Source organism: Ruegeria sp. HKCCSA071 (assembly GCF_017872555.1).
Classification (GTDB): domain Bacteria; phylum Pseudomonadota; class Alphaproteobacteria; order Rhodobacterales; family Rhodobacteraceae; genus Ruegeria.
In genome coordinates this window covers 1-49230 of record NZ_JAEDOX010000017.1, presented here as the reverse complement: position 1 = coordinate 49230, position 49230 = coordinate 1, and the positions used below count along the sequence as shown (strand labels likewise).

Below are 49230 nucleotides of genomic sequence, written 5' to 3'. Positions count from 1 at the left end.
GCCGAAGTCGAAGCCCGCGTCCGCGCCCAGGTCGCTGACCTCTGCAACCGTTTCCCCATATACCCAAACCTGTAAGCGTTTAAAAAGAAAAGAAAACGGCGCTCTTAAGGCGCCGTTTTTTTGTTGTTTGAGCGATCGCCTCGACACAAGGAGATCAGGCTAAGCGTCAGCTTGGCAGCCTTCTGAAAGTCAGATCAAATCGCGCCACCACAGAAAGACAAGCAGTAGCGCTGTCAGAGCCAACAGGTTGAAAGCCAGCCCCCCCAGCAAACCAAGGAACCAGCCCCATCTGCGATCCGCAAGATTGATGCTTCCCAGATGGTCCTGCACCACATCCGACGCCCTGACGAGCTTGGGGGTATCCAGAATCAACCGCATCTTTGGGTGCGATGCCATCGCCTCGGACCGGGCAAGCACCATGGCCTGCCGGTATACCCGGCGCGGCAGACGTCGTTTTGCCTTGCGAATGGATGCCTCTAGCGTCTTGTCGCGCACGCCAAGCTTGGCACGCAGCAAGGCCACTGTCTCGGCGATCCGGGTCTGAATGTCTGGGTCCTGAGGCATGGGCTCTCTCCTGCCGCAGCAATCTAACCTGCGCCACAAAGACCTACAATGGGGCTGGTGATCCGCTGTTGGCGCTTGTATCACGCAAGCTATGCTGAACACGATTGTACATGGCGAACCGACCGCCCGCCCCCCACTGGTTATAGCACACGGCCTTTACGGATCTGCTCGGAACTGGGGCGTCATTGCCAAAAGACTTTCAGACGAACGGCAGGTTGTGGCGGTGGACATGCGCAACCATGCCTACAGCATGTGGGACCCGAGCCATGATTATCCCCATCTGGCACAGGATATCGCCAAAGTCATAGAACAGATCGGCGGCGTGGCGGATGTTCTTGGACATTCCATGGGCGGAAAGGCTGCCATGACGTTGGCTCTGCGGCACAATGGGTTGGTAAACAAGCTGGTGGTCGCCGACATCGCGCCGGTGCAATACGCGCACAGCCAAATCCAGTTCATCGAAGCCATGCGGGCTGTTGATTTTTCGCGCATCACCCGCCGGTCGGATGCGGAAATGCAACTGGCCGATCAAGGCGTTGAAAAAGCGTTGCAAAGCTTTTTCACCCAATCGCTGGATATCAAGGGAAAACGATGGCTGCTTAATCTGGATGTTCTTGCAGCCGAGATGCCAAAGATCATGGGCTTCCCCAAATTGGACGCCACATGGGATGGTCCCGCCCTGTTCCTGTCGGGCGAGGCGTCGGATTATGTCCTGCCAGAACACCGCCCTGCAATCCGCTCGCTGTTTTCCGGCGCGCGTTTTGCCAAAATACCCGGAGCCGGGCATTGGCTGCACGCCGAAAAGCCACGTGAATTCGAGGCGGCGGTCCGGGCGTTCCTGAACGCCTGATCAGGCGCCCCGGTATAGCCGCTGGGCCACCATCCAAGACACCGGAGCAGCGATCATCGCCCCAGCAACTGCGGCACCGACAATTGCGCTGACGGAAACCAATCCCGCAGACAGCACAGCGATTACGGCAGAACCAGAAATGGCAGTGGCGATCAGTGAATACAGCATGGCGGCAAGGCGAAACATGGTCGGGTGTTCCTTATGATGAGTTCCGGCCAAACATGTCTCGATTCGAATGTGTTTTGCATTGATTTGCATCAGATGCGGAAATCTGACGCTTCATGAACCTGTGATTTCGTGACTACCGTTGATCCGATCCGCCAGACCGCCAAGGGTGTGGAGCTTGTGATATCCCAAGTCTTTCGCCGTCAAAAGTACACACCCTCACTTTCACGCTTTTCCCAAAAGGATCAGAACGCGACTTGAGGTAGATGAACCAACGGCCTCAGGCACCTAGGTTATTGCTCGCGAAACGCGCGCGACATGCTGTCCGACACAGGTTTGGCGATATAGGCCGCAAAAGTTCGTTCTTCGGTTTGGATCATGATTTCCGCGGGCATGCCGGGGGTTGGAACAAAGCCGCTGACCCGGTGCAGTTCGTCCGGGGTAAGTGAGATGCGCGCCAGATAAACCTCTTTTGGAACGCCTGCCGCCTCTTCAAGCAGCGCGTCGGCTGAGATATAAAAGACTTCCCCGTACAGAACCGGTGTTGTGCGCTGATTGAGCGCGATCAGGCGGACAGAGGCGGTCTGCCCGGTTACCACACTATCAATCTCGGTGCGTGGGATTTGCGCCTCAATAATCAAGGGCGCATCGGCGGGCAGGATTTCCGCAATGGGTTCACCCGTTTCGATTACGCCACCCGGCGTATGGTAATGCAGGCGAACTACCGTCCCGGTCACAGGCGCCCGCACCACGGCCCGGTCCAGAACATTGCGGGCCTGACGGGATTTTTCGCGCACGCTTTCCAGATCGGCCTCGACCACGCCCAATTCATCCAGTGCAGCCTCGCGATAGGCGGATCGGGTGCGCGTAATCTGCTCCTGGTATTTCAGAAGCATCTGATTGATTTCAGCGGCCTCCGCCTGCAACCGCGCCTGCTGCCCTTCGGCTTCGGCCTGCACACGCCGGATCGTGTTCAATTCGCCCTTCCGAACCAGCCCTTTCTGGAAAAGCTGGTTCTTGGACTCGTATTCCTCCTGCAAGATTTCGGCACGTGTGGCCATGCTTTCCAATTGAGCTTCAAAGCCACTTGCCCGGATTTTCAATGCTTCCATGTTGCGTTCCAATAGCGCCACATCATTCAGCAAGGTCTTGCGCGACACATCAAAGCTGAGCATTTGACCGTCGAGAATGGCCATGACTTCCACGTCTTTAGAGGCCTCGACCAGATCTGGTGTAAAAACCAGACGATCCCGTTCCCCATATTCCGCCAGCAACCGCTCGGTCATCGCCTGCAAGCGCAATTTGCGGATGAACAGTTCGCGCTCATTGGCCTGGGCCGAGGTCTGATCCAGCGTCATCAGCACCTGGCCTGCCTGAACCGATTGCCCTTCGGTGACCTTGATGTCTTCGATGATCCCGCCTTCAAGATGCTGGACAATCTTGTTGCGCCCGGTGGCGACAAAACTGCCCTGCGCGATGACCGCCGCCGCCAGCGGAGCACTGAAGGACCACACTCCGAAACCGCCAAAACAGACGACCAGCATGATTATGCCGATAACAATGAAGCGGTTGATCGAGCGCGGAACTTCCGCATACCAGACGTCAGGTTCACCGGCAGAGTTTTTTACGGGTACGAGGTCATTCATGGTCAGCCTCCCTGTTGCCCTTCAATTCCGGTCCGTTTGCGCGGCCCGTTGATCTGCTGAAGAACCTGCTCGCGCTGACCGAACAGAGCGACGCGCCCATCGGTCAGCAACATGATCTTGTCGACCACGTTCAGCAGCGTTGGTTTCTGCGTGATGACGACCACGGTGATCTTGCTTTCGCGCGCCTGTTCAATGGCACGCGCCAATGCTTTGTCCCCAGCAACGTCAAGGTTCGAGTTCGGCTCGTCCAGCACCACCATTCTTGGATTTCCAAAAAACGCCCGCGCCAGCGCAATGCGTTGTTTCTGTCCGCCCGATAAAGGTGATCCATCAGCGGCCACCACGGTCTCATACCCCTGCGGCAGGGTCGCGATCATGTTGTGTACATCAGCCAGTACAGCGGCGTCGTGGATCTGTTCGTCCGTGGCATCGGCTCGCATCCGGCCGATATTGTCCTTGATGGTTCCGGGGAACAGCTGCACATCCTGTGGCAGATAACCGATGCTTTCGCCGAACTGGCGCGGGTCCCAGTTGCGGATATCCATCAGGTCCAGCCGCACACTTCCCGACGTGGGCAGAACGGACCCGACAAGGGTCTTGCCCAAGGTGGTTTTGCCCGCACCGGAATTGCCGATAATCGCCAGTGTTTCACCGGGGATGAGTGAAAAGGTAATCCCGTTCAGAACCACACGTTTGGTTCCACCGGGGACATAGAGCAACCGCTCAACATCCAACCGCCCTTCAGGTCGCGGCAGGCGCAACTTCTCATGTTGCAGGGCCGAGGTTGACAGCAGCGCCTTGATCCGCCCATAGGCCGCGCGCGTCAACAGGTAACTGTTCCACCCCTCAATCGAACCTTCGATGGGCGCAAAGGCGCGCCCGGCAATGATCGAGGCCGCGATCACCATGCCGCCGGTAATCTCTCCCTGCAGTGCCAGAAATGCGCCCCATCCCAAAATGCCAATCTGTGTCAGCAGACGAACAGCGCGCGAGATCGCCGCGAAGATCACGTTACGGTCCTGCGCGCGTACCTGCCAGGTCAGGGATTGGGCCGTGTCCCGCCCCCAGATCCGCACCGCCTCGGGGATCATGGCCAAGGCGTTGATGATCTGGCTGTTGCGCGACATGGAATCCAGATGCAGGTTCGCCATGGACTGCGCTTTGTTCGCCTCGGCAAAGGGTTTGGCTGTCATTTTCTGGTTGATCAGCGCAATCGTCATCAGGATCAGCGCCGTCACCACGACAATCATGCCCAGTTGCGGGTGCACGAGAAAGATCATCAATATGAACAGCGGGGCGAATGGCACGTCCAGAAACGAAATCAATGTGCCCGAAACCAGAAAACCGCGCAGTTGCTGCAAATCGCCAAGAGTCTGATATTCGCGCCCGTTTCCGTGCAAGGACGCGTGCGCAGCCGCACTAAGCACCGGTGCACCTAAACGAACGGCAACCTCGACACCGGTTCGCATCAGCGTAAACCGCCGCACCGCATCAAATGCAGACTGAAAAATCACAGCCCCGGCGACGATCGCCGTCAACATGATCAGCGTATCCAAGGACCGGCTGGTCAGAACTCTGTCACTGATCTGAAACAGGTAGATCGGGATCGACAGGATCAGAATATTGGTCGCGCAGGTCAGCACCAGAACAAATGCCAGGTTACGCCGGATCGCCCGGATCGAATCCCGCAATGTGCGCTGGAAATCCTCGGGCGGGGTGCGCTTGTGAAAGGTTTGGGGTGGCCCGTTCCTGTCACCGCCGCCGGAATTTGTCCGCAACAGTGGCTGGTTTGCCTTGGCCTCGATCGTCGCGCCCATGTGATCCGCGCCGGACGTGCGCGCAGAGGGGGTCTTGCGCGCTGTCGTTTCGTCCGCGGTTGCATGGTCATGGCCGTCAGCATCAGCCACCCCGTCACCACCGCCCGCAATGTCCTTGTCTTGCACGGGCTGCGGCGGCGCACGCCGATGGGGAGGTTCAGCGCGCGGTTGTTCACATGAGTGTTTCTGGTCTTTGGCCGATTTCAACGTATCGTTTTCGACCGGCCGGGTTTGATCTGGTTCAGGCACTCGGAACTCCTGCGTCAGATGCAGTCGGGTAGAGGCACCTGTGGCCCGATTTGCAGGATCTGCCCCCGGCTCGGCACCCTGACGCTTCAGACCCAACCCGCCTTGCCTGTCCAGCGGGCTGGATAAAGGATGGCGGCGCGACGAAAAAACAAACGACATTTAGAAACCTTCTGGTCACTCGGTAAAATTCTTGAGGGGATCAGGCCAGCATGGTTTGCAGGCCGTCGTCAGGTGTTGTTGGATCAAGAGCCGGGGCATTCAGCGCCAGAGCCGCATCCGGTTGCGCGACGGTCATGTCACCCATGATGGCGGCAATTGCCTCATTGGTCATCGCGGTAATCTCGTCGTTGTCCGGCATGTCGATCAGGCTGGCCTGATGCAACAGCAGATCGGAATACGAACCGTCACCTGCCATGACTGTCGAGTCCACACCCATCTTGGTCAGATGCGCGGAGTTCAGCATGGCATTGCTGCCTGCGACAACCTCGGCCCCGGCAGCATTCGGGCCCGACAGGTCAATATCATCCTGATCCAGCATCATCGTGACCTGATTGACGATGTTCACCTGCATAAGATCTCCGTCGATCCTGAGGACGCGCAACTGCTCCATCCCGGCGAACATCGGATCATTCAGAAGCGCGTCTTCCAACGCGCCCATGTCCATTTCCTGTATGGCCAGCGCGTCAGCCATATTCTGTTGCATATCCTGGTGAACGTCCTTGCCGATCGTTTTGACCGACGCGTCATTCATGAGCAGGTTTTCATCACCGTCCATCATCGACGCGGGTACTCCACCGTTGATGATGTCGTCATCCATAAGGGCCATGGACTGAACCAGCATATCGACTGAGATCATGTTTCCGCCGATCATGATCAGATCGTAATAGCTGCCCAGCTGCACGATATCGGCGACATTGTACATTTCGTTGTCGCCCAGCGCGTAAAGCGTGGATGTAGCTGAAATTTCTGTTTGAATGTGATCGATATCGGTAGCGTCAATAAGCTGGTTGATGAAATTCGCGACCACCAGATCGCCGTGAACCCAGTCCACAACAACATATGCGGGCTGGCCGCCTGTTCCGTCGGCGTTGTCCAGCCAGGCGGCCTCTTTGCCTTCGACTTCGATCACCGAAGACTGAACCAGGTTGGTACCGCTTCCGGCATTCATGGCACCCACGTCCCAATCGGAAACAAGCGCGACCTGACTGATGACCGTCAGATTGACAGCCTGCCCGCCTACAACAATGTACGGAGCATCCACCCAACCAATTGTCGCGGACACTGCATTGATCGCCAGGTTGCCACCGGTCACCACCAGATGCCCGTCGTCAAAATCGGGATCCCTGGACTGATCCCATTCGGCAGGCAACGGCGTTTCCGCTTCATCGCCAGTCGCCTCATCCGGCTGATGGAAAGCGGGCAGCAGGTCGGTCCATTCAGGTGCTTCGGCCATGTGCTCGCCATTGACGATCACACCCAGGGCATCATCGCCATGGAACTGATACACGGTGACGCCATCCACATCCCCGTTCATCGGATTCAGCATCTGTTCGGCCAGTGCCTCGACCATCTCGATTGACTGGTAGTCCGCGAGTGAAAATGACGGGCTTGCCACGGCATGAAGGGACAACGCCATGTCCAGCATCTGCTCACCTTTCGCGATCAACGCGTCCGTGTCGCGAAATTCACCCTCGCCCACCGTATCGTTGTCACGCAGGAAAACCTTTTGCATGGTGTAACTTACCGCAGACCCCAACGGCACGTTGTCCGGCTGCAGAATGACGAGTGTGGGAACGGATGATGGTCCAATCGTGTCGTCTGGGACAAAACGCTCGGAAACCGGCCCATCTCCACCAAGGATAATCACCGATTCATGCACAGGCCCCTTCGGCGCGTCTGGTAGCGGCAGGTTAGGTTGAGGTGGGGCAAAATTGTATGGGAGGAGCTTGTACTCGCCCACCGGGATATCAAGGTCGGCCCTGATGTGGATCGCAGCAGGATCGTCCAGCCCGTCAATTTCGGCTTTTCGCCTCAGGGCGGTGAATTCGTCATACTGGTCCCGCAGCCGGGCTTGTTCGATCGTAAGTTCAAATGCTCCAACAAAATGCGCTATCGTTTCCGTAATTGCGTCAAGGGCCATGTCGGTCATCCTTTTTCACCCGCACCGGCCAGAATTTCCGCTTTGGGTTCAGTTGGGCCGGGGCCACTGCTCGCGGCCCCGGCATTTTCGAAAATAGCGAGGCCCGATAATGCGGGCCTCGCCTTATGACTTATGCGTCGTTGTCGTCGCTTGCGTAGGACGAGGTCATCGAACCACCGACCATGGTCGTGTCGACCGAGTTGCCAAGCACGTTGGCGCCCATGACGATCGACTGGTTAAAGGCCGAGGTGTCGACAACAGCCGCTGCCGAGGCATAGGACTCGCCGGTCACGATACCATCACCACCGTTGTTCGAGCCCCAGTTGCCAGCGTTGCCGCCTGCACCCCCGTCACCCGAATAGGCACCAGCCGCGCTGCCGCCCGTGATGGTTCCACCCATGGTGTCACCGGACATGGCTGTACCGGTCGAGTATCCGCTGGCTCCGCCATTTGCGGCGGACGCGCCACCGGCACCACTCGCACCTGAACTGGCCGCACCGGTCGCATCGCCCGAACCGGTCGATGTGGCATCGTTATCGGACATGCCCGAACCACCGTATCCGGCGATTGCTTCAGCCAGGCTGTCGGCGGCTCCGTTTGTATCGGCATCACCGAATACATCCGCCGCTCCGCCATCACCGGCGGTATTGGCCGCATCAGCAGATCCGGCACCGTTGCCCGAAGACGTGGATGTGGGCGTCGTTGTGCCGCCTGCTCCGCCGTCACCGTCTGCTGCAGATGTACCAGAACCCGCTGCGTCCGCTGTGCCGTTGGCCGAATTTGATCCGCCATCACCACCGCTGCCATCCGTGTTCTGCGAATTGCTGGATGCACCGTTCACGTCACCTGGGCTTTGGTTGATATCAGGCCCGCTTGCGGACTGGTCGCCAACACCCTGCGCATCCGAATCCGCGTCGGCAGTTCCACCGGAACCATCGCCGCCCGAACCGTCACCGCCTGAGCCATGGCCACCAGAGCCATCGCCGCCCGAACCATCGCCACCAGTTCCGTCACCGCCGGTTCCGTCACCGCCTTCGCCCGCTTCGGCATCAACCATGCCTAGCTCTTCCTGCAGGGCCATGATTGCAGCTTCGACCATAGCGGCAAATCCGCCTTCGCCGTCACCGCCGGTACCGTCACCGCCCGTGCCGTCGCCACCGGATCCTTCACCACCGGTCCCTTCGCCGCCAGAGCCTTCACCGCCGGTGCCAGGTCCGCCAGTTCCATCAGCCGAGCTGTCCGCACCACTGTCAGCGCTGCCCTCTGCTGCGTTGCTGCCGGCAGTCGCATCATTGGCTTCGGTTGTGCTGTCACTGGAATTCGACGACGAACCGTCTGTCGAAGCGCTGCCGTCACCACCGTCGGAACCTTCGGCGTCTACGTCATTCCCGGCCAGACCAAAGCCCGTGCCGCTCGAGTCGGAATCGCTGTCGCCGCCATCGGCGCTGCCCGAGGCATTCGAGCCAGACAGACCAAGGCCCAGCCCCAGACCAAACGAATCTGCGCTTCCGCCGTTACCGCCGGTTCCGTCACCGTCAACGCTTGTGCTGCCGTCGTTGTCAGCAGAAGACGAACTGTCAGCGTCGCCGCCGTCTCCGCCGGTGCTGTCACCGTCAGCCCCTGCGCCGGACAGGCCGACACCAATGCTGGCGTTATTTGCGTCACCGGTATCACCGCCTGCGCCGCCACTCGAATCCGCGTCGGCGCTGCCGGTATCGCCACCGGCACCAAACGCATGGCTGCCCAGCGTGGTCGAGTCTGCCGAACCACCATAGCTGGTACCACCGTCGCCCGAATCTCCACCGTTGGACTTGACGCCGATACCTTCTTCAGCGTTGGCGGTACCGCCATAGGCGCTACCATTCTGATAGAAACCGGAATTGTTCGAAACTGACGCCGATTCCAGCGTGTCGTCATCGCTCAGGCTAGCCACCTGACTGTTGACGGCCGCCATCGCGGTTCCCGCACCATCCATTGAGATATCGACATTCATGTCATCGCCAGGATCATAGTTCAGATCACGGCCTGCAGTTATTACGTCGCCAACCGACGCGTTATCTCCGAAGTCCAAATCAACCTGATCGTCATCGCGCGGAATCCACTCTCCGCCACCAAAGTCGATATTGATCGCATTGCTGTTCGAATTGTCGTTGGTGTTATCTCCGGCATTGAGCGTCTGGTCCTGATCCTGACCTTGATCCTGATCCTGGCCCTGATCTTGACCTTGGTCCTGGCCCTGATCTTGACCTTGGTCCTGGCCTTGATTTTGGTCCTGACCCTGATCGTTGGAGTTTTCGACAGTCTGGTCCTGCTGCTGCTGTTGAGCAGTCAGGTCGGCTTCGACAAACGCCTCATCAATCGGGATTTCGACATTAACCGGAGCTTCCAGGTTCTCGACATTAATTTCGTCGACGGTCGTTACGTTTGTATTATTCACATTACGTCTCATGACAAATTCCTATTTCTGGAACGCCAGACCGCCATTCATCTAAAAAGCGGCATCAGGCGAGGTTGAAACAAAAATATCCGCGCAGCGCATAAACGCGCTGAATGCGGTCAGTGGAAGTTTCTAAATGGCCACCTCCTTTCCCGGCTAAGCCGAAAGCGCGGCGGTTCATGAAGCTTGCTAAAATACGCAATGACCGGCGCGACAGGGACAGGTGCTTCGACAATTGAAGCCCAGCCATGTTCGCAGCGACGCACGCCCTCGCCTAGCTAGTCGAAAGTTTTGAGGTAGTTACCACCTTGTTTTTATTACTTACTTTTAGAACACACCACAGTTTGCGCACGTCTACCCCGCAAGACCCACCCATAAAAAATCGCAACAAAATAATTCAATTGTTTCCGCCGGTTGCACAAAAATCAAAGCGAAAACCTAACCGAAAGTTCTATGACGCAGGCCATTGAACAACTCCTCCCGGTTGTGGGAAACCATGCTTTCGAGTATAATAAAAGTTAATTACCTATTTGATTAGTTAACTATTTTAGACCGCCAGAATTCAAATTAGCGTTTTTGGTTGACCCTGTTTGCGAGGGAATGTGATGAGTGCGTCATTGATAGAAGAAACTGCCAATCAGGATCTTTATTCAGAAGATTTTTCGGTTGTCTTTATTGGAAAAGAATTATTCTACTCCAATCAGACCCTAAGAAGCGTTCAAACTGAATTCGGGGTTTGCGCTCAGCGGTTCGAAACCATCGAATCCATGAACGGCCGCACACCCGGTTGCAGCAAGATTATTGTTGTTGACCAGATGATGCTTGAAGACCTGTTGGCGCGACCTATGGCCTATACCAAAAGTACGGGATCCGGCTGTCTCGCATTTGCCTATCGCAAAGAAGAATCGGCCCGGCACATGTTTGAATCCTGGGATCGCGCGCAGTTCGGCGAAGTTGGATTTCTGCCGATGAATGTGGCGCCCGATGCCTGGCGCGCCATCCTCAGGCTGCTGATGCATGAAGAACTGTACCTACCCAGCTTCCTTGCCGATTGCGCCACATTCCTGGGCCAGCGCACGCGGGGCATCCCAGCCCGTCCAGCGACAAGCGCACCTAACGGAGTCGATCAAAAGTCGCGGTATCTGAAGCTGACGCGTCGCGAGAAGCAGGTCCTGCAACTTGTCTCGCAGGGCAAAAGCAACAAGTTGATCGCGGCCAAACTGGGAATTACGGAACACACGGTCAAACTGCATATGCACAACGTGGTTGGCAAGATCGGCGTCAGCAACCGCACCGCTGCCGCGCATTTCTATTATGAGGTTGCGCCGCACAAGGCGCAGCACTCCGCTGTTGACTGATACGTTCGAAGCCCGGTTCGATCGCCTGATCCTTCTGGTTGGCAGGCTGAACTATATGTGGACCAACACCGAAAGCCTGTTGATCCACCTGATCGCTGGCCTTTCCGGAACGTCGAAAGACGTGGCCGTCATTATCTTCCTGACCCTGAACACAACCCGCGCGCGTATTGATCTGGTCGAACGGCTTGCCAAGATGGAGGGAAGGCCCGCGCAGGTTCGCGACCCGATCCTTGAACGCACGCAACGGCTCAGCAAGCTTTCGGGCATCCGAAACAAGTATAACCACTGCATCTATTCATTCGATCAGGAGAGCGGAAACCCGAAAACGATCCTGATGCGGATTGCTGACCGCAAGACCGATATAAAACTGGGTCGCGCGGATACGGTAGATGATGACGCGCTTCGCGAAATCGAAGCGGTCGTCAACCAGCTTTCAGCCGCGAACCAGGATATCTGGAGGCTGATCCGGGAATTGGGGTATCCGGTATAGGCCGGGTCATGAATAGGACGCCATGACGACGTAGTCTGCGCTTCACTGCATGTGCGGTCCCGAAGACGCGCAACCCGGGCGGTGGAATGTTCCTGTCGAAAGTGCCTGGTGCGGGCGGTGGGACTCGAACCCACACGGGCATACGCCCTTCAGATTTTAAGTCTGATATGTCTACCATTCCATCACGCCCGCACGGCGCGGCCCTTTCGGACAGTGCAACGTCCTTACAAGCACAACGAGATGATAACAATGTGCTTTGACCCGCAAGGTCAGGAAAATTAGCTGAAAGCCCCGGTGGCGGCAGGAACAAATCCGGCCTTGTCAGTCCAGATGATAGGACAGGAACCGTTCTGTCCCGCCGGCACTAAACCCCCATTGTGCTTTGACACCAAAAACTTCTGAAACGGTTTCCAAAGACAAGGCTTGTTCGGGCGGGCCAAGAGAAACCAGCCGCCCTTTTGATAAAACAGCCACCCGGTCACAGGCCATCGCCTGATTCAGATCGTGGAGTGCCATCACTGTCGTCACTTTTAGAATTCGAACACAGTTCAGGATCGACAGTTGGTGATGAATGTCCAGATGGTTGGTCGGTTCGTCCAAAAGCAAAAGGCCCGGTTGCTGAGCCAAAGCGCGTGCAATGTGCAGTCGCTGGCGCTCTCCTCCCGACAATGTCGCCCATTCTCTGTGTGCCATATCGGCCATTTCCACGGTTTGCAGGGCTTTGTCGACTTGCCAGGTGTCTTCGGCGCGCCAGGGCCTTAAGGCCGACAGCCAGGGCGTGCGGCCCAGTTCGACCACGGAACGTGCGGTCACACGCTCGGCTGTATCAGCCTGTTGTTCAACGATGGCAATCCGTTGGGCAATCTGTCTGCGCGACAAGTGCGAAACGGGATGGCCCGCTATGACGACTTTTCCCGAAACCGGACGTGCCAAACCCGCCAGTAGGCGCATCAGCGTTGATTTACCCGAACCGTTGGGTCCGACCAAAGCCAGCGTTTCTCCGGGCTCCACGACAAAGGATACGTCTGACAATAAAGTCTTGCCGCGAACGGAATATGTCAGGTTCTGCGCCTCGATCTTCATCGGGCGCTCCTCTGGCCGCGCACAAGAATTACGGCAAAGGCAGGCGCACCGATCAGGGCGGTGACCACCCCAATCGGCAGAACCTGACCCGGGATGATGATGCGCGACACGATATCTGCACCGATCAGGAAGACCGCTCCGATCAAGGCGGCTGTTGGGATAAGCCTGCGATGTCCCGACCCCACAAGGAACCGAGCGGCATGAGGGATGACCAGCCCGACAAAGCCAATGGATCCGACGATCGAGACCATGACAGCTGTTGTAAGTGCGGTCGCAAAGATCAGGGTTGCCTGCACCCGCCGGACTGGAACGCCCAGCGAGGCCGCTGAATCAGAGCCGAAAATAAACGCATCCAGTGCTCTGGCGTGAAAGCGGCAAATGAGCCAACCGGCAAGTGCCACCGGAACGGCCAGATACACATCTGGCCAACGGACGCCGCTGAGGTTTCCCATCAGCCAGAACATAATCCCGCGCGCCTGATCGGCATTGGCGGATTTGGCAATAACGAACGCCGTCAGCGCATTGAACAATTGAGACCCGGCAATTCCCGCCAAGACGATCTGCGCCGTCGCAGCCCGCCCGCCCCCTGCGCCAGCGGCACGAGCCAGTAGCGCGACAAAACCAAAAGCCAAAAGCGCGCCATTGAACGCGCCAAAAGACAGCGACAAAACCCCACCGCCCAAACCAGCGATGGTAACAGCCACGGCACCCGTCGAGGCCCCGGCAGAAATGCCCAAAATGTAAGGGTCAGCCAACGGGTTTCGCAGCAAAGCCTGCAACACAACCCCGGCGACGGCCAGACCAGCGCCGCAGGACGCAGCGACCAGAGCGCGAGGAAGCCGATAGCTCCAGATAATACCCTGATCAATGGGGTCGACGGGCAGGTCCGCTCCGGCCAGCTTGTTGGCCAGAACGGACAGAACCAAATCGGGCGACAGCGAGGTTTCCCCGATCATCGCGCCCGCAAGGACCGCCGCAATCAACAATGGCACAGTAAGGCACGCAGCCTTGAAACCCTGCCGAAAGATTGCGGCGACCTCGTTCACAGGTTGTTTCCGATGGTATCCAGCTTCTCGGCCAGATCCTCCAGTGCCGGGATTGCGCGGATGGTGGCGTCCATGGCCTGCGCATCCATAATGACGATCCGATCATTTTTGACCGCATCCATCTGGCTGGTCACCGGATCAGTGCGCAGGAACTCCAGCTTTTTCAGGTAGTCGTCCGCAGCAAAACGACGGCGGTCCATCTTGGCAATCACGATCATTGTCGGATTGGCCTTGGCAATGGTTTCCCAGCCCACTGTCGGCCATTCTTCATCCGTCTCGACGACATTGCGGATGCCCAATGTGCTCATCATGTATCCCGGTGCGCCTTTTTGTCCGGCCACAAACGGATCGCTTTCCATTTCAGGAGAGGAAAACCAGAACACGGCTGACACGTCGTCCAGCTTCACGGCTTGCGCCTTGGCGACGGCTGCGGCTTCGCGGGCCTTATACTCAACAACCAGGTCCGTGCCGCGTTCGGACACATCAAAGGCTGCCGCCAGTTCTTCGATACCCTGATACAGCGTATCGGTCGAGAACGCTTGCAGGCGGGTGCCATCGCCGCCGACCGTATTGTCTTTGCCGACGCAATCCGCAGGCATCACGTAAGTTGGAATACCCAGTTCGTGAAATTGCTCACGCGTGGCGACGATGCCCTCGGGCCCGACATGCCATTCATATTGCGCTGCGACCAGTCCCGGCCGCTTGGCAACCACGCTTTCAAAGCTGGGATCATTATCTGCCAGACGCTCTACCTTGGCATTCACCTCGGCATATTCAGGCAGCACCTCGTTGAACCAGACCGAGGTTCCAAGAACCTGTTCGCCCAACCCCAGCGCATAAAGCACCTCGGTCGCGGCCTGGCCGACCGTGACTGACGACGTCACCGGAGCGTCAAACGTGACCGAGTGACCGCAGTTTTCGATGGTTAGGGGAAAGTTTCCTTCGGCGACAGCGCTGGTAGCCAGCAAGGAAAGGCCAATCAGGCCAGTGCGTAGAAACATGACAATCGATCTCCATGTGTCAATGACCAGAGAACGGGTGAATGGGCATTTACCGAAGCAACAGACGCTTTTCTGCCTGCTGTAAGCGCAGAGTGGAGTACAGCCCGCCCAGCGCGTTTCTTCGGCAACCTCCCCGGACAACCCCGCCCGGTGTGTTTCGGTTTCATACCGGCAGGTCTCCTGACTGACGGGTCTTTGTCTGTCCTGTCTTCCCAGACCCAAATGGCCCAGTGACGGAAATGGACAGCGCTCGCCGCCTACAGTTGCGGGGGCAGTTCCGGTTGGCACCAAAAGGCACCTCGGATTCCCTCTTAGCCACATCGGGACCGGTAAAACGCGGGTACCTTAACAGTTACCCTGCGGCAAGAAAAAACTCGGGTGTATCCCGCAGATTTTCTTGGAGCAATAAGCCACGCTACAAGACCGCGCTTTTTGTTTTCTCAACGGACTACAATTGAAGATTCCAGGTGGATTCTTGTTACGTTTTGGGTAACGCCAGCAAAGTGCCCGTGACGTCACTTTTCGTCGCGGCCCAGTCCACTGATCTCATCCAACACACCGGCCGCCTTCAAAACGGTTTCTTGCGAATTTCGAGCGGAGGGGTTCTAGCACCTAACCCGGTGGACAGACTGTGATTCACGTGTTTGCGTTTAAGTGTATTAAGAGTGCCCTTATCTGTGTTCCAATTTCCGGGCTAAAAACCCAATGAAATAAGGAAACAAAGGCTCTGAGGTGATGATAATGGTGCCCCCACACGGCATTGAACAAGTGATGCATACTGCGTCAACAGACACCAAAGACCCAAACTACCATATTTAAAAATAAGCAATATTTCCCTCATGTTCGTCTACATGCCCCAGAATGCCTCTTGAAAGCATTGAAAAATCAGGGGATAAAACGGGGGATACGCGGCACCACGAGGGGGATATGGCTGGAGGTCTCTACAAGCTAAGTGCTCAGCGGGTTAAGAAGACTGGACCGGGCAAGCACAGTGACGGAGGCGGGCTGTATCTTTACCGCCTGTCGTCGGGTGACCAGTGGGTGTTTCGGTTCACTATCTCAGGTGGACGCAAGGAAATGGGCTTAGGCGGTTACCCCAGCGTATCTCTGGCGCAGGCCCGTGAAATGGCAGACGCCTATCGCGGAATCGTCAAACGTGGCGGCAATCCAATAGAGTTACGCAACGCAGAGAAAGCGCAGGCGGCAGCAGATCAAGTCGCCAGTGACCCTAAAGCTCGTGAAAAGCGCTTGCTGAAGAACATCGCGCCCGCAGCCTTTGAGGCCCGCAAGGCACAGCTTAAAGGCGATGGTGAAGCGGGGCGTTGGTACAGCCCGATTAAGACGCACATACTTCCTGCGCTTGGCGAAAAGCCGGTCGAGGATATTACAGGTACCGTCATTGCTGATGCTCTGCGCCCGATTTGGCACACCAAGACTGACGTAGCCAGAAAGGCAATAACTCGGCTCAAGGCTTGCCTGAGATATGCTAGCGCCAACAGATACGAGATTGACCGCCACGCGATAGACGATGCCCGCGAACTGCTGGGCAAACAGGTGCATAAGGCGGAGAATATCCCCTCAATGAACTGGCGGGACGTTCCCGCGTTTTATCAAGGCCTGGAAGGCGGCGGCAAGGTTCAATTGGCTCTGCAATTGTTGATCCTGACCGGGCTGAGGTCCAAGCCGATCCGCTTTGCGCAGTTTGACCAGATAGACGGCAACGTATGGACAATCCCAGCGGAAATGGTGAAAGGGCCGCGCGGCAAGACAGATGATTTCCGGGTGCCTCTGACGGCAGAAGCGATGCGTATTGTTGAACTGGCTGAAAAGACCGCCCGCGATGGATATCTTTTCCCCGGAGTCCGGAAGGGTGTAATCAGTGACGCCAGCATGTCCCGCCATATGGAGCGATTGGAACTGCATGCCCGGCCTCACGGTTTTCGATCCAGTTTCCGCACTTGGGCGGATGAGGCCACAAATACAGGCTATGAGATAAAGGAAACCGCGATTGGTCATAAAGTCGGGTCAGCGGTTTCCCGCGCCTACCAGAGATCCGACTACTTTGAAGAAAGGCTGTTGTTGGCCGAGCGCTGGGCGTCACATCTGACCGGAGGAAAGGCAGTTGTGATTCCGATTCGAGGGGCAACGAATGCGTAGAATCACACAAATACCTCGCAGTGTTCCTAGGCACGTATGCGATGTTTTTGTTGGTTATGCACAATTATTCCCAAATCTTTTTTCCCAATGTGTAACATCATCATATTGTGCCGTGCGTTACCGGGGGGTATGTTGATAGTGCAACTCAGTACACGAAATGGGATGCAAATGAGCGCAGAGAACCGCCGCAGTCGCCAAACGTAGACGGCTCATCTGCTTCACCCGAAACCTAAAAGAAGGCCCGGAATAGAATATACGGCGTGGAAAAATCGGAATTCACCAATAGTAAAAATTGGCTCTTCCATCGTCCGCCTAGTTCAAGGGACTCACGTCCCTTGGTGTCACACCCTATAAGTACGTCTCGATGAAAAATTTTTCAACACGAAAGTTCTCTGAGAGCGTACGCGAGTCACGTAGGGGGCGCCCTTAAGTGGCTCCAAACAGTGGTTGTTCTTTTCCGGGCCTTCTGCCAGCAACGAGGTATAACCCATGGCAGAACCGAAAACGCAGGCCGTTAACCTGATCCGGCTAAAGGACGCGATTGAGCGTTACTCATTGAGCCGTTCTACCTTCGACCGTCTCGCCCATAGTGGCGCGATTACCAAGTATCCCGCCGGTCGGGTTACATTCGTGGATTCGCATCAGATTGATGCGTGGATCATGGGTCAGCGCCAGAGCGCATAACGAAACCCGCGCCACAATGGGGGCAACCATTGGACACGGTCGATTTCGTTGTAACAGTAACGGCTTACGACGCCCTCAATGTACCGTGTTCTCCCCCTTCGTGCAAGAAGGATAGAACAATTGAAACCGACCAAGAGCAGTGAAAAGAAGGCATATCGCCTATCTAAAACCACCCTGACCAAAGAGCCCCGCAACACGCTGTACGTTCAACGTTGGGCGGACCTGCCCGCGCTGACGGATATGGCCGAGTTTGCAATCACAAACACTGATGGCAACAGCCACTCTATCCACATCAACAAAAACACGCGCCGTGTATTTGAGGCACTGTGGAAGAGCCCAATTTATTGCGCCTCGCGTTGCAGGATCAGCCACTACGTCAACCTGCTCCGTCATGAGTATAATGTGGAGATTGAAACCGACCGCTACAGCAATGACCCAGACACAGGCCGTCTAACATACGGCGTATTCCGGTTGGTCAGCAAGGTTCGCCGCATCCAGTCAAGCGGGGTGTAGGCATGATTACTATTCCGAAAAACACAAAGGAAGAAATCAGACTGACCCGCGAAGACTTCATGGGGTGTGACGTTGTGAGTGTTCGCGTCTGGTATCTGGCGAAGGACGGGGAGAAGTACCCGACCAAAAAGGGGGTGGCTTTCAAGGCCTCCCTTCTACCTGACATTCAGGCTGCTTTGGCGAAACTTGCTATTCAGGCGGTGCAGCCATGACCGTTTATGACGCTAGCCCCTTAAAACGCCGCAGGGCGTCCAAAGCAGAAATGGAAGAGCGTGCTGCATTCTTGATTCAGTATGCAAACGAACATGGTCCCGTGACAACGCGGGGCCTGTATTACCAAGCCGAAGTTGCCGGGTTGCCGGGGATCGACAAGACCGAAAAGGGCTATTCGAAAGTTCAAAGGCAAGTCCTGGCTCTACGCCGCGTCGGACGTATGGGCTATGACCTCATTGCCGATGCAACCCGCTATATGCGCCGCCCCCGGACTTTTGATGGGTGGGAAAACGCTCTGTACGAAACAGCCCGGATGTATCGTAAGTCCCTCTGGGCAGATTCCGACACTGAGGTTGAAATATGGATTGAGAAATCGGCACTGGCCGGTGTCGTCTTTCCTGTGACCTCGGAATATGACGTACCGTTGATGCCTAGTGGCGGCTTTACTTCCGAGACATTTGCGCACGATGCGGTTGAGCGACTGCGCGGAACCGGCAAGGCACTGGTTGCTTATGCGCTTTATGACTTCGACCGCAGCGGCATGGATGCAACCAACTCACTCCGGGAAAAGGTTGAGCGGTTCGGGCGGGAATACAATGTCCCGGTCAGTTTTTATCAACTCGGCTTGACTGTTGAACAGGTTGAGGAACTGGACCTGCCGACACGACCGCCCAAACGCACTTCCAAGGCGGATCAACGCTGGCCCTATCCCTATGCAGCCGAGCTGGATGCAATTCCGCCTGACGTACTGCGTTCCATGGTGCGGAATGCAATCGAACAACATCTGCCCGCGCGCGAATTGGAGCAGATGAAACGAGTTGAACAGATGGAGCGGGAAACCCTGTTCCAGTTTGTCGGGGAGATGCAGTCATGAACGCTGAAACCGTGACATTCGAACTCGGTGGCGTCTGGCGCAATGGGCGGGGCTCTGCGCCCTGCCCTGTCTGCCAACCCGAACGACGCAAAGACCAGACTGCACTGTCTATCTCGGAATCCGGCGGCAAGCTGCTGCTGTACTGCTTCAAGGGCGGCTGTGGCTTCAAGGACATTGCCGACGCTGCCAACGTCCCCGCCAGTTCAGCACGGATCGATCCGCAGGCACAGCGCGAAGCGGACAAAAACCGCAAGGCATACGAGGAAAACAAGCTGAAGCAGGCGCGAGGGATCTGGGAAGCATCCCACCCCATCGAGCGCACCAAAGCCGAGGCCTATCTGCGCGGGCGCGGTATCACCTGCCCCCTGCCCCCTTCTCTGCGTTTCGCCCCGGATATCTTTCATGGCCCGTCAACGTCTTGGTGCATGGCTTTGGTGGCTCAGGTCACGACCGGAGGCATTCACAGGACGTACTTCGACAAAAAAGGGGTTCGCGTCAGCAAAAGTCCAAAACTGATGCTGGGGCCATGCTCTGGCGGCGCTGTGGTGCTGTCAGAGGCCGTAGGGCCGCTTGTAGTGTGCGAGGGCATCGAGACAGGTTTATCCCTGCTTTCAGGCATGCTCAGCGGCCCTGCTACGGTGTGGGCCACGCTCAGCACCTCGGGAATGAAGGCCCTGCGCCTCCCCAAAAAACCGGGGGCGCTGATTATCGCAACAGACGGAGACCCAGCGGGACGGGAAGCGGGCGATAAACTCGCCTCTCGGGCTCATGCCCTTGGCTGGACTGTATCGATGATGCCCGCACCAGACGGACAGGATTGGAATGACGCCCTGATAGAGGGAGCAGTAAAATGACGACAACAGCAGAACAGGCAATTGTGCAATTCACCCCTGACACTGATGATGTTGCTATCCTGGAGTTAGCAACCATGCCGGTCATCGAATACGAGCGGTGCCGCGAAGCCAAGGCCGAGGAACTGGGCATTCGTGTATCGGTTCTGGATAAGCTGGTCGAAAGCAAGCGACCCAAAGAAGAACCAAAGTCAGTTTCAATTGTTGATGAAGTCGATCCTTGGGAAACCCCGGTATCTGGTGAGGAACTTATCAAAGAGGTTCTGGGCACAATCCACCGCTTTTGCGTTTTGCCTGATTACTCCGATATCGTCATGGCGTTCTGGGTGCTTCATGCACATGCACATGACGCTGCCGATATCTCGCCAATCCTGGCCTTCACCAGCCCGGAAAAGCGTTGTGGCAAAAGCACCGCCCTTAATGTGGTGTCGGTGATGGTGCCGAAGCCTATCCACACGGTCAATACAAGTGCAGCGGTCGTGTTTCGGGTAATGGATGCTTATCATCCAACGGTGTTGATTGATGAAGCTGACACCTTTCTTTCGGACAAGGATGAACTTCGCGGCATTCTCAATGGCGGGCACAACAGGTTGACCGCCAAGGTGTTGCGGACGGTAGGGGATGACCATGAGCCGCGCGCCTTCTGTGCATGGGCTCCAAAGTGCATCGCCATGATAGGCAACCTGCCCGACACCTTGGAGGATCGGGCGCTTGTTGTCAGACTCCGCCGAAAGCAGCCGGGGGAAGTGGTTGAGCGCTTTCGTGGAGACAGGATTCAGCAATTTGTTCCGCTCTGCCGAAAAGCCGCGCGCTGGGCGCAGGACAATGCGGATGCGCTGCGTGGGCTGGACCCTGATGTTCCCGATGCCCTTCATGACCGAGCACAAGACAACGCTCGGGCGATGATTGCGATTGCTGACCTGATTGGCGGGGATTGGCCGGAGTTGCTGCGCGCCGCGTTGGTTGCAATGGCGTCCCGCAGTGATGACGAACCGAAAAGCGCCGGGGTTCTGTTGCTGCGCGACATAGCTGAGATTGTGGAGAAGTGGCACGGCGGGCATATCACCAGCACGGACCTTGTTGACGAGCTTTGCAAGCTGGAAGAAAGCCCTTGGGCAGAGTGGCGTCGTGGACAACCGATTACCGCTCGGGGCGTCGCAAAACTGCTGAAGGCCTACGGCATCACACCGGGTCGAACCAAGACCTATCGGTACTATGAAATCACAGATTTCAGGGACGCATTTGATAGGTATCTCTCGGACACCCCCTCACAAGCGTCACTATGCGTCACCAACAGTCAACTGGCTGAAACTGAACAAAAAAACGGTGACGCTTGGGGTGACACTTACGACCGGGTGACACTTGCTAGTGTCACCACCTCACAAGCGTCACCTCAAGTGTCACCAAAAAATCAATTAAATACAGAGTCTTACCATTCGGTGACGCTTGGTGACGCTTATTTGGGGGTTGCTGGGAGAAAGGGTGCCTCTGACGTGGTGGAGGGCGAGCTATGAGCGCAGCGATTGAGTTGGTTGAAAGCCTTCGGCAACAGGGTGTCCGGTTTGAGCTGGCTGGCGACAAGGTGAAATTTCGGGGCAATCGCGAACTGCTAACACCGGAGCGGATCGAAGCCCTTAAACAAAGCCGGGGTGAGGTGGTTGAATTCCTGCGCGGATCACCACAAGACGCACCGGAACGCCCGGCAATAGCCACTTTGCCTGACAAAGTTGGTGTTGGTGGCAGGCCCGTCACATGGGCGGGTAAAGTTGTCAGCCTGGACGACTGGCGGAATCTGACGGATTGGGAGCGCCACGGGCCGAACGGTAGATTGTGGAATGGCAAAATTCAGCAGTGGGAGGAAGCGAAATGATAGAACCTCAATACTTACCACCTGAAGAATCCAAGAACCTGCTGGCCGGTATCCTGCTGGATTTCGCAGAGCAAGGGGCCGAAGAACTGGGTAAATACCTGTTTCACATTGGCTTCGATATCTCGGCCATATCCAGCACGGCAGAATTGCTGCCCGCCTTCTTCGGTCACTACAGGATCGGACAGGGCACCTATGACACGGACAGAGCCGCGCATGACCTTTTGACGTGGCCACCAATCGCTGCAGAGGTTTTCAGGCTGATCGAAGGCCGGAGTTTAGCCAAATGATTTGTGAACGCGTTGAACAATCTAGAATTGGCGACTTCGATACTTCGGGCCGGCACTGGGTACACGTCTGCGGTCACCGCGTGGCGCTGGATTTCACGGCCTGCAATCTGGGCGGCAATCGCGCGTGGTTCCTGTGTCCCGGCTGCAATCGGCGCTGTGGAGTTCTCTACCCTCTCGAATGTCGCCTGTGCCTCGGGCTGCGGTATGCGTCAGAAGCCAAGGGTGTTCAGGACAGGGATTATCAGCAAGCATTCAAGCTGCGGCACAGCCTTGGGCAATCCTCTGGCGGGCTAGAGCAACCCTTTCCGCCTAAGCCCCGGCTGATGCGCTGGCACACGTACTTGCGGATAAGAAAACAGGCACAGGCCAGAGAGGCGCGGATATTGGGCCGATTGGCCGCTGTGCTACCTCATGGGCTTAAACAATCTGACGCTTAAATAGAGGCGGTCTATGACAGAATGTAGATATTTCCGGGGTCAAGTCGTGCGCGCACGTGATGGGGTGTTAGCGGGCAGTAAATTGACCAGTACGCGCGCGTGTGCGTACGGCTCTTACTGGCCTGCCAGAATTTTGAGGCGGTCATGACGGTTTGCAGATTTTCTTCCGGTCTCGATGTGTGCGCGCGATGTGGGGTTTTATTCTGCCGTGTTTTGCGAGGCCTAAAAAAGAAGGATTCAGGCAGATGTTGACCGGCAAAGATATCAGAGCGGCCCGTAAGGCCCGTGGTCTCAATCAAACCGAGTTGGGCAAGCTGGTGGGCTGTGGTCGGCATACAGTGAGTTATTGGGAGAACAAGACGCGCCTTAGCCGCAGGTGTGCTTGTGCGGATATCTGCGAGGCTTTGGGCTTGGCCAAACGTCTGCTGGCTGATTGGAGCTGGTTCCGCGACCACCAGCAAGAAGCAATCGACCGTAGGGTAGAAGCCGAATTGCAACGCGCCAGAGAAGCCGAGGAACGGCGGAAAGCAACCCGCCGGGTGCCGTGTGGTGCAAAAACCCGGAAAGGCCACCCCTGCCGTGCCCTATCAGAACCGGGAAAGCGCCGTTGCCGGTTTCACGGGGGCAAATCTACCGGGCCTCGAACTGAGGCGGGTCGTAAGCAGATTGCCGAAGCTCAGAGGCGTCGTTGGGCGGCGTATCGCGGCCAGAATAACCGGGACTGACTACCTTAAGATTACCCTAAGGTTTCCTCGTCTTTAATGGCTACCAGTTCAAAGGGAAGCATCGCAAACCCTCGTTCATTTCGCTCAAACCTGACTTTGAATCCGTGCGCAGCCATGAATGCATGAAATCGCTGTTCCTGCATTGGCGATAGCCCCTCCGTCACCCCACTTCGGGTGCACTTACGGCATATCGCAATGCCCCACTCGTTTCGCCCGTACCATAGGGAATTCTCTGAAATCGCGCGGTCACACAGATTGCATCTACTGTAACTAGTCATAGTGGTCTCCTTGATAACATAAGGACCACGGTTCCAGATTCGGATTGAACGCCAAATGCACGGGTTGGGGCGTGATGCGACGCGCCGAACTCGTACCCCCTCATTGAAATCGTAAATCCCCATCAAGGCGCGCCGCACCACCCTGCTACCTGTGCGACTTGTTCAAATTGCGTCCATGGGATGAAAGGTGCAGTTGCGTTCTGACATTCAAAAAACGCAATTTTATTTCCGACGGATCAATGGTGAACTCGTGGGGCGGCGCGCCGAACTCAACAACCCCCTCAAATCCAGATGGAAAAACTGGAACGCTCTAAAATCAACACGCGCCACCCACGGACAGAGGATCGCATTGCGGCAAAATTGTGTCTACGACTCGTTTTGAAACTCACTGTTCGCCCTTTGGAAACAAACTTTTTCGGTGAAGTTTGCAATTTTACGGGAAACCCCCAATTTCGGGCAAAACGCAAATTGGGTAATTTGGGATCAGAATAACCACTTACCCCCTCGTGACGAAGATAGGGGCTGGCCTCGACCCCCTCAGCCAGCCCTTATTCTTGCTCTGGCCACCCCGGCAGATTGTTTGGAGCAGGAACGTCATTCCGAACCAGCCAGTCACGTATTGCTGCCCAGTGGTCCTGTGACCCAGCCGTGTACCGCCGTGAATGCAAATCGTCTATCTGCTGTTCAAGGTAAGGCCACCAGTGCAGCTTGATCCTCAGGCTATGGGATTTGGCCCAAGCGCGCAGCGCTGCTTGCCAGTCATCAACTCGCCGGGATTCAAGTTCCCTGTAAAGGTCAAAGGGGATTCGATAAGGCCAGTCAGACATGAAGAACAGATAGCGAACTTCTGGAGCTTGTCCAAACGGTTTAAGAAGCCTACCGTCGACTTATGTGCAACCTGTACGCGCGCCAGCATTTCCGCCCACGCAGAAGCCCTTGCTTTGCCTTCTTCGGTGATTGCCGGATCGTCTCCGCTGAGTTCCTTCTCAGCATGGCGGATGACGTAGACGGCATCTTGTGCCGATGTGGTGGGTGCCGCCGCCATAGCAACAAGGAAAACCAAAAAGGGCAATTTCATAACATCACTCCATTTAATCTTTCCGCAAGGGTACTGATTGGGTGCAAACGAGACAACAAATGTGTCCTCAAAGGTAAGGTCGGCCTCGTGCCGCAGAGCAAATATTGCCTCATAGATTTCACCTACAATAATCCGCCCGTCTAAGCCGTGACTTAGCCGCTGCCGTCTCCAAGTGCCTGTATCGGCCACCTGAGTATCTACGACAGTCCAAAGCATGCCCTGCCGCGATTACAGCGGCTCCTATGTCCTGGCCATCCGCATAACAGACACCAACCCAACGGTCATGCGTACGTTCGCCATTCAAATCGCATGAAATGGATTTGCCGCGCAGATAGTTCACCATCCAGCGCTTGGCGTCCTGACCGGAACGTGTGCCGAGCTCGGGGGCATCGACGCCGTTCAGTCTCACTGGAGTTCCATCGACAACAATCGTGTCAGCGTCACGCACATGCAGGCTGGCTGCATGGGCAGAAGGCGCAAGAAGGATCAAAAACAAAAGTAAGCGTTTCATTTCGAAGATATATGCAATCTGGGCAAACTCTTCACCCCAATTGAACTGGCGCGGTCGCTTGAGCAGGCAGCGAGTTAAATCGGATCTCCCAACAATAACAAAGGCTGTTCCCGGATAAGGTACACGGAAAATGAGTGACCGTGAAAGCGCGACAATCTGGATTGAGGAACTGGACCCGCCCTATGTTCGAATGGGATTCACGTCATACCCATGGCAGAACTCGCACCGGATTGCACAGCGGGCCAACGCATTGGCGCGGAACTATTCCAAAGGCTGGTACTGCGCCTACTGTGGTGAGCTTATGCCCGAGTGGAAACGGCTCGATGCCAAGTTTTGTAAAGAAGGCTGTCGCAAGATGGCGGCCCGGAAACGAAGAACACGCAGCAGGGTTTAAAATGTCCTTGACCCAAAATTGCAGAGCCTGTTTCCCTATACCTCATATCAAGGGCGGCGACACTACGTCAAAGCCAGAGGCCACATTGAAACGAGCCGCATGAGCGGATTACCTGAGACACCTTAACACGGGAAAGCTTCTTTAAGCGCCAACAATACAAGGATTTCGCCGGTATGGTGCCGGAGTTTTGGGTTGTTTTCTATGAACAACACAACGATGTCAACATACTGTTGTGCGGACACTCCCTCATTTACGTGGCAAATTCCAATGCTGTCTTGAGCGACTTCGTCTGGCGCGACGGTCGGGTTACTATCCTCATCAACAAGAGAGGCCACAACGGCAACTGCTCCGATGGTTATCCCGTTCATCGCTCCTAGGATATATCCAGAACAAACACCATAGGCGAAAGACGTTTGGTCAGCGCCACAGTTAGTGAGGATCATGTTTCCAGTGAATCCTCTTGAATCGGCCATGGATACGTGTGGCCCACTGAAACACAAAACGGCCAGCGAGAGTGCTCGCAAAAACATCATATCAATCCTCCGCATTGAAACGAGTCGAGGCTACGCACCGAAAGCGCGGTTCTGACAGGGTATCCAACGGGAAGCCAACCGATTGGATCTTCAAAACTTTTTCCATATTTTCGTTCATCCGCCCTCCGGCTTGAGCGACAATGTTGGAATCCAACGCTGTTCTGGACTCAGAATTGAACCTTGGCCCTTCTAGCGGGCAGATCAACCCAACGGCCTTATTTTTGCCCGAGCAATCACCTAAAGCTTAACAATCGGTTAAATTTATTTGAGTGGGTTCATGCGCGTTCTATACAACCTTCTTTCCGTCGTCTTCCTGTCTTTTTCTCTGGCCAATTCAGTCCACGCAGGCGAAATCACGCCACGAGACGCAGCCAGTCATGTAGGGGAACAATCTACTGTGGTTGGTGTGGTCAGCCAAGTATCGAACAGCGGCAAAGGCACGACCTTCATTAACTTTGGTGGCCGCTTTCCCAATCATGTGTTCTACGCCGTGATATTTCGAAAGAACGGCCACAAATTTCCCAGCGTCTACACCTATGAAGGCCAGACCATTGCTATCACCGGGACCATAGAGCTCTACAAAGGCAAGCCGCAGATTATTCTGACGTCACCGGATCAGGTTCAGGTGCGATAGGCTTATTCCACAATGAAGGAAAGAAATGTGGTTTTGATGGCTCTTGCTGGGTGCCAGTAGGACGTCTAACCCTTCACTCCAAATCGAAGGATGCTAGAAACCTAATATACCTGAAACTAGGCAGTCATTTCTTAAATATGGACACCAGGTACAAAGTGCCGAATCTCAATTAGTCCGACACGGGAAGGCATCGACGAAAATTCAGGGGATAAATCAGGGGATATGGATACCATCTTCAGAAAAACACTTATATAACAATGTATTGGTTAAAGAAATGGTGCCCCCACACGGACTCGAACCGCGGACCTACTGATTACAAATCAGTTGCTCTACCAGCTGAGCTATAGGGGCACTGGCAGTCGATTACTTCGTCCGACAGAGGACTGCAACCCTCATTTTTAACTCAAACTTGGGGATTGCCCGATTTCCTGAGAAAGTGCAGAAATCGCACGGTTGGTTCGTTGCAGATTTTCATGCGACGCAAAGACATAGAATGGGATGGACACAGCCCCTGAGGGTAAAAGGACAAAAGATGCAGGTAGTAATCCATGCCGGGGCCGCTTTCGCCGATGAAGGGCAAGTGCTGTCCTCGGTTTCGGCAAACAAGCAGGCCTTGGCGGATTGCCGTGCTGCGATCTTGGGACCGCGCGGTGGACGTCAGTTTGTCAAGGTTCTGTCTGATGCTCTTGCTCAGGACTTGTCTGCTTCAGAAACGCAGGACGGGCTGCACGCCCTTCTTCCAGATGATCCAAATGTTGATCGTGTCATCCTTTCGAACGACAAGTTCTTTGGCCCAACACGTTCTGCCCTGCAACATGGACAGATTTACCCTTTTGCCGGGCAGCGGACAGCCTATGCCCAGACCTTGCTGGAGGATGCTCAGGTTGAATTATTTGTCGGTCTGGTAAACCCCGGTTTTTTCATACCCAAGGTCCTGATGTCGATCCATGAAGATCACCGACAGGAGATACTGACCAGCACTGATCTGAGTTGCCTGAGCTGGTTGAGCATGATCGAAGATCTGCGCGATCTTGCACCTCAGGTGCGGCTCACTTTGTGGAAGAACGAACATTTGCCACTGATTCTGGGGGATATCATGCGCGCAATGGCGGGCCTGCCCGGTGACGCTCCTCTGGTGGATGAGTATGTGTTGCTGTCGTCGCTTCTGACCGAAACCGGTCAACGGCATGTTCAGGACATTGTTCAGGGCGGTGTCGGCCTCGACAAGGACGCTCAGCGCGAAAGCCTAGCACGGGCCTTGGAAGACCATGCCCGGCCCGATGAGATCGAAGAAGAACTTGATCTGCCCGGCTGGAACGCAGACATCGTTGACGCATTTACAGAGCTTTACGAGCAGGATCTGGCAATCATCCAGACCTTGCCCGGTATCAGGGTGCTGTAACCCTTCTGTCGCGTCCGCACCCTTACAGATGCCTTTTCGTTTGCCGGATGATCCAGTCCGCAAACGCTTGTACGGCTTCGTTCCTCTGCCCGGTCGGCGTTGCGATGAAATACGCGCTGCCCGAGGCATTTGCCAGTTGCCCGGTCTGGACCAGCGCGCCTGACGCCAACTCGGCCTCGATCAAGTAAGACGGTAGAATCGCAGCCCCAAGTCCGGCAACTGCGCCTTCGATCAGCATCGAGAACTGATCAAAGCGCATCCCTGGAAAAACCGCCCTGGCGTCAAGCCCAAGGCTTGCATGATACTCGGACCATAGCCCGGGCCTCGAGGTCAGATGCAACAGCGGCAGATCGAACACATGCTGTTCCTCGAACGTCCGTTGGTCGCCCAACAACACGGGCGCAGCCGCTACAACAAGTTTTTCCGGGAACAGCTTGCGCAGTCGCGCACCGGGCCAGTCTTCGTGCCCAAAGTGAATGGCAAGGTCCATGCGCCGCTCTTCCAGGCTGAACGGCGTCGTGTAGGAATGCAGATCCAGTTCGATCCCCGGATGCAGGTGCTTGAAATCCGGCAGTCTGGGCACCAGCCACCGTGTCGCAAAGGTAGGCAGGACAGCCAAGGTCAGCAACGACGCACCGTCACCGGCCGCGATCGCACGATTGATCGTACCGTTCAGACGCTGAAGGTCTCCGGCAAGTTCTTCAAACAAAGCGCGACCTGCCTTCGACAGGCGAACGGCACGTCCGACCCGGCGAAACAACGTCACCCCCAGCGCAGCCTCAAGTTCACGCACCTGACGGCTAACCGCGCCCTGCGTCACACCAAGCTCTTCTGCTGCCATGGTATAGCTTTCGTGGCGTGCGGCAGCCTCGAAGCTGCGCATGAGGGCAAAAGACGGGAGGGAGCTGATTCTGGGCATGTCACTTATGAGTTTTAGTCACTGAAACGATACAAAACAGCGTATTTTTATCAAGTTACTTTGCAGGTAGAACCTCAGTTACCTTCAGGGGTAGATTAACAGTGTTCCATCGCGCAAACCGACTAAACGGTATCGAATTGTCCGAAATCGTGCAGATTTCCGAGGCCGCCGCACGCTTGCGTTCGGAAGGGCGCGATGTGCTGGCGCTGTCGACCGGTGAGCCTGACCTGCCCACCCCGGCCCATGTAGTCGAAGCTGCCCACGCGGCAGCGCTGGACGGCAAGACAAAGTACCCGCCGACGGCCGGGGTGCCCGACCTGCGCGCCGAAATTGCCCGGCAGGCCAAAGCCGAAGTGGCTGAGGTCATTGTGTCCACTGGCGCTAAGCAGGTGATAGCCAATGCCATGCTGGCCAGCCTGGATCCCGGCGACGAGGTCATCATGCCCGCGCCCTACTGGACCAGCTATTCTGACATTGTGCGGATGGCGGGTGGGACGCCCGTCATTCTGCCATGCCCGATGGATCAGGGATTCAAGCTTCTGCCGGAACAGTTAGAGGCCGCAATCACACCGCGCACGCGCTGGCTGATGCTCAACACGCCGTCGAACCCGTCGGGGGCAATCTATACGCAGAATGAAATTGCCGCCCTCGCATCTGTTCTGTCTCGGCATCCACAGGTCTGGGTTCTTGCGGATGAGATTTATCGCCATCTCAGCTTCACTCCGTTTGTTTCAGTGGCCGAGGCGGCCCCTGACCTTGCCGACCGTCTGCTGATCGTCGACGGTGTCGCCAAAGCATGGTCCATGACCGGTTGGCGCATCGGCTGGGGGATCGGGCCGGTCGAGTTGATCAAGGCGATGGTGGCCGTTCAGGGGCAGGTTACATCGGGTGCCTGTTCGATTGCACAATGGGCTTCGCTTGCTGCGCTGACCGGCAGCGCGGACCTGTTGGAAGAACGCCGGGCTGTATTTTCAGAACGCCGAAATCTGGTGGTTGCAGGGTTGAACGCAGTTCCGGGTTTGCGCTGCGCGGCACCCGACGGGGCGTTTTACGCCTTTCCTTCCTGCGCCGGACTGCTTGAGGATCAGGGTGGACCGTTCAAAAATGACGCTGACTTCTGCACCTGGTTGTTGGAAGATGCCGGTGTCGCTCTGGTTCCCGGTCGCGCCTTCGGGTTGCCCGGACATTTTCGCCTGAGCTTTGCTTATGCCCAAGATACAATTGCAGCGGGGCTTGCACGTCTCAAAGCCGCTGTAGAAAGGAAACTCTCATGAAACCACAATCCCGCCCCCAGCTTGGCCCTTTCACTTGGGATGACCCTTTTCTGCTGGAAGACCAGTTGGCCGAAGACGAACGCATGGTGCGCGATGCAGCCAACGCCTACGCGCAGGACAAACTGTTGCCCCGTGTAACTCAGGCTTTTGCCAATGAAGAAACAGACCCCGAAATCTTTCGCGAGATGGGGCAAATGGGCCTTCTGGGCACGACTATCCCCGAAGAGTTCGGCGGCATCGGAGCCAGCTATGTCACTTACGGTCTGGTCGCACGCGAAGTGGAACGGGTCGACAGCGGTTACCGCTCGATGATGTCGGTGCAGTCCAGCCTCGTCATGTACCCGATCTATGCCTACGGAACGGATGAACAGCGCCGGAAATACCTTCCGAAACTGGCCAGCGGTGAGTCTATTGGCTGCTTTGGGCTGACCGAGCCCGATGCGGGTTCGGACCCCGGCGGCATGAAAACCGTCGCGAAAAAGACCGATGGGGGCTATGTCCTCAACGGGTCAAAGATGTGGATCTCGAACGCGCCCATTGCTGACGTGTTTGTTGTCTGGGCCAAATCAGACGCGCATGACGGCAAGATCAAGGGTTTCGTTCTTGAAAAAGGCACACCCGGCCTTTCAGCCCCGAAGATTGAAGGCAAACTGTCGCTGCGCGCCTCGATCACGGGTGAGATCGTGATGAACAATGTCGAGGTCGGGGAAGATGCTCTGTTGCCGGGTGTCGAAGGTCTGAAAGGGCCGTTTGGCTGCCTGAACCGTGCACGATACGGTATCGCCTGGGGATCGATGGGCGCAGCTGAGGCCTGCTGGCACGCTGCGCGGCAATATGGTCTGGACCGAAAACAGTTCGGCCGCCCTTTGGCGCAAACGCAGCTGTTCCAGCTGAAGCTTGCGAACATGCAGACCGAAATCGCCTTGGGCCTTCAGGCCGCTCTGCGCGTGGGTCGCCTGATGGACGAAGCCCGCGCAGCGCCAGAAATGATCAGTCTGATCAAACGCAACAATTGCGGCAAGGCACTTGAGGTCGCACGCCACGCACGTGACATGCACGGTGGCAATGGCATCAGCCAGGATTTCCACGTGATCCGCCACATGGTGAATTTGGAAACCGTGAACACATATGAAGGCACTCATGATGTTCACGCCCTGATCCTGGGTCGTGCGCAAACGGGCCTGCAAGCCTTCGCCTGAGGACGACAAAGATGGATCGCGCAACCATTGTGCATGACAATTTCCTGCGCCGGGTTGCGGCACGGGATTTCCCCGCTGGCGCGACGCCGTCTGGCCCACTGACAGCGTCCGAAGCGGTCGGGCTATATCGCGCGCAATGTCTCAGCCGCGCGTTGGACCGCCAAAGCCGGGCAATGCAGAAAGCCGGTCAGGGGTTCTACACCATCGGTTCCTCTGGTCACGAAGGGATGGCCGCCGTAGCGGCAGCCTTGCGCCCGACGGACCCTGCTTTTCTACATTACCGCGACGCCGCGTTTCAGATCGCCCGGTCCGATCAGGTGTCGGGGCAGAGCCCGACATGGGATATTCTGTTGTCCTTCGCTTCATCCTCTGATGATCCGATCAGCGGTGGGCGGCACAAGGTGTTGGGGTCAAAAGCACTTTGCATCCCGCCGCAGACCTCGACCATTGCCAGCCACCTGCCCAAAGCAGTCGGCGCGGCTTATGCAATCGGGGCAGCCCGCCGTCACAAACCCGAACATGCAGAAATGCCGGATGACGCCATCGTCTACTGTTCCTTTGGTGATGCTTCGGCCAACCATTCCACAGCGCAAGGCGCGTTCAACACCGCGCAGTGGACGTCTTACCAGTCGGTTCCCCTACCGCTGCTGTTCTGCTGCGAGGACAACGGGATCGGAATTTCGACCAAGACACCACAAGGCTGGATTGCCGCAACATTCTCTCATCGACCGGGACTGAAGTATTTCACGTGTGACGGGCTCGACATTTTCGAAACCTACCGTGTCTCACAAGAAGCCGCCGCCTATGTCCGCAGCCGCAAGAAGCCCGCATTTCTGCACATCCGCACGGTGCGCCTGTATGGCCACGCCGGGGCAGATATGCCCACCACCTATATGCCAAAATCCGAGGTCGAAGCCGAAGAGGCGAACGACCCCCTGCTGCACTCCGTCCGTCTGATGGAAAAATCCGGTGCGATGCAGCCGGATGACGCGTTGAAGGTGTACACCGACACCTGCGACCGCGTCGCCCGCGTCGCCGACAAGGCGATCACCCGCCCTCGCCTTAAAACCGCAGGTGACGTGATGGCCAGCCTGATCCCGCCCGCGCGCCCCTGCGCCCCGACCAATGGCCCGTCAGCTGAACATCGGGCTGAAGTATTCGGCGGCGACCTCAAAGCGCATGCTGAACCCCAGATCATGTCTCGCCTGATCAACTGGGCCCTGAGCGACCTTATGCTTGAACACGGTGAGATCGTGATGATGGGCGAAGATGTCGGACGCAAAGGCGGTGTCTATGGCGTGACGCAAAAGCTTCAGGCCCGTTTCGGACCCGACCGGATGATCGACACGCTGCTGGACGAACAGTCGATTCTGGGCCTTGCGATCGGGATGGCCCAAAACGGGTTTACACCCATGCCGGAAATCCAGTTCCTGGCCTATCTTCACAACGCCGAAGACCAGTTGCGCGGAGAAGCGGCCACCCTGCCCTTCTTCTCGAACGGTCAGTACACCAACCCGATGGTCGTGCGCATCGCCGGGTTGGGGTATCAAAAGGGTTTTGGAGGACATTTCCACAATGACAACTCGGTCGCTGTATTGCGCGACATTCCGGGGCTGATCCTGGCCTGCCCATCGAACGGTGCCGACGCCGCGCGGATGCTGCGTGAATGCGTTCGCCTTGCGCGTGAAGAACAGCGGCTGGTCGTGTTTCTGGAACCCATCGCGCTCTACCCGATGCGGGACTTGCACGAAGCCGGAGACTCAGGCTGGATGCACACCTACCCCGACCCATCTGAAAGGATCGGTTTCGGCGAGGTTGGCGTGGATGGCGACGGCGACGATCTGGCGATCGTTACCTTTGGCAATGGCGTCTACCTCAGCCATCAGGCGCGCAAACCGCTGGAGGCCGACGGGATAAAAACCCGGATCATTGATACGCGCTGGTTGTCGCCGCTGCCCAAAGACGCGCTGACCCGGGCCGTAAGCGGTGCCAAGCGGATATTGATCGTCGATGAAACCCGGCATCACGGCGGCGTGGCCGAGGCCCTGATGGCCCATTTCCACGAAACCACTGATGTGCCGATGGCCCGTATTACCGCCGAAGACAGCTTTATCGCCACCGGCCCGGCCTATGCCGCGACCATGCCATCGAAAGACAGCATCGAGGCCGCAGCAAGATCCCTGATGGAGACGGGCAAATGAGGTCTGTGAAACAAACCGCTGTTGTCATCTGTCCGGGACGCGGCACCTATAACAAACCCGAATTGGGGGTTCTCGGCCGGCATTTTACCGACAAGGCCCTGCTGGCACATTTCGACGACATGCGCCGCGCGCAGGGTCAGGAAACCCTAAGCGAACTGGACGGCGCGCCCCGGTATTCCACGGCAAAGCACACGCGCGGAGACAATGCCTCGGCCCTGATCTATGCCGCCACGCTGAGCGATTTTCGTGCCATTGATCCGGAAAAGGTCGACGTGGTGGCTGTGACAGGAAACTCGATGGGCTGGTATTCGGCCCTGGCCTGCGGGGGTGCCTTGACCGCCGAGGCTGGGTTCGAGGTGGTCAACACCATGGGAACACTCATGCAGCAGAGCCTGATTGGCGGCCAGTTGATCTATCCTTTCATGGATGCCGACTGGCAGCCGAACCCGGCACGCAAGGCCGAACTGCTGGCTCTGGTCGCCGAGATCGACGGCACTGGCGCGACCCTCACCCTGTCAATTGATCTCGGCGGGATGTTGGTTCTGGCCGGGGATGAAGCTGGGTTATCTGCCTTTGAAAACAAGGTGCCTGTGGTGCAGGAACGCTTTCCGATGCGGCTGGCCAATCACGCAGGGTTTCATTCACACCTGCAACGCCCAGTTGCCGAAGCCGGTCGCACCCGCCTTGCCGCAGATCTGTTTCGGCAACCCAATTTGCCCATGATAGATGGCCGCGGTCAGATCTGGTGGCCCGGCGCCTGTGATCTGGACGCGCTTTGGGACTACACCTTGGGTCACCAGGTGACCGAAACTTATGATTTCACAAAAGCCGTATCACAGGCCGCGAAAGAGTTCGCACCCGACATGTTCATCGTCACCGGACCGGGAACCACACTGGGCGGGGCTGTCGCGCAGTGCCTGATCCTGAGCAATTGGGACAAGTTGCAGGACAAAGCAAGCTTTCAGACCAGCCAACGCGAAGACCCTTCGCTGATCTCAATGGGGATCGAGGATCAACGCACACGTGTGACCTGACCTTGCACACCCTGGCGGTGCGCCCGGCGCAATCTGATCGATCGCGGATATTCCGCTCCACTCGGTGCACCGAGCCGTCTGTTCAGAGCCCACCCGAGCAAGCGCCTTGCTTTTCAATTCCACGATTCCGGAACGGGAAAAGATGACAGAGTGCTAGGCTTTAGACGGCAACCTGTTGTCCAATGCTATGGGTCATTTGGCACCTTCACGCAAATCTGGACTCTTTCGGTCAAGCATCTTGCAGACGAGCCAAAGGCCCAAACATCGAACGCGAAGCGTTTGATATCCATCGCTCATTTCTTTGGCTTAAATGGTGCCCGGGGGCGGCACATGCAACTTGTTTGAGATTGTTCGTTCTTGTGCAGATTCCCGTTAATTTCAATTGAATTAGCTGACTTAATTGTTCGAACCTGCCTTCCGTGTTTGACGCCATCCAATATGTTAAGGTGGATATTGGGGTGGATAGAGATGCAGGCAATAAACAGACTTTCAGCTTCCTTTGTAAAATCTGCACCGGTCGGTAAACACTGCGATGGAGCTGGGCTTTGGTTTATTAAACGAGACGACGGTGGCGCGCAGTGGATGCTTCGCGTGACTGTGCATGGCCGAAGGCGCGAAATGGGCTTAGGCGGCTATCCGACTCTTTCTCTTGCAAGTGCTCGAAGTGTTGCACAGCGATGGCGTACGGTCGCTGCGGAAGGCCGTGATCCGGTCAAGGAGCGTGAAGCAGAGGCACGTGCGGCGCGGCGGGAAGATGTCTCACTTGCGGTTCTGACTGCAGATGCATTCGAAGCGCGAAAGGCTGAACTCAAAGGCGATGGAAAAGCAGGGCGTTGGCTCTCACCGCTAAATGGGCATGTACTGCCCAAGCTTGGAAAGGTGCCAATAACAGACATTGACCAGCGCGACATTCGCGACACCCTGGCCCCAATCTGGCACACAAAAGCCGACACAAAGCGCAAAGCAATGAACCGGCTAAACATTGTCTTTCGCCATGCGGCCGCGCTTGGATTGGACGTTGACCTTCAGGCAACAGAAAAAGCCAAAGCGTTGTTGGGAAAGTCACGTCACAAGCCGAAACACATGCCAGCGATGCTGTGGAGCGATGTCCCTGCCTTCTACTCAAGCTTAGAGGAACCCTCGCTCACGAACCTCGCTATGAGGTTTCTCATCCTAACCGGTGTTCGCTCTAAACCTTTGCGCTTTATCAGGCTAGAACAGATTGAGGGGCACGTTTGGACTATACCCGGTGAGCTCATGAAAGGTCGAAAAGGGGCAACAAGTGATTTCCGTGTGCCGCTTTCGCAGGAAGCGCAACGCGTTCTCGACCTTGCCCTACCGCATTCCAGAAATGGTTTCCTTTTTCCGAATACACGGCAGGGCGTGATCTCTGATATGACACTGTCACGAATGATGGAACGTCGCAAACTGGAGGCCCGCCCGCATGGCTTCCGCAGCAGTCTTCGCGACTGGCTGGCTGAAGCCACCGACGCGACACACGAAGTTGCGGAAGCAATGCTGGGACATACAACCGACTCTGGTGTCGTTCGAGCTTACAGACGCACAGATTTTCTTGAGCAGAGATCTGTGCTGGCGGAACGTTGGGCGGACTTTCTGTCAGGTGGTGCAGGTCATGTCGTGAAGCTAGCGTGACGGCCAGGCATTGAGGGGGTCACTCTATGGGTATGGAATACGACGACGCGGCAGCCGAGCGACTAGAGGCGGTTTACCTTGGGCCGGACGTAGTTTCTCAAAGAGAAGACACCCTTCAAAGGATTTCGGTTCAAAAGGGCGAACGGGTCTTGGATATTGGAAGCGGCCCCGGCTTTCTTGCGGCTCAAATAGCGGATCAAACAGGACCCGGTGGTGAAGTTGTAGGCATCGACATTTCGGAACAGATGGTCGACCGCGCAACGAAACGAAGTGAGCATGACTGGCTAAGCTATCGTTGCGCCGATGCGACCGAACTCCCATTTGAAGACAGCTATTTCGATGTGGTCGTTAGCACCCAAGTTGCTGAATATGTGCCTGATGTAGCGAAGTTTTTCGTGTTCTCAAACCCGGCGGACGTGCTCTGATCCTTGCGACAGACTGGGAAGGTGTCTGTTGGCACAGCGAGTATCCGGATCGAATGGACAAAGTACTCAAGGCTTTTGCACCACATTGCGCCGACAGCAAACTTCCGCGAACGCTTGGCGCTCGTCTTCGAAACGCGGGTTTGGTTGTCAATGAGGTGAGCTATTTCTCAATCATAAATACGGACAGGTACGATGGTTGCTATGGCGAAGGGATGGTGCCCTTCATTGTGGCCTACGTGAAGGGACAAAAAACTGTTCCAGATGATGAACTGCAGGCGTGGGCAGAAGAACAATCGGCACTTAATGCAATTGGGGAGCATTTCTTCTCGACTGGCCGATTTAGTTTCTCCGTCAGCAAACCATCCTGATCGGCAAGCAGACATTGGGGCAGCGACAGCGAACGGCAGCAAAGTCCCGCAATTCGGACATCGATCGATTTTCCCCAAATAACCGCTATGCGGGACAAACCGGTCGCTCATTCGGAGGTGAATGAGCCGAAATGTGTTTGCAACTTCCTTACTCCAAATTGCATCGATCCAGAATTTCTCTCGCTCTGAGAAAATCCGGCAAATCTCTTCCCTCCGTGAACTTTGTCAGGATTGGCTCCAGATGGTCGCGCGCAGCTTGCAGATCCCCGGACTGCAGGCGCAACTTCGTGAGATCCACCGCCGCCCGCAGCTCGAAAAGCCGCGCTTGCCGCGCTTGGGCTGCTGCCTTGGCTCTCTCGAAGCACTCCTTCGCGGCGTGATGCTCCGACGCGTCTTTGCAAAGAAGAATGTTTCCGCGGATCCGGTTAAATTCCGCATCCCACCAATGACCACCCGTATTTCCACCCATCTCGGACGCAGTCTCAACGATCTGCAGCGCAGCCTCGGCATTGCCCTTTTGGGCGAGCGCCAACGCAAAGGCGGCGTCCAACGGAAAACACCAAGCTCCCCAGAAACCCTGCCATCCGGAAATCGACCTTTCCATACGAGCCAGGCCCTCGGTTTCGGAGCCAGTTTCGGTTTCCACCCAGCCAACAAAACCACTTGCCAGATCGCGTGCCTCCGGCGGTAAACGTCCGGCATCCGTCAACGCGATAAGGCGACCGGCTTGTGAATTGATCGCATCATACTCCGATCTGAGCATCATGACGATCAACGAACAGAAGAGCGTTTCGAGAAGCGAATAGCCGTGGTTCAGGCGAATTGCCTGCCCGATCGCTTTATCCGCAATCTCCTTGGCGCGATCCGGATACCCTAAAACACACAAGTTCACTGCCTTCAGACTGTGGGCACAAAGCCCCGGATCGTGACCACCGTAGTGAAATGTCATCCAATGATGTTTTTCCTCTTCATAAGCCTCAATGCCTTTTTCCGTAGACGTCAGCGCACCGGCAAAATCGCCCAGCAAGGACAGAGCAGCCCACTCGCAGTGGTGACCTTCCAATTCGAGCGCTTCGTCCCCGATTTCCTTTGCCAGTGGAATAAGTCGATTTGCGAGGTCGTGCATCTTTGGCACTGCGCCGAGCATGAAATAGTAGAACCAAAGGCCCCAGAGTGCTTTGAACCGTTGCTCCGGCGCCCCGTGATCATCGCCAAGCTGCAGGGCGGTAAAGTAAGTTTCATACACTTCATCACTGGCGGGGCCGAGCACCTGTACCTGGCACGGTCCAATTGAAAGCAGGACGTCGATTTCCTTTGCGTGGCGCGCTTCACTCGCCGAAATCTCCCGCAAGTGTTCCAAAGCACGCGAATAGTTCTCAAGTGCTTCGGCAAATCCAGCAGTTTCATTGGATCGATCACCCGCCGCTATCCAAAAATCGATCGCCTCCGGGCGCAGACCAGCCTCCGTCAAATGATAGGCGATCATCGCAGGATCACTGTATTCGGCATGTTCCATGAGATGGCGTCCGATACGCTCGTGCAAATCGGACCGTCGCGACTTGAGAAGCGACCCATAGGCGGCTTCCTGGATCAAGGCGTGCCGAAATTCGTAGACGGCTTCGGACCCCGAACCGCGCCGTGACAGAAGCCCTTCCAGTTCAAGTGTTCTTAGCGACGAAAAAAGTGTTTCTTGATCGGCTTGATAAGCAACCAGAATAAGATCGGCTGTGAAACGACGACCAATGACTGCGCCAAGCTGTGCAACGTCTTTGACAGGCGACAATCTGTCCAGCCGCGCCATCAGTGTCTCTTGCAACGTCATGGGAATGGCTTGCTGAGGGATGGCACCCGCGACCACAAGGCGGTCCCCATCCTCTCGCAGATAGTCCGAATGAAGTATCGAGCGTGTCAATTCCTCAATAAATAAAGGCACACCGTCCGTACGTTGCGCGATCTGGTCTTGCACGCCGGCGGGCAACGAACGATCTTGCGTAACCGCTTGAATAAGAGCTCGCACCGCCTTCCGGTCCAGTCGCTTCAGCATCATGAATGAAACATGCGGATCGTTGGTCCAAGCCACTTCGACACCTGGACGTGCTGTGACGACCAGTAAAATCGGCAGTCTGGACGCAGCGTCGACAACTCGATTGACGAATTCCAGTGTTGAATCATCGCTCCAATGCAGATCTTCGAACACGATGAGCATGGGCCCCTTCGCGCTGCGTAACTCAACCATTTCCATTAGCTCAACCAGAACATGTTCCCGGCGCAATTCCGGATCAGGTTCGATGTCCGACATCGTGCGAGCGTTTTTCAGACGGAGGAGAGACGCGATTATCTCGTTTGGAATTTCACCAAGCGCGGACTTGAACTTGGACAAGCGTCTTTCAGGGTTGTCGTCGTGGGCAAACCCTGCCACGTGCTCAAAATACCCGATAACGGGCGCAAAAGCAGTTCCCCTGTGAAAATTCGAACACTGGAATTGCAGTCGGGTGATGTCGTCATTCACAATTTCGCGTCGCAGGCTTTTGAGAAGCCTTGATTTGCCAATTCCAGCTTCTCCCGAAATGAAAACAACGGAACCGGCTCCCTGCTCCACCGAAGCCCATCGGCGCCGAAGCAGGTCGGCTTCCTCTGATCTGCCCACCAAGTCAGTAATGTCGGCGCCGCGCAGCACATCGAACCGGTTGGTGCCTGTCTTCTCGTGTAAAACGCGCCATGCGGGCAGAGGATCGGAAAAACCGGAGATTTGTTGCGCGCCCAACGCTTCGTAATCGAAGACATCTCCGACCAACGCGTGAGTTTCTGCCGAGATGACGATTGAACCGGGGTCGGCCAGGGTTTGGAGGCGGGCCGCCAAATTGGGTGTCTCACCGACGACCGAGTCAAAATCAGTCACTGACGCACCCGTCATATCACCGATCACGACCGTGCCTGTTGCAATCCCAATTCTGACTTCCAGACTGTCCGGGGCGCCAGGTCCGACGGGTGAGACTTGGCTTACACTCGAGACGACATTTCGCGCCGCCCGAACAGCGTTTTCACTGTCATTTTCTTTCGCGTCCGGAAACCCGAAGTAGGCGAGGACCCCGTCGCCCAGCAACTTGGCCACATGGCCACCATGATCGACTATCGTTTGGGAAACTGCGTGATGATACTGCTGCATGAGGCGACGGAGATCTTCCGGGTCGAGTTGGGCAGACAGTTTGGTCGACCCCACTAAATCGCAGAACATAACGGTCAATTGCCGCCGTTCGGCCAGCACGTCTTCCTGCTCAGTTCTTGGCTGTTTCTTTTCAGAGGTTTCGTTCGTTTCCAAGAAATTGAGCGCGGCACTCAATTTTCGCCGGTGACCAAGGGAAAGGCCCAACGAGATCAGATCATCATCAGTCAGATGGTGCAGAGTCTCGAAATCTACATCGTTATCGTTGAAAACACTCAGATACTGCCCAAGGGCCAAGCTCTCGAGAAACTCAGTCAGATCTACCATCGGCGCCCCTCAAAAACCTTTAACTCGCGCTCACGGCACTCGTTGCAAAGAGACCCTAGCAATAACTTAGAAAGTTGTCGCTGCTTACTCTGAACCGCACCGGGTTAGCCGGAGGCTCCAATCACTTCAACCAGGAAAGATTGCTAGCCAGCAGAGATGCCTTCTGGCTAATATGCACCGTCACTCTCGCCGAGTGGAGCGAATTTGGTGCGGCCTAAAAGGCAAGCCTACGAGCCTAGCCGAGACTGGTTCGAACCGGCTGCACAGTATCCATCGATACGCTTATTGATCCTTGTCAAGATTTGAACGAGCAAGGAATGGTACAGTCAATGGTAATTCAGGGCTGAAGCGCTTGAGAAGACTACCGGTGACCGTATTACGTTGCGCAGGACCGCAGTGTATTCGGTGGCAGAAGGCAAGATTGTGCTGGAAGAGTTCTTCATGCTGCCTAAGTAAGAAGAGCGATTAACAACATCGTCTATTTGTTGGTTTAATCAGTGCGCATGGCTCTTGGGCGAATTGAAATTCCGGACGGAGGTCGGGAATGCAACACAGAACAGTGGCATATTATGTAGGAGTTGATGCTGACGACGCGTCGATTTTGGAATGCGCTGAAACTGCCCGTATTCAGAACGGCCACTTGATTTGTGTAATGATCGCGGCTTTACCTAACCTGCCTTACTTAAAGTATGGATCAAACAGGTTCGTTGAGGGGGGTCTTCCCTCAAACTGGTTGGATGTTCTTAACGCGCAAAATGCCGCCTTGATGTCCCGCGCCACTGAAGTTGAAGCGTTTCTGGTCGAGCAGGGCGTACCGGCAAATGTGATCGCCTTTATGGGATCTGGAGCAGAGTTACAGCATCTTGTGGCAGGACAAGCAAATTGCTCTGATATCGCTTTTCTAGACGCTGAGTTGCGAAAAGACCCCGATTTATTTCACAAGATCGCGTGCGGAGTGTTGTTTCATTCGCCGGTCCCCCTGATGATCAATGGAGATCCGTTTGCCCAACGCGACTGCATTTTTTTGGCATGGAATGATAGCCTGCCTTCGTCTAGGGCTGCGCATTTAGCTTTACCCTATTTTCTGGCGGCCAACGAAGTTGTGATTGGGTGTTTTGATTTGCCGTCGCCTGATGACGTAAAAGATCAAGTGCCCGGAACTGACATTGCTGGATGGCTCAGCCATCACGGTTGCAACGCGACCGTGTCGCAGTTCCCATGTAGTGGGGCTTCGATCGAACACTGCATTCAAGAACGCGCAAGAGAATTGGGGGCCGACCTCGTTGCTATGGGCGCTTATGGGCATTCTCATTTGCGTGAGTCAGTTTTTGGGGGAACGACGCAAGCAATGTTAGAGCAGACGAGGTTGCCAGTGCTTTTCGGACACTGATTAAACGAACCGGCGACTGTGATTTGCTGGGAGCCATAGCTAAAAATGTTCACCTGCAAATGCGGGAGCAGCCAGTTGTTATTAGGGAATCGCTTGAGATTGATGCTGGTTTGCCCGACTGTTTCAGCCAAGGAAATCTATTACAATTGACGTCAGTTCGTCCCAGTCAGTAAATTCCCGTGCCCCATCTTGTGGATCGATTTTTCGACCGAGCAAGACAACGTGCTTAAGGACCTCCCTCTCAAAATACCCGTAGTTCTCGGGCCTCACCGCGCCTGCGATCAACGCCGTCGCATTCGGTTCAAAACCTGTTCGCATAAACATTTCGTTGAGATAGTCGCGTGCTTCTTCTCGACCTGACGCGAAAGAAGCTTTTAGACCAACGGAAAGCACGAGAGACTTTCGTTTAGTTAGGGCATCTCTATTTGAAGTGACAAAAGCCTCGAATGACTCGGGGTGCCTACGTTCGTGGACAGGGGCCAGAAGAACAACCTTGACCACACCGTCAAGCGATACGTGGCCAGAGAAATCATCGGTATTGATCAGGTTTGTTTTGAAACCGGCATTCTTCGCGACATTACAGATGAAACGCGCAATCTTTGCTGTGTGGCCTTCGACGGTAGCGAAGGCGATGAGTACGGTCATTCCGATCCTCCCAAAATCGGCCTGAATAGATTTTTTATTATGAGAAAGTGGCGAGCGTTGCCCTTGATCTCCATCAAAGGCGTTTCTTGGCAACATATCGGGATAGTTGTGGTACGTAATTGCTGTCCAAGCGGAGAATGATTTTGAGGAAGTTCGCGACGACAGCTATTTCCAAGAGAACTTGCTTGTTTCGGCTGACAATTTTGAAACTAGCAAGGCCAAATGGTCCGTTTTGCTATCTTAAGGAAAAGGTCAAGGCAGCGGTGAAAATTGTAAAACTGATGCACCCGCATAGTCACATCCATACCTAAGCTGGAAGAGATGAACCTGAACCGGCCAGACAGTAGGAACTCGACTAAGATTATTGAAAACGCAAGCATTCCAAGCCCAGACGCGAACTCTTGATGAAATGATCGCGGTGGCCATCCCAGAGACCAAGAAAAACCCAAGGGAGCCAAGATCAGCAAAACGTAAATCAGCGCCAGATAAGGCCATTTCATACGGTTTTGCTCCACTGCGCTAAAGGTAGGCAACTCGGGCTCACTTAGAATAAACGCTAAGCTGACCTGGGGTTCCGATCAAGACTACTGAGATTGGTGTTAACTCCAGCACGACCTGGCAAGTCTGTTGGACGACGGTTCCCGTTTCTGTTCGTTCAACCGGTGCGAGCGATCTGGCGACGGATGAGGTTGTATGCTTGCGCAAGATCAAGGTCCTTGACCGCGTTTTCTGCCATAATGTTGCGCGCGAAATCAGACCAAAGGAGGAGGCTCAAAAAATGCTAGAAGACAAAAAGTCCCCGCAACTTTTCACTGGAACGCATCCGCTCTCCGACAACTTTCGGCGTGAAATGGAAACGTTGATGTCGCGTTTTTTGGGGGGAGGATCACCCTTCCTGCCGATGGAAACGGCTGCGCAACGCACGGGTTTTCCGTCTCTCGATATGACGGGGGCGATTTCACCGGCAATCGATGTCCAAGAAACGGATTCTGCGATTGTCCTGACGGCTGAATTGCCAGGGCTGGAAGAGGATGACGTGGAAATTGAAATCAAGGATCGTAGACTAATCCTGCGCGGTCAGAAGAAGATTGCGCATGATGAAACGGGCGACCTGCGTGTCAGCGAAAGAAGCTATGGCAGCTTTTCCAGAGCCATGTCGCTACCAGACACTGTGGAAATCGACAAGATTTCAGCAACATTCGACAAAGGCGTTCTACATATCGAAATGCCGAAGACTGAGCCTCAGGATCCAAGCCGTAAGATCAAGGTATCGTCGAAATAGACGGTCAGCTGGCTCGATACGAAGCTTGAAAATGCCAAAGCAGAGGGTCGATCATTGATTGGCCTTCTTTGAGCTGCGGCCTGAAAGATGTTTTTCGGTTGAATCCGGGCAGACATTGCAAGTGTTTATATAAATGCGTTTTTTGTACATTCGCACCAGGCCATGGGTTTGGTGTTGCAGCGTGGTAGAATGCCCTCACGCGTTTGGATAGGGGGCCTTAATGCAAAACCAGAAGCGAGTAGCATTACACCCTCAGGACATGCTGGTGAAGGTGAGGTTCGGGCCTTTCTGGAGAGCCTGACCGGACCATCGCGCGGAAACGTGAATTGGCTGGTCGATAAAGCTCAGACCGTTTCTGTTGACGATGGCAGGGTGTTAAGCCTTCGACCTAAAGGCAACCTGCCTCCGCATGATAACGATATTGCGACCCTACAGTGGGTTGACGACGGTTACACAATAACCACGTCAGCAGGGCGCAATATATGGGTATACGGACAAAAAGCCTCATCGGCGTCTCTTAATCATGGCGACATGATCGAGTTTGGCGAAACGAGCCCTATGTCTCGATACAGGTTGTGCGATCACTCATTTCCCGCGCACCATACGGTCGAAGATATCTTTAGTGACGCATATGCCTACGCCCGAGCGAGCCGCCGACCTTTTGCTAAAAAGATGTCTGGTGCCCTGCGCGATAGTGGACGGCGGCTTGCGTCTCAGACCACGATACTGTTCAGGATCACAGTTCTTGCAACGCTTCTTGTGATCGCGGGGATTGGGTACCTGCTTTACTAGAACGACCGGCGCTTGGCGGATATTATCGAACAGGAGTCCCGTAAGATCGAAGCGGTCGCGGTTATGCTCGCCCAGACGCGAGAAGATGCACTTACGCCTGATGAACTGGCTTCGTTGCTGTCTGACGTCAGCACCAATGGGACAGTTTAGGTCGATTTGATAAGAGAGGGTTTCTGGCTCTTCGTAACCGCCAAGGAGTGGAGATGAGACAGAAACCCGGAACACGCAAGAGCCATGGCGAAAAGATCGTCAAGGACATCCGCCGCGCGACGCGCAAACAGTATTCAGCAGAAGAGAAGTTTAGGATCGTGCTGGACGGCCTGAAGGGGGAGGACAGCATTGCGGAGCTATGCCGTCGCGAGGGTATTGCCCAGAGCCTGTTTTACAGTTGGTCCAAGGAGTTCCTCGAAGCTGGGAAGAAGCGCCTGGCGGGTGATACGGCCCGTGCAGCGACATCGACCGAGGTCAAAGATCTGCGCCGCGAGGCACGCGATCTGAAGGAAGTGGTTGCCGAACAGGCTCTTGAACTGCGGTTGCTCAAAGAAAGCATGATCGCGGATGGGGGCGACGACGAATGAGGTATCTGTCACCCGGCAGTCGCTGCTTGCAGCGATGAGAGGGCTGCATCCGAAAACTGGAGATCATCCGCCTCGTCGAAGGTTCGCATCTCCCGACCAAGCGCACTTTGGAAAAGCTGAGCATCCCGAAGTCCACCTTCTATCGCTGGTATGACCGGTATCTGTCGGGTGGTCCTGAGGCGCTTGAGGATCGTAGTCCCAAGCCATCACGGGTCATGTCCGAGGGGCGCCATACTATCCGCAAACTCAGGGAAAGATCGAGCGCTGGCACCAGACCTTGAAGAACCGTATCTTGCTGGAAAACTACTACCTGCCCGGTGATCTCAGGCAGCAGATCGATGCTTTCGTCGATCACTACAACCACCGGCGCTATCATGAGAGCCTGCAAAACCTCACCCCGGCCGATGTCTACTTCGAGCGCGGCCACACCATTCTGAAACAACGAGAAAGGATCAAACGGAAGACAATCGAAACCCGGCGCTTGCTTCACCGCAAATCCGCCGCATAATCAAACCAAACAGATGCGCCAGATCCTCTCTTAGCTCAGCCGGCCATCTGTCCCAAAATCCCTGACGACGGACAGGAGGAGAATATGCAGGTTTATCGAGGCATTTTACTGGCACTGTTAGTCACGGGGCCTGCACTAGCGCAGGAGGTCCGCCTCAGTGAGGGAAGTGATTTGTACCGGACGTATTGCTGGCAATGTCACGGTTTCGAAGCGACCGGAGACGGGCCAATGGCCGAAATGTTGGCTATTCGAACACCCGACCTTACCAAATTGGCGGGCGAAAACGACGGTGTGTTTCCGATAGTTCGCATAGCTGAACAGATTGATGGTCGTTCACAATTGCTCGCTCATGGGGGCGAAATGCCAATCTTTGGCGCGGTGTTTGAGACAGACCAGCAAATCGCGGTGGCTTTGCCCAATGGGCAACCTATGATGGTTGGCCTGCCGTTGGCGAATTTGCTCGCTTTTCTTGAATCGATCCAGTCTGAATAGCCGCTGACCAATCCGCTAGTCGGTATCCGCCGTGCGTCTGATCGACATGAGAGTCAACGGCGGCCCCAACACCTCGAAGGCCACAGTACTGGCCAGAGTAAAGGCCATGATCGACGCGGCCCAATGCGGAAATTGCTCTCCAGCTACAAGGGCCATTCCGACCGCAACACCGGCCTGTGGCAACAAAGCGGGACCGTACCAGCGGGTCTGACGGCGAGGCAGGCCGCCCAGTTTTGCTCCGCAGTAACCTCCGACAAGGCGGGCCACGGCGCGCAAAAACAGAAAAAGTGCACCAGCCCAGCCCATCAAGCCGAAGGCTTCAATGTCCAACGTGGCGCCAGCCAGCAGAAAGAACAGAATCATGAACGGCCACTGAATGTGCTCGATCTCATGAAAAGCACGGTCGTGATGGCGCGCAAGATTTCCGATAACCGCGCCCGCAACCATGCCTGCTACCAAGAATGAAACCTCCAGCCAAAGCGCGAGGCCCGCTGTCAGAAAGACTATGCCCACTGCTTCTGCCTGCATGGGTTCTCCGGGTTTCAAGCGGCCTGTCAGGTAAGCGGATGGCACGCCCAGTGCGGTACCCAATAGTATCGCCCCTCCGAAGTCCCACATCGCTGTGGTCGTGACGGTGGCCCAACCATCCGAATGACCGGCCAGAACCAAGGCGATGCTGAAAACGATCAGACCCCAAGCGTCATCAATTGCGACTACGCCCTTTAATGTTTCGGTAAAGCTGTTGGACACCCCAGATTGTTTGATCACGTCTGCAATGGCGGCCGGAGCTGTAGCCGTGCCAATTGCCGCCAGCACCAACGCCAACCCGAACGGTACGCCAATTGAGGTCAGTCCAACCGACACAATAACAAGGGTTGCAACCACGATTGAAATCGAAATCGTCAGAATGGCTCGGCCATGCCGAACCAGGTTTTTGCGGGTCAAAGATCCTCCAAGAAGAAACGCGACCATCGTCAAGGCAACAATGGAGATCTCATCGAACCACTTGGCAACGTCGACCGGGATCACCCCGAATCCTGCGTTCCCGGCAATCAGGCCGAGGAACAGTAAGGTTGTAACACGAGGAAGATGCGTGGCTCGGCCAAGTTGATCGGCCGCCAATCCGGCAAGGAAAAGGACACCAAGGGTAATCAGAAAGCCGGCAATGTGCATAGAAAACCAAGCGTTAAGTTCTTGTCTAGACTACTCTAACTCCAACCCGGCCTGCTAGGAACCGATGTCGGAGAGATTGCGAGTGTCCCGTCGCATCTTTAGCCGAAGGTCCTAAAAATAAGGGATATTGATCTGTATTAAGGCGAAAGCGCGCCGCAGGTGGCACAATAACCCATTCAGGGAATGAGGAGGAATTTTCGATGCCGACAAAGAAATCTAACACAAATAGCCCGACCTCACTTTTGGATGTTTTCAAGCAAATGCAGCCGCCTATTTCTGGCAATCCGGCCTTCGGTGCCCAGATCGAACAATTTTGGGACGCGCAAGAGAAATTGCTCGAAGAAACCGAGGCCTTTGCGCAGCATTGGTTCGAACGGCGTCATGAGGCGGTCCGGACGGCTCTAAAAGCTGCACGCAATGTGTCTTCCGCGAACCCGTCCGATCCTTCTAAAGCCTTTCAGAGCATGGCGGAGTGGCAGCGCCATTCGGCGGAGCGGTTGGTTGCTGACGCTCAGGAATGGTTCGAAACCGTGTCCCGTTGTGCATCTTATGTCGCTGAAACCGAAGCTGAAGCTGTTGAGAAAACAGTTGATGATGTTGTAGCCGCTACAAAGGGCGCGGGGAAATCTTCAAAGTCTGAGCCTGTGTAGGTTTCCTGCTGCCGAGGAACCAAACTGGAATCATTGGAGCAGTAGATAGGAGGTCAAATGTACAAGAATATCCTGATCCCGGTTGCTCTGGACCAAGAATACGACACACAAGCGTCGTTTGAAGCCGCGCGCCAATTGGCTGATGCGGACGCTGTATTCACTGTGATACACGTCCAAGAGCCAATTCCGGCGTATGTAGGGTCTCAGATTCCCAGCGAAGTACTTGCCAATACGCGGCATGAAATCCTGGAAAACCTGCATCAAACTGCTTCTGAAATTCCAGGCGCGAAGGCTCGGCTCATCTCTGGGCACGCGGGTAGGGCTATTGTAGACTTCGCAAATGAGAGCGACGCGGATTGCATCGTCTTGGTTTCGCACAAGCCTGGTTTTGAGGACATATTTTTAGGTTCCACTGCGAACAGAGTCGTGCATCACGCCAGGTGCTCGGTTCACGTAATTCGCTGAACCAAACCTTGCGGTGCGTGATCTTGATCGAATGGCCTCTTTCTTCGTTAGTGTTGATTGTCACTGAGCGGCAATTGAGGAGACGAATTTCCGCTCCTGACGTAGAATTTTTCCTGTCGTGGTCCGCGCTTCGACGGCAGCGTCAGCTAGACTGGTGTGTTTGTGGGTTTCACTGTAGCCATCTGCCGTAAGCCCCCCTCAGCAGGAGATCGACTGTTGAACCGAACGAGGAATTGTGCGCACCCGTGGCCGAATGGGTGGATATTTAGGTGGACAAAATCAAACTTCTATATGGATTTTTTATAAAAATCATAAAGATAATGAATACTAGGGTCAGGACTCATAGCCAGTAGATGACGAGTGCTGCGAGGGCGATGGCTGACAGGAAGACCTTCGGGCACCTGT

At 55.6% G+C, this 49230-nt stretch carries 45 protein-coding genes, 2 tRNA genes, 1 pseudogene and 1 riboswitch; of the genes and pseudogenes, 30 read left to right on the top strand and 18 right to left on the bottom strand.

The window, feature by feature from the left end:
• Positions 1-189 precede the first annotated feature (189 nt).
• The gene (locus I9188_RS18955; protein ID WP_209507997.1) at positions 190-564 is read right to left on the bottom strand and encodes a hypothetical protein; all 375 of its coding nucleotides are present in this window, start codon (positions 562-564) and stop codon (positions 190-192) included.
• A 91-nt stretch (positions 565-655) separates the two neighbouring features.
• On the opposite strand from I9188_RS18955, the gene I9188_RS18950 reads away from it, so the two are divergent.
• Positions 656-1414 (top strand): alpha/beta fold hydrolase, encoded by a 759-nt coding sequence (locus I9188_RS18950; RefSeq protein WP_209507999.1) that lies wholly within the window; start codon positions 656-658, stop codon positions 1412-1414.
• Here the strand turns inward: I9188_RS18950 and I9188_RS18945 are convergent, their stop codons facing one another.
• From I9188_RS18945 to I9188_RS18925, 5 genes are all read right to left on the bottom strand, one after another.
• Positions 1415-1600, bottom strand: a complete 186-nt coding sequence (locus I9188_RS18945; protein ID WP_209508001.1) for a hypothetical protein — start codon at positions 1598-1600, stop codon at positions 1415-1417.
• Positions 1601-1872: 272 nt separating this feature from the next.
• On the bottom strand, positions 1873-3225 hold the full coding sequence (locus I9188_RS18940) for an HlyD family type I secretion periplasmic adaptor subunit (protein ID WP_209508003.1): 1353 nt from the start codon (positions 3223-3225) through the stop codon (positions 1873-1875).
• A 2-nt stretch (positions 3226-3227) separates the two neighbouring features.
• Positions 3228-5450 carry a type I secretion system permease/ATPase gene (locus tag I9188_RS18935; RefSeq protein ID WP_209508005.1) on the bottom strand — a complete coding sequence of 741 codons (2223 nt, stop codon included), beginning with the start codon at positions 5448-5450 and terminating at the stop codon, positions 3228-3230.
• 40 nt (positions 5451-5490) lie between these two features.
• The gene (locus I9188_RS18930; RefSeq protein WP_209508007.1) at positions 5491-7431 is read right to left on the bottom strand and encodes a type I secretion protein; all 1941 of its coding nucleotides are present in this window, start codon (positions 7429-7431) and stop codon (positions 5491-5493) included.
• A 130-nt stretch (positions 7432-7561) separates the two neighbouring features.
• Complete coding sequence (locus I9188_RS18925; protein ID WP_209508009.1) at positions 7562-9880, bottom strand: hypothetical protein; 2319 nt, start codon at positions 9878-9880, stop codon at positions 7562-7564.
• Positions 9881-10473: 593 nt separating this feature from the next.
• On the opposite strand from I9188_RS18925, the gene I9188_RS18920 reads away from it, so the two are divergent.
• Positions 10474-11226 (top strand): response regulator transcription factor, encoded by a 753-nt coding sequence (locus I9188_RS18920; protein ID WP_245220735.1) that lies wholly within the window; start codon positions 10474-10476, stop codon positions 11224-11226.
• Positions 11219-11716 carry a hypothetical protein gene (locus I9188_RS18915; protein ID WP_245220737.1) on the top strand — a complete coding sequence of 166 codons (498 nt, stop codon included), beginning with the start codon at positions 11219-11221 and terminating at the stop codon, positions 11714-11716. Before I9188_RS18920 ends, I9188_RS18915 begins: the two co-directional genes overlap by 8 nt.
• Before the next feature lie 106 nt (positions 11717-11822).
• On the opposite strand, the gene I9188_RS18910 is transcribed toward I9188_RS18915, so the two are convergent.
• The 4 genes from I9188_RS18910 to I9188_RS18895 form a co-directional block, all read right to left on the bottom strand.
• Positions 11823-11908 (bottom strand) — tRNA-Leu (locus I9188_RS18910).
• Between the two features lie 129 nt (positions 11909-12037).
• Positions 12038-12799 (bottom strand): ABC transporter ATP-binding protein, encoded by a 762-nt coding sequence (locus I9188_RS18905; protein ID WP_209508013.1) that lies wholly within the window; start codon positions 12797-12799, stop codon positions 12038-12040.
• On the bottom strand, positions 12796-13827 hold the full coding sequence (locus I9188_RS18900) for an iron ABC transporter permease (RefSeq protein ID WP_348540356.1): 1032 nt from the start codon (positions 13825-13827) through the stop codon (positions 12796-12798). The genes I9188_RS18905 and I9188_RS18900 overlap by 4 nt, the downstream gene beginning before the upstream one ends.
• Positions 13828-13841: 14 nt before the next feature.
• Positions 13842-14846 carry an ABC transporter substrate-binding protein gene (locus I9188_RS18895; protein ID WP_209508017.1) on the bottom strand — a complete coding sequence of 335 codons (1005 nt, stop codon included), beginning with the start codon at positions 14844-14846 and terminating at the stop codon, positions 13842-13844.
• Between the two features lie 152 nt (positions 14847-14998).
• Positions 14999-15192, bottom strand: a riboswitch (cobalamin riboswitch).
• Positions 15193-15773: 581 nt separating this feature from the next.
• On the opposite strand from I9188_RS18895, the gene I9188_RS18890 reads away from it, so the two are divergent.
• The 10 genes from I9188_RS18890 to I9188_RS18845 all read left to right on the top strand — a co-directional run bounded on the left by I9188_RS18890 (position 15774) and on the right by I9188_RS18845 (position 23457).
• Positions 15774-17003, top strand: coding sequence for a site-specific integrase (locus I9188_RS18890; protein WP_209599720.1), 1230 nt, complete (start codon positions 15774-15776; stop codon positions 17001-17003).
• A 489-nt stretch (positions 17004-17492) separates the two neighbouring features.
• Positions 17493-17687, top strand: coding sequence for a DUF6462 family protein (locus I9188_RS18885; RefSeq protein ID WP_209599719.1), 195 nt, complete (start codon positions 17493-17495; stop codon positions 17685-17687).
• Between the two features lie 120 nt (positions 17688-17807).
• On the top strand, positions 17808-18200 hold the full coding sequence (locus I9188_RS18880; protein ID WP_209599718.1) for a hypothetical protein: 393 nt from the start codon (positions 17808-17810) through the stop codon (positions 18198-18200).
• A 2-nt stretch (positions 18201-18202) separates the two neighbouring features.
• Positions 18203-18412: a transcriptional coactivator p15/PC4 family protein gene (locus I9188_RS18875; RefSeq protein ID WP_209599717.1), complete on the top strand. Its 210-nt coding sequence runs from the start codon at positions 18203-18205 to the stop codon at positions 18410-18412.
• Positions 18409-19287 (top strand): hypothetical protein, encoded by an 879-nt coding sequence (locus I9188_RS18870; RefSeq protein WP_209599716.1) that lies wholly within the window; start codon positions 18409-18411, stop codon positions 19285-19287. The genes I9188_RS18875 and I9188_RS18870 overlap by 4 nt, the downstream gene beginning before the upstream one ends.
• Positions 19284-20141 carry a toprim domain-containing protein gene (locus tag I9188_RS18865; protein ID WP_209599715.1) on the top strand — a complete coding sequence of 286 codons (858 nt, stop codon included), beginning with the start codon at positions 19284-19286 and terminating at the stop codon, positions 20139-20141. Before I9188_RS18870 ends, I9188_RS18865 begins: the two co-directional genes overlap by 4 nt.
• Entirely contained in the window at positions 20138-21652 is a 1515-nt protein-coding gene (locus tag I9188_RS18860) for a DUF3631 domain-containing protein (RefSeq protein WP_209599714.1), read from the top strand. Before I9188_RS18865 ends, I9188_RS18860 begins: the two co-directional genes overlap by 4 nt.
• Entirely contained in the window at positions 21649-22008 is a 360-nt protein-coding gene (locus tag I9188_RS18855; protein WP_209599713.1) for a hypothetical protein, read from the top strand. The genes I9188_RS18860 and I9188_RS18855 overlap by 4 nt, the downstream gene beginning before the upstream one ends.
• Positions 22005-22295: a hypothetical protein gene (locus I9188_RS18850; RefSeq protein ID WP_209599712.1), complete on the top strand. Its 291-nt coding sequence runs from the start codon at positions 22005-22007 to the stop codon at positions 22293-22295. Before I9188_RS18855 ends, I9188_RS18850 begins: the two co-directional genes overlap by 4 nt.
• A 682-nt stretch (positions 22296-22977) precedes the next feature.
• Entirely contained in the window at positions 22978-23457 is a 480-nt protein-coding gene (locus tag I9188_RS18845; RefSeq protein WP_209599711.1) for a helix-turn-helix transcriptional regulator, read from the top strand.
• A 993-nt stretch (positions 23458-24450) separates the two neighbouring features.
• On the opposite strand, the gene I9188_RS18840 is transcribed toward I9188_RS18845, so the two are convergent.
• Entirely contained in the window at positions 24451-24813 is a 363-nt protein-coding gene (locus I9188_RS18840; RefSeq protein ID WP_209599710.1) for a hypothetical protein, read from the bottom strand.
• 118 nt (positions 24814-24931) lie between these two features.
• Positions 24932-25324 carry a thermonuclease family protein gene (locus I9188_RS18835; RefSeq protein WP_209599709.1) on the bottom strand — a complete coding sequence of 131 codons (393 nt, stop codon included), beginning with the start codon at positions 25322-25324 and terminating at the stop codon, positions 24932-24934.
• Positions 25325-25454: 130 nt separating this feature from the next.
• Between I9188_RS18835 and I9188_RS18830 the strand changes: the two genes are divergently transcribed.
• Positions 25455-25718, top strand: coding sequence for a hypothetical protein (locus tag I9188_RS18830; protein ID WP_209599708.1), 264 nt, complete (start codon positions 25455-25457; stop codon positions 25716-25718).
• 122 nt (positions 25719-25840) lie between these two features.
• Here the strand turns inward: I9188_RS18830 and I9188_RS18825 are convergent, their stop codons facing one another.
• Positions 25841-26191: a Rap1a/Tai family immunity protein gene (locus I9188_RS18825; protein ID WP_209599707.1), complete on the bottom strand. Its 351-nt coding sequence runs from the start codon at positions 26189-26191 to the stop codon at positions 25841-25843.
• A gap of 337 nt (positions 26192-26528) precedes the next feature.
• On the opposite strand from I9188_RS18825, the gene I9188_RS18820 reads away from it, so the two are divergent.
• The gene (locus I9188_RS18820; RefSeq protein WP_209599706.1) at positions 26529-26885 is read left to right on the top strand and encodes a nucleotide-binding protein; all 357 of its coding nucleotides are present in this window, start codon (positions 26529-26531) and stop codon (positions 26883-26885) included.
• A gap of 275 nt (positions 26886-27160) precedes the next feature.
• Here the strand turns inward: I9188_RS18820 and I9188_RS18815 are convergent.
• Positions 27161-27236: transfer RNA gene (locus tag I9188_RS18815), tRNA-Thr, on the bottom strand.
• A 181-nt stretch (positions 27237-27417) separates the two neighbouring features.
• On the opposite strand from I9188_RS18815, the gene I9188_RS18810 reads away from it, so the two are divergent.
• Positions 27418-28287 (top strand): hypothetical protein, encoded by an 870-nt coding sequence (locus I9188_RS18810; RefSeq protein WP_209508020.1) that lies wholly within the window; start codon positions 27418-27420, stop codon positions 28285-28287.
• Between the two features lie 22 nt (positions 28288-28309).
• On the opposite strand, the gene I9188_RS18805 is transcribed toward I9188_RS18810, so the two are convergent.
• Positions 28310-29206 (bottom strand): LysR substrate-binding domain-containing protein, encoded by an 897-nt coding sequence (locus I9188_RS18805; RefSeq protein WP_209508022.1) that lies wholly within the window; start codon positions 29204-29206, stop codon positions 28310-28312.
• A gap of 101 nt (positions 29207-29307) precedes the next feature.
• On the opposite strand from I9188_RS18805, the gene I9188_RS18800 reads away from it, so the two are divergent.
• From I9188_RS18800 to I9188_RS18770, 7 genes are all read left to right on the top strand, one after another.
• Positions 29308-30480 (top strand): pyridoxal phosphate-dependent aminotransferase, encoded by a 1173-nt coding sequence (locus I9188_RS18800; RefSeq protein WP_348540355.1) that lies wholly within the window; start codon positions 29308-29310, stop codon positions 30478-30480.
• The gene (locus I9188_RS18795) at positions 30477-31679 is read left to right on the top strand and encodes an acyl-CoA dehydrogenase (protein ID WP_209508024.1); all 1203 of its coding nucleotides are present in this window, start codon (positions 30477-30479) and stop codon (positions 31677-31679) included. Before I9188_RS18800 ends, I9188_RS18795 begins: the two co-directional genes overlap by 4 nt.
• A gap of 11 nt (positions 31680-31690) precedes the next feature.
• Complete coding sequence (locus I9188_RS18790; RefSeq protein WP_209508026.1) at positions 31691-33880, top strand: alpha-ketoacid dehydrogenase subunit alpha/beta; 2190 nt, start codon at positions 31691-31693, stop codon at positions 33878-33880.
• Positions 33881-33885: 5 nt separating this feature from the next.
• Positions 33886-34914 carry an ACP S-malonyltransferase gene (locus tag I9188_RS18785; protein WP_209508056.1) on the top strand — a complete coding sequence of 343 codons (1029 nt, stop codon included), beginning with the start codon at positions 33886-33888 and terminating at the stop codon, positions 34912-34914.
• A gap of 468 nt (positions 34915-35382) precedes the next feature.
• Entirely contained in the window at positions 35383-36567 is a 1185-nt protein-coding gene (locus I9188_RS18780; protein WP_209508058.1) for an integrase arm-type DNA-binding domain-containing protein, read from the top strand.
• Between the two features lie 32 nt (positions 36568-36599).
• Positions 36600-36992: a methyltransferase domain-containing protein gene (locus I9188_RS18775; RefSeq protein ID WP_209599705.1), complete on the top strand. Its 393-nt coding sequence runs from the start codon at positions 36600-36602 to the stop codon at positions 36990-36992.
• A 53-nt stretch (positions 36993-37045) separates the two neighbouring features.
• On the top strand, positions 37046-37360 hold the full coding sequence (locus I9188_RS18770) for a hypothetical protein (RefSeq protein ID WP_209508031.1): 315 nt from the start codon (positions 37046-37048) through the stop codon (positions 37358-37360).
• 148 nt (positions 37361-37508) lie between these two features.
• On the opposite strand, the gene I9188_RS18765 is transcribed toward I9188_RS18770, so the two are convergent.
• Positions 37509-40850 (bottom strand): adenylate/guanylate cyclase domain-containing protein, encoded by a 3342-nt coding sequence (locus I9188_RS18765; RefSeq protein WP_209508033.1) that lies wholly within the window; start codon positions 40848-40850, stop codon positions 37509-37511.
• Positions 40851-41394: 544 nt separating this feature from the next.
• On the opposite strand from I9188_RS18765, the gene I9188_RS18760 reads away from it, so the two are divergent.
• Positions 41395-42240, top strand: a complete 846-nt coding sequence (locus I9188_RS18760; protein ID WP_209508035.1) for a universal stress protein — start codon at positions 41395-41397, stop codon at positions 42238-42240.
• A 123-nt stretch (positions 42241-42363) separates the two neighbouring features.
• On the opposite strand, the gene I9188_RS18755 is transcribed toward I9188_RS18760, so the two are convergent.
• Positions 42364-42885, bottom strand: a complete 522-nt coding sequence (locus tag I9188_RS18755) for a flavodoxin domain-containing protein (RefSeq protein ID WP_209508037.1) — start codon at positions 42883-42885, stop codon at positions 42364-42366.
• 697 nt (positions 42886-43582) lie between these two features.
• On the opposite strand from I9188_RS18755, the gene I9188_RS18750 reads away from it, so the two are divergent.
• The 4 genes and pseudogenes from I9188_RS18750 (at position 43583) to I9188_RS18735 (ending at position 46537) form a co-directional block, all read left to right on the top strand.
• On the top strand, positions 43583-44167 hold the full coding sequence (locus tag I9188_RS18750; protein ID WP_209508039.1) for an Hsp20/alpha crystallin family protein: 585 nt from the start codon (positions 43583-43585) through the stop codon (positions 44165-44167).
• 804 nt (positions 44168-44971) lie between these two features.
• Complete coding sequence (locus I9188_RS18745; protein WP_209508041.1) at positions 44972-45109, top strand: hypothetical protein; 138 nt, start codon at positions 44972-44974, stop codon at positions 45107-45109.
• A 53-nt stretch (positions 45110-45162) separates the two neighbouring features.
• Positions 45163-46045 (top strand): annotated as a pseudogene (locus tag I9188_RS18740) (helix-turn-helix domain-containing protein).
• A gap of 84 nt (positions 46046-46129) precedes the next feature.
• Complete coding sequence (locus I9188_RS18735; RefSeq protein ID WP_209508044.1) at positions 46130-46537, top strand: c-type cytochrome; 408 nt, start codon at positions 46130-46132, stop codon at positions 46535-46537.
• A gap of 15 nt (positions 46538-46552) precedes the next feature.
• Here I9188_RS18735 and I9188_RS18730 read toward each other — a convergent pair whose 3' ends face one another.
• Entirely contained in the window at positions 46553-47710 is a 1158-nt protein-coding gene (locus I9188_RS18730) for a cation:proton antiporter (RefSeq protein ID WP_209508046.1), read from the bottom strand.
• A gap of 200 nt (positions 47711-47910) precedes the next feature.
• Between I9188_RS18730 and I9188_RS18725 the strand changes: the two genes are divergently transcribed.
• Both I9188_RS18725 and I9188_RS18720 read left to right on the top strand, forming a co-directional pair.
• Complete coding sequence (locus I9188_RS18725; protein ID WP_209508048.1) at positions 47911-48360, top strand: phasin family protein; 450 nt, start codon at positions 47911-47913, stop codon at positions 48358-48360.
• Between the two features lie 57 nt (positions 48361-48417).
• Positions 48418-48825 (top strand): universal stress protein, encoded by a 408-nt coding sequence (locus I9188_RS18720; protein WP_209508050.1) that lies wholly within the window; start codon positions 48418-48420, stop codon positions 48823-48825.
• The last annotated feature ends 405 nt before the right edge of the window (positions 48826-49230 follow it).

Coding starts and splice junctions, on each gene's coding strand:
- I9188_RS18955 (WP_209507997.1), bottom strand. CDS start 564: ATGCCTCAGGACCCAGACATTCAGACCCGGATCGCCGAGACAGTGGCC.
- I9188_RS18950 (WP_209507999.1), top strand. CDS start 656: ATGCTGAACACGATTGTACATGGCGAACCGACCGCCCGCCCCCCACTG.
- I9188_RS18945 (WP_209508001.1), bottom strand. CDS start 1,600: ATGTTTCGCCTTGCCGCCATGCTGTATTCACTGATCGCCACTGCCATT.
- I9188_RS18940 (WP_209508003.1), bottom strand. CDS start 3,225: ATGAATGACCTCGTACCCGTAAAAAACTCTGCCGGTGAACCTGACGTC.
- I9188_RS18935 (WP_209508005.1), bottom strand. CDS start 5,450: ATGTCGTTTGTTTTTTCGTCGCGCCGCCATCCTTTATCCAGCCCGCTG.
- I9188_RS18930 (WP_209508007.1), bottom strand. CDS start 7,431: ATGGCCCTTGACGCAATTACGGAAACGATAGCGCATTTTGTTGGAGCA.
- I9188_RS18925 (WP_209508009.1), bottom strand. CDS start 9,880: ATGAGACGTAATGTGAATAATACAAACGTAACGACCGTCGACGAAATT.
- I9188_RS18920 (WP_245220735.1), top strand. CDS start 10,474: ATGAGTGCGTCATTGATAGAAGAAACTGCCAATCAGGATCTTTATTCA.
- I9188_RS18905 (WP_209508013.1), bottom strand. CDS start 12,799: ATGAAGATCGAGGCGCAGAACCTGACATATTCCGTTCGCGGCAAGACT.
- I9188_RS18895 (WP_209508017.1), bottom strand. CDS start 14,846: ATGTTTCTACGCACTGGCCTGATTGGCCTTTCCTTGCTGGCTACCAGC.
- I9188_RS18890 (WP_209599720.1), top strand. CDS start 15,774: ATGGCTGGAGGTCTCTACAAGCTAAGTGCTCAGCGGGTTAAGAAGACT.
- I9188_RS18885 (WP_209599719.1), top strand. CDS start 17,493: ATGGCAGAACCGAAAACGCAGGCCGTTAACCTGATCCGGCTAAAGGAC.
- I9188_RS18875 (WP_209599717.1), top strand. CDS start 18,203: ATGATTACTATTCCGAAAAACACAAAGGAAGAAATCAGACTGACCCGC.
- I9188_RS18870 (WP_209599716.1), top strand. CDS start 18,409: ATGACCGTTTATGACGCTAGCCCCTTAAAACGCCGCAGGGCGTCCAAA.
- I9188_RS18865 (WP_209599715.1), top strand. CDS start 19,284: ATGAACGCTGAAACCGTGACATTCGAACTCGGTGGCGTCTGGCGCAAT.
- I9188_RS18860 (WP_209599714.1), top strand. CDS start 20,138: ATGACGACAACAGCAGAACAGGCAATTGTGCAATTCACCCCTGACACT.
- I9188_RS18855 (WP_209599713.1), top strand. CDS start 21,649: ATGAGCGCAGCGATTGAGTTGGTTGAAAGCCTTCGGCAACAGGGTGTC.
- I9188_RS18850 (WP_209599712.1), top strand. CDS start 22,005: ATGATAGAACCTCAATACTTACCACCTGAAGAATCCAAGAACCTGCTG.
- I9188_RS18845 (WP_209599711.1), top strand. CDS start 22,978: ATGTTGACCGGCAAAGATATCAGAGCGGCCCGTAAGGCCCGTGGTCTC.
- I9188_RS18840 (WP_209599710.1), bottom strand. CDS start 24,813: ATGAAATTGCCCTTTTTGGTTTTCCTTGTTGCTATGGCGGCGGCACCC.
- I9188_RS18835 (WP_209599709.1), bottom strand. CDS start 25,324: ATGAAACGCTTACTTTTGTTTTTGATCCTTCTTGCGCCTTCTGCCCAT.
- I9188_RS18830 (WP_209599708.1), top strand. CDS start 25,455: ATGAGTGACCGTGAAAGCGCGACAATCTGGATTGAGGAACTGGACCCG.
- I9188_RS18825 (WP_209599707.1), bottom strand. CDS start 26,191: ATGGCCGATTCAAGAGGATTCACTGGAAACATGATCCTCACTAACTGT.
- I9188_RS18820 (WP_209599706.1), top strand. CDS start 26,529: ATGCGCGTTCTATACAACCTTCTTTCCGTCGTCTTCCTGTCTTTTTCT.
- I9188_RS18810 (WP_209508020.1), top strand. CDS start 27,418: ATGCAGGTAGTAATCCATGCCGGGGCCGCTTTCGCCGATGAAGGGCAA.
- I9188_RS18805 (WP_209508022.1), bottom strand. CDS start 29,206: ATGCCCAGAATCAGCTCCCTCCCGTCTTTTGCCCTCATGCGCAGCTTC.
- I9188_RS18795 (WP_209508024.1), top strand. CDS start 30,477: ATGAAACCACAATCCCGCCCCCAGCTTGGCCCTTTCACTTGGGATGAC.
- I9188_RS18790 (WP_209508026.1), top strand. CDS start 31,691: ATGGATCGCGCAACCATTGTGCATGACAATTTCCTGCGCCGGGTTGCG.
- I9188_RS18780 (WP_209508058.1), top strand. CDS start 35,383: ATGCAGGCAATAAACAGACTTTCAGCTTCCTTTGTAAAATCTGCACCG.
- I9188_RS18775 (WP_209599705.1), top strand. CDS start 36,600: ATGGAATACGACGACGCGGCAGCCGAGCGACTAGAGGCGGTTTACCTT.
- I9188_RS18770 (WP_209508031.1), top strand. CDS start 37,046: ATGGACAAAGTACTCAAGGCTTTTGCACCACATTGCGCCGACAGCAAA.
- I9188_RS18765 (WP_209508033.1), bottom strand. CDS start 40,850: ATGGTAGATCTGACTGAGTTTCTCGAGAGCTTGGCCCTTGGGCAGTAT.
- I9188_RS18760 (WP_209508035.1), top strand. CDS start 41,395: ATGCAACACAGAACAGTGGCATATTATGTAGGAGTTGATGCTGACGAC.
- I9188_RS18755 (WP_209508037.1), bottom strand. CDS start 42,885: ATGACCGTACTCATCGCCTTCGCTACCGTCGAAGGCCACACAGCAAAG.
- I9188_RS18735 (WP_209508044.1), top strand. CDS start 46,130: ATGCAGGTTTATCGAGGCATTTTACTGGCACTGTTAGTCACGGGGCCT.
- I9188_RS18730 (WP_209508046.1), bottom strand. CDS start 47,710: ATGCACATTGCCGGCTTTCTGATTACCCTTGGTGTCCTTTTCCTTGCC.
- I9188_RS18725 (WP_209508048.1), top strand. CDS start 47,911: ATGCCGACAAAGAAATCTAACACAAATAGCCCGACCTCACTTTTGGAT.
- I9188_RS18720 (WP_209508050.1), top strand. CDS start 48,418: ATGTACAAGAATATCCTGATCCCGGTTGCTCTGGACCAAGAATACGAC.